The sequence below is a fragment of the Hymenobacter sp. CRA2 genome (genome assembly GCF_002007105.1).
In the GTDB taxonomy this organism is placed as follows: Bacteria; Bacteroidota; Bacteroidia; order Cytophagales; family Hymenobacteraceae; genus Solirubrum.
In genome coordinates, this window is the sequence record NZ_MVBC01000002.1 from 515,931 (window position 1) to 573,601 (window position 57,671).

Here is a 57,671-nt window from a genome sequence, read left to right on the forward strand (position 1 = left end):
TACCCTCAGCCCCACCACTTACCTCGACCTGCCTACCCTGGAGCAAGTGCTCCGCCAGCAGCGCCCCCTGGCCCTGAGCGACGAGGCTCGCCAGCGCATCGAGCACTGCCACCGCTACCTGCACGAGCGGCTGGAGCAATCCGACGCGCCGGTGTACGGCATCAACACCGGCTTCGGGGCGCTGTGCAACACCAGCATTTCGCCCGAAGACCGGGGCCAGCTGCAGCGCAACCTGATGATGTCGCACGCCTGCGGCACCGGGGCCGAAGTGCCGGCCGAGCTGGTGCGCCTGATGCTGCTGCTCAAGGCTCAAAGCCTGAGCTACGGCCACAGCGGCGTGCAGCTGGCCACCGTGCAGCGCCTGCTCGACTTCTACAACCGCGGCATTCATCCGGTGGTGTACCAGCAAGGCTCCCTGGGCGCCAGCGGCGACCTGGCCCCGCTGGCTCACCTGTGCCTGCCGCTCATCGGCCTGGGCGAAGTGCACTTCGAAGGCTACCGCCTCGCCGCCGCCGACGCCATGCACCTGTTCAGCTGGCAGCCCATCGAGCTGAAAGCGAAGGAAGGGCTGGCCCTGCTGAACGGCACGCAGTTTATGCTGGCCTACGCCGTGCACACCGCCCTGCGTACCCGCCGCCTGCTGCTGGCCGCCAACGTTATCGGCGCCCTGTCGCTGGAAGCCTTCGACGGCCGCCCCGAGCCCTTCGACGAGCGGCTGCACCGCATCCGGCCGCACGTAGGGCAGCTGGCCGTGGCCCGGCATCTGCGCGAGCTGCTGGAGGGCAGCGAACTGCAGCGCCAAACCAAAACCGCCGTGCAGGACCCCTACTCCTTCCGCTGCATTCCGCAGGTGCACGGCGCCTCCCACGACGCGGTGCAGTACGTGAGCGGCGTGGTGGAAACCGAGTGCAACGCCGTCACCGACAACCCCAACATCTTCCCCGAAAGCGACGCCATCCTGTCGGGCGGCAACTTCCACGGCCAGCCGCTGGCCCTGGCGCTGGATTTTCTGGCTATAGCCGTAGCCGAGCTAGGCTCGATTTCGGAGCGCCGCACCTACCAGCTCATCAGCGGGCAGCGCGGCCTGCCGCCTTTCCTAGTGGCCGAGCCGGGCCTGAACTCCGGCCTGATGATTCCGCAGTACGCGGCGGCCAGCATCGTGAGCCAGAGCAAGCAGCTGTGCACCCCGGCCTCGGTGGACAGCATCGTGAGCAGCAACGGGCAGGAAGACCACGTGAGCATGGGCGCCAACGCGGCTACCAAGGCCCTGCGCGTCATCGAAAACACTGAGCAGGTGCTCGGCATCGAGCTGCTGAACGCGGTGCAGGCCTTGGCCTTCCGCCGCCCGTTGCGTAGCTCGGCCGCACTAGAACGGGTGGTGGAAGCGTTTCAGGCGCAGGCGCCCTTTATTGCCCGCGACCGGGTGCTCTACCCCGATCTGCACGCCGCCGCCCAGTTTGTGCGCACGTTCGAGTGGGCATAACTGCCGCGGATGCGGTGCTCCATGCGTAAGTTGGAATGATGAACGATAAGAACCGGCTGCCCCGCCTGGGCTGGCGCCAGTTGCTGCGGGGTTGGGCAATGTTTCTGGCGTGCTGGCTCGGGGCGCAGGGCCTGGCCGTAGCCCAGCTGTGCCCCAACGACTCGCCCGGGGCCACCTCTTGCTTTCGGGTATACGATGATGCCACGGGCCAGCCGCTGGACATTCCCAACCAGCCCGTCACGGTGCTCTGCGCCAACTCCCGCATCCGCCTGCGCGACTGCAGCGGCGAGAATTTTATCCGCGGCACCATTTTCTACGCCTTGGGCTGCACGCCCGGCGCCGCGCTCAATGCGGACTCTATCCGCACCGTTCCCCCGACGACCGGGCCGCTGATCATTCAGCAGAACACGCCCAATCCGCACCCGGGCCAGCCCGGTTTCCCGGGCGGCGCCGGCATCCTCTTTTCGCGCCGCTTTGAAGTGCGGGAGCGTCCGCAGCCCGACTTTACGGTGGCCTACTGTGGCAGCACCAATGCGCAAATTCAGGTCACGCTGAGCACCATGCAGGCCAACGTGCGCTACGAGGTGCAGGTAGGCACCGGGCCGCGCCAGCCCGTTACGCAGGCCTCGGCCACCTACACCGTGACGCCCGGCGCTACCACTGTCCGGGTGTTTGGCAACTACACCGACGCCCGCATCTGCGAGGGCATGTCGGAAAAGACCTTCGCCCCGCCGCCGGCTCCCCGCGCACCGGTATTGCAGCGCCTGACGGTACAGGCCACTGGTTTGGAGCTGGCGTTTGCGCCCCTGCAAAACGATTACCGCTACGTGCTGGAGCAGGACGGCGGCACCGGTACTTTTACGACGGTGGCCACTATTCCCTCGTCGGCCACTACGTTCACGGTGCCCAACGGCAACCTCAACAGCTGCTACCGCCTGCGCCTGACCGACGCCTGCGGCATTTTGTCGCTGCCCTCGGCCCCGCTCTGCCCCATCGATTTGAGCGTGGCCTCTGCCAACCGGCAAAACCAGCTGAGCTGGGCCCAGACCGCGGGCAGCCCCGTAACGGGCTACGACGTGCGGCGCAATGCGCAGCCCTTGGCCACCGCGCCGGCCAGCGCCCGCACCTACACTGATTCCGACGTGACCTGCGGCGTGACGTATCAGTACCAGGTCGTAGCGCGCACGGCCGCGGGCGTGTCAGAGTCGGCGGTGCGCAGCGTGCAGACCGTAGCCAGCCAGGCCGCCCCTGCACCGCTGCTTACGGCCTCGTTCCGCCCCGATGGCACCGTGGAAATCAACACCCAGACGGCCGTCAGCGACACGGCCAGCCGCCTGCTGGTGCGCCGCACGCTGGGCAGCACCACCGCCGACGTGCCCGTGAGCCGCCAGCGCCCGGTACTGGACCAGCCTGGCCTGGTGACGCCCGAACTGGTGCCTTGCTACACCTCCCGCCTCTCCGACCCCTGCGGCAACGTGTCGACCGAAGGCCCTAGCGCCTGCCCGCCCGTGCTGGCCGCCGAAGCCGCCGACCGCGACGGTAACCAGGTGCAGGTGCGCTGGAGTGCGCCGGCGGGCCAGGGCAGTGGCTGGAGCTACCGCCTGTTGCTGCTCGATGCCGGTGGCCAGGTGCTCAGTACCAGCTCCCTCAACGGTAGCGGCGCCCCCATCCTCGCGCCCGCCCCGCCCAACGACCGGCAGGTACTGCGCTACCGGCTGGAGGCCACGTCCAGCACGGGGCTGGTCGTATATAGCAACGTCGCGCAACTGGTGCGTCAGGTAGTTGTAACCATTCCCAACGCCTTCACCCCGAACGGCGACGGCCTCAACGACGTGCTCGAAATCAAGGGCCGCTTCCTGACCACGTTCACCTTCCGGCTCTTCGACCGCAACGGCCTGGAGGTCTTTCGCGCCACCGACCGCACCCAAACCTGGAACGGCAAGGTGCGCGGCGTGCAGGCGGCGCCGCAGGTGTTCAGCTACCAGTTTACGGCCACCGACGAAGCGGGCCAGCCGGTGGTGCGCCGTGGCACGGTCACGATTTTGCGCTAGGCTCCGCGTAAGATTCCGGCGGTGTACTTTTGCCGTCCCGGCAGCGGCGTCCAGTCGCTGCCGAGGCATTTTCCTTCCATTCTCCCCGCAAAACTCCCCTGCCAGATGTTTGATATGATGGGCATGATGGGTCGCCTGAAAGACCTGCAAGAGAAAGTAAAAGTAGCCCAGGACGAATTGCAGCACATCACCGCCACGGCCGAGGCCGGCGCGGGCATGGTGCGCGCCACCGCCAACGGCAAGCGGCAGCTGCTGAAGCTGGAAATCGACGAGTCTTTGCTCACGCCGCAGGACCGCGATATGCTGGCTGACCTCGTGGTGGCCGCTGTCAACAAAGTAATGGACGAGGCCGGCGACAAGGCCAAGGACCACCTCAAGCAGCGCACCCAGGGCCTGCTGCCCAATATTCCCGGTCTCGACCTGAGCGGTTTTGGCCTCTAATGAGTTAGCCGAGGCTGGCTACGCGGCCGACGTGGCCGTGGTCATCCTCAACTGGAACGGCCGGCGCTGGCTGGAGCAATTTCTCCCGTCGGTGCTGGCCCATTCCGATGGCGCCCGCATCGTGGTGGCCGACAACGCTTCCACCGACGATTCCGTCGCGTGGCTGGCGGCGCATTACCCGCAGGTGCAGGCACTGGTACACGCCGACAACCTTGGCTTCTGCGAAGGCTACAACCACGCCCTCGGTCAGCTGCCCGAGTATCGCTACTACGTACTGCTCAACTCCGATGTGGAAGTAACGCCCGGCTGGCTACGCCCGCAGCGGCAGCTGCTGGAAGAGCGCCCCGCCGTGGCCGCCGTGCAGCCCAAAATCCGCGCCTTCCACGCCAAAGCCGACTTTGAATACGCCGGTGCCGCCGGTGGCTACCTCGACCGCCTGGGTTACCCCTTCTGCCGCGGCCGCCTGTTCGATACCCTGGAAGCCGACCAGGGCCAGTACAACGACCCGCGCCCCGTAGCCTGGGCCACCGGCGCCTGTATGATGGTGCGCGCCGCCGCCTGGCACGCCCTTGGCGGCCTCGAACCGGCTTTCTTCGCCCACATGGAGGAAATCGACCTGTGCTGGCGCTTGTGGAACGCCGGTCACGAGGTATGGTACCACGGCGGCAGCACGGTGTACCACGTGGGCGGCGGCACGCTGCACAAGTCTAACCCGCGCAAGACTTACCTGAACTTCCGCAACGGCTTGGCGCTGCTCTACAAGAACCTGGCGCCCGGCGAGCTGTGGCCCACCTTGCTCAGCCGCGTCTTCCTCGATTGGGTAGCGGCGGCGCAGATGCTGGCCAAAGGCGAAACCGGCGACGCTCGCGCTGTGCTGCGGGCCCACTGGCATTTCTGGCAGAAGCTCGGCTACTGGCGGCAACAGCGGCTGCTGGCCAAGCCACGGCTGCGGGCGGCCGAGCGGCCGGGCACGTACAACGGCAGCCTGGTATGGGCGTATTTCGCGCAAGGCAAGCGCCGCTTCAGCGAGCTGCTTTCCTGACTCGTCCAAAGTCCACATCTGCCGCGTCCGTTTTCAGCCATAAAAAAAGCGGCTCCGGGCGAAAACGCCCGAAGCCGTGTCTTTGAATGCAGGATGACCGCGGGCTACAAGTCCCACACCGTGCTGCGCTGCTGGCGCAGGGCGCGGCGCACGTTTATCCAGAAAGCCAGGGCGAAATACAGCACGATGGGCGAGCCAAACGTGAAGAACGAAGCGTAGATAAAGGACAGGCGCACGCTGCGCGTGGAAAAGCCAATCCGGTTGCCCAGGGCGCTGCACACCCCGAAGCTTTGCTGCTCGATAAAATCCGTGATGCGTTTCATAGCTGGGTGAAGTTCAGGGCAGTTCCGCCGATAAGTTAACTTGCTGGCGGTTCTCAGGCAAGGTCAGCCGCGGGCAAAGTTCGCCGCTGGTGTGTCCAAAGTGCCGCAATTTGCGTTAAGGGAGCTGATTTTGCCGACTGATTTGATTTGCATGAACGTTTCGCGCCACGCGCTAGTACGCCTACTGACCACCGCTTCAGTTGCTTCGCTCCCTGCTTGTACGCTGCCCCGTATGCTGCGGGTTGCGCAGGAAGGGCAGCAAGTACAGGTACGCCCGCCGGTACTCGAGGCCAACGGCGAGCGGGTGCTGGCCGAAGTGGAGGTGCGCGTGCCCGCCGCCCACCTGCATAAAGGCGCCGTGTACGAGCTGCCGCTGCGCTACCGCTACGACAACGGCCTGCGCGAGGACACGGCGGGCACCGTGCGCTTTCTGCTCGGCGACTACCTCTACGACGAGGAGGATAAGAACTTCCTGATTGCCCGCAAGCCCATTCAGTTTCCCTACGAGCCGCGCAAAAATCCCGGCCAGCTGGTAGCCGTGCCCCAGGCCCGCGAGCTGAAACCCGGCGGCAAGGTGCTCAAAGCCGAAAAGGAGCTGGTGCTGGCCCGCGGCGTGGTGCTGCCCAGCCGCCTGGTGGTACGCGAAGTGGAATCCATCACTTACCTGCCCGAAGAAGCCAGCCTGGAAGGCGGCGGCACGCGCGTGCTGCCTTTTTTCTTCGATCAGGGCCAGTACGCCATCCGTAACTACCTCGGCACCAACGTGGCGGCGCTGGAAGAATTCATTGAGGCCAACCAGCACACCCAGAAGGTGATGATTGTGGCCGGCCACTCGCCCGATTCGCTTGACTCGCACGACGCGCGCCTGGCCGATAAGCGTGTGCAGGCCCTGCAGAAGTACTACCAGAAGCGCCTCGACACCGACTCGTACCTGAACTCGCTCAAGTCCGTCAAGTTCGAAACCATTGCCTACCACCGCCGCTGGGATTTGTTTCTGAGCAAGGTGCAGAGCTCGGCCCTGACGCCGGCGCAGCAGGATTCCATCATCGGCATCATCAATGACACGCCGGGCAGCTGGGCGCAGAAGGAAAAAGCCCTGCACCAGCTTTCCTACTTCGATTACCTGGAGCAGTACATCTACCCGGTGATGCGCTTTGGCACCGTGGCCGTGCGCTACACCGCGCCCAAGCGCCTGCAGTCGGAGATTTATGTTCTCTCCAAGAAAATCGTGGAGAGACAGATCGAGGCGGATGCCCTGACGCCGGAGGAGCTGCGCTACTCGGCCACGCTCACGCCGCTGCTGGCCGAAAAGCAGCGCATCTACGAAACCGCCGTGGCTACCTCGGGCCGCTGGGAGGCTTACCACAACCTGGGCGTGGTGCTGCTGGAGCGCGCCGACAAGGAAGTGAGCGACAAAGTGCGCCGGGCCTACCAGCGCCGCGCCGCCACCAACTTCACCCTGGCGGCGCACCGCAACCCCACGGCCGAAATGTTCTACCACGTGGCCACCGCCTGGCACCGCGCCGGCGACCGGCTCGAAGCCCTGCAGAACTACGACTACGCCATCAAGCTCGGCGGCCCCAAGCCCGTTCTCGACAAGGTCTTTGCCGACAAAGCTGCCTTGGAAATCGAAATCGGGCAGGTGGAGGACGCCATACGCAGCATGAGCTTCAGCGCGCCCGGCTACCAGAACACCATGAACCGCGCCCTCATCTACCTGCTGAAGGAAAACTACGACGGCGCCGCCCAGATTTACCAGCAGGCCCTCACCGATAAGCCCAACGACCCGCAGGCCTACTACTGCCTGGCCATCGTGGCCGCCCGCCAGCAGCGCGACGGCGAAGTGGGCCAGTACCTGCGCCGCGCCGTGCAGCTCGACCGCAGCTACGCCCAAAAAGCCGTGGAGGACCTGGAATTCCGCAACTACGCCACAAGCAAGGTATTTACGGAGGCGTTGCGACAGTAAATAGCGCCGGATTGATGGTACTGGGACAAAAGACCGTCATTCCGAGCGCAGCCGAGGAATCTCGCCTGATAGTAGACTTAATCGTTGCACAGAGATTAGTATCGAACATCAGCACGCGAGTTTCCTCGGCTGCGCTCGGAATGACGGCCAAGGGTTATGCTCCAGCAAGGCTGACACTGCCCGCTTAGTCCTTAAAGAACAAACATGGGTTTGCCCACTCCCGCCTAGCATTGTAGCTTTACGGGCCGGTTCCTTGCGGGCCGGCCTGTTTTTCATTGACCCGACTTTTTCTTTCCTGACATCTACATGCGGACGATCCAATTCCGGGAAGCCCTGCGCGAAGCCATGTCCGAGGAAATGCGCCGCGACGCGAGCATTTTCCTGATGGGCGAAGAGGTAGCCGAATACAACGGCGCCTACAAAGTAAGCCAAGGCATGCTCGACGAGTTTGGCCCCGAGCGCATCATCGACACCCCGATTGCCGAGCTGGGCTTTGCCGGCATCGGCGTGGGTGCCTCGATGAACGGCCTGCGCCCCATCATCGAGTTCATGACCTTCAACTTCTCGCTGGTGGCCATCGACCAGGTCATCAACTCCGCGGCGAAGATGATGTCGATGTCGGGCGGGCAGTACACCTGCCCCATCGTGTTCCGCGGCCCGACCGGCAACGCCGGCATGCTCTCCTCGCAGCACTCGCAGAACTTCGAGAACTGGTACGCCAACACCCCCGGCCTGAAAGTGGTGGTTCCCTCGAACCCCTACGACGCCAAGGGCCTGCTGAAAGCCGCCATCCGCGACAACGACCCGGTGATTTTCATGGAGTCGGAGCTGATGTACGGCGACAAGGGCGAGGTGCCGGAAGAGGAGTACATCCTCGAAATCGGCAAAGCCAACATCGTGCGCCAGGGCAAGGACGTGACGCTGGTGTCGTTCGGCAAGATGATGAAGGTGGTGTACGCCGCCGCCGACGAGCTGGCCAAGGAAGGCATCGAAGCCGAAGTAATTGACCTGCGTTCGGTTCGCCCCATCGACTACGCTACCCTGGTGGAATCGGTGAAGAAGACCAACCGCATGGTAGTGGTAGAGGAAGCCTGGCCGCTGGCCTCCATCAGCTCGGAGCTGGCCTACCACGTGCAGCGCTACGCCTTCGACTACCTCGATGCGCCCATCCGCCGCGTGACCTCGGCCGACGTGCCGCTGCCCTACGCCCCCACCCTCATCGAAGCTGCCCTGCCGAACGTGGGCCGCACGGTGAAGGCCGTGAAAGAGGTGCTGTACCGCTAATCCAGCCTTTTCAGCTGCTCGCTGATCTGAAACCGCCCCGTTGGTCGCTGACCAACGGGGCGGTTTCGTGTTTGTGCCCTAATGCTGAGCTACTCTGCAGCGCTCAGGGGCCGCATAGAAGTCGGCGGCAGCTTGCGGCCCAACAAGGTGCGTCCGCCCAACTCCAGATGCGCCTGCGTGTAGCTGGACAAGCTTAGGCATAAGGCCAGAAACAGGACGTAGGCGCCGGTTAGTATCAGCCTCTGCTGCCGCGAGCAGGCCAACCAGCGCCAATGGGCTGGCCAGGCAAAACATAGGGCAGCGTAAAGCAGCAGGTGCAAAGGCAGCAGAAAACGGCACTCCATGCTTACCGGCACCATGAACGCGCACGGCACCAGCAGCACGGCCAGCGTCAGCCACTCGTGCAGTGGCCGGCGGCGCCAGCGCGCCCGCAGCAGCACCAAGCCGGCGGCAAACAGCGCGGTAAAATTCAGCACGACCAGCCCGAGCGTCGGGGTGTACACCTGCGCTACATAGGGCGTGGTGTACTGCACATCGAGGCCGTTGAAGAGGTGCAGCAGGCTTTGGCGGGCCACCAGCGCCGGGTGCCGCCGCGCGAAGCCGAGGAACTCCGGCACCGAGGTGAACCACATCGGCTGCTCGGCCTGCACGAGGCGGCGCCCTTCCTGGTCCACGAAAAACATGACCGGCTCGGGGTAATCGAGGCCGATGTTGGTTTCGTAACGCTGGTGAATGAGGCCAAACCAGAGCTTGGCGGGGTACAGCGTGCCAGGCGGGATGTTCTGGTCCTGCGCCAGCACCAGCGGCGTATCACGCTGGAAATGCCGCTGGTTGATGATAAGCTGCGGGCCGAGCACCAGCGCCGCGCCCACGGCCAAGGCCAGCAACTGAAGCAGCACCGCCCGCCGGCCGGGCAGCGCCGGACGAGTCAGCAGCACGCCGAGCACGAACGGCACCGACGCCAGGTAGATCGGCCGCACATTCGTGGCGGCGGCCACGCACGCGCCGGCCAGCAGCAGCCAGCGCAGCCGCCCGGAGCCGTAGAGCAGCCAGAGGCCGGCCCCGAGCAGCCACAAGGCGGGGAAGTCGCTGAGGGTAAAGTTGAAATGGTCGCGCCAGAAGAGGAAGCCCAGCCCGGCAAACGCCAGCCGGCGCCGCCAGCTAATCGGGCTTGCGTCGCCCCGCACGGCCTGCCACAGGCCTGGCCCAATCAGCCCGAAACCCAGCGCTGCGGATACCGCGCCCTGCAGCCGCCCAAACACGATGGGCGGAATATGGGTGAAGTAGTGCACGGCGTGCAGCGGGTAGAGCAGCAGCGGGTAAAAGTAGCCGCGCATGCTGTTATCGTAGCTGAACAACGAGGTGCTGCCGCCCTTGTGGAAGTAGGCCGCCACGGTCCAGTACTGCTTGGCATCGAAAGCCAGGGCATCGAACCCCGAAAACGGCAGGTAGAGCAGGTAGAGGCCCAGAATCAGCAACGCGCCGGCTCCGTAAGGCCGCCACCACTGCGGCGCCTTGCCCCAGGCAGTCCAGCGGTGAGCTAGCAGACGACGCATAACGGAAATAGTAAGCGGAAAAAGAATGCGCAGCAGCCGAGGCCGCCTAGGGCCAGAGTAGCCGCGGCCCGTTGGTCATGTGCCACAGCGTATTGGCCGAAAGCACCAGGCAGCCGAGCACGAACACGACGTACGCCGCAGCCACCGGCCAGCGCAGAAAAACGGTGCGCCAGTCGCGCGGCCAGAGGAAGCACACCACGGCGTAGAGCAGCAGGAATACGGGAATGAAAAACCGGCATTCTACGGCCGTGGGAATAGACAGCGCGCACGGCCCCACCACTACCAGCAGCGCCAGCCACTGCAACGGCGTGAGGCGGCGGTGCCGGCGGTGGAGCAGCACCAACGCCGCCGCGAAGAGCACCGTGTAGTTCAGCACCGACAGCGGCAAGGTAGAGCCGTGCACCCGCGGCGCGTAGGGCGTGGCGTATTTTAGGTCGAAGCCGTTGAACGTGTGGCGGGCGTACAGGGCCAGCATATCGGCGGGGTAATGGCGCACGGCGGTGAAGTAGTGGCCGAAGTCGCGCAGGCCGTAGACGTACGAAATATGCTCCTGGTCCATGATGCGCTGCCCGATGGGGTCGACGTACATCACGCGCGGATCGGGGTACGCGGGGTCGATGGTGGTTTCATACTTCTGCACGGCCAGGCCCCAGGCCAGCTGCGACAGGTACAGACTCTGGGGCTTGGCGGGGTTTTTCCAGGCCAGCACCAGCGGCGTCCACTGCCCGAAGTGGCGCACATTGATGGCCAGCTGCGGTGCGCCCACCAGGGCCATACCAAGCAGAAAAGCGGCTACCCCGCGCCCAATCAGCGGCCAGGAGTAGCGACGGCGCGCCAGCCAGCTACCCGCTATCAGTAGCAGCCCGGCGCTGCCCACGTACACCGGGCGCATATTCACGGCGGCCATGCACAGCGCCCCCGCCAGCAGCAGCCATCCCGGCCGGGGGCCGCGGCGCAGCACCAGCAGCAGGGCTGCTAGCAGCAAAGTCAGCGACAGAAAATCGGAGAGCGGAAAATTGAAGTAGTCGCGCCAGAACAGAAAGCCTAGCCCGGCAAACGCCAGCCGGCGACGCCAGCTTAGGAGCTGCCCCCCTACCACAGCCTGCCACAGGCTCGGGCCTATCCAGCCAAACAACAAGGCCGCCAGCCCGGCCCCTACCACCCGCGAAAAGGTCAGCGGCTCGATGTGCGACACGTACGACGCCGCGCGCAGGGGAAACAGCAGCAGCGGCAGCAGGTAGCCGCGGATGGAGCTATCGAACGAAAGCAGATTGAAGCGCTTGGTTTCGTAGTAAAAGCGCCCGGTCAGTTCCCAGTAGATATTGGAATCGAAGTAAATGGCCTGATACGCCGTGCTGAACAGGTACAGCAGGTAGCCCAGCAGCAGGACGAGGGCGAGGCGGCGGACAGTGGCGGCGTCGGAAGCGCCGGGTGGGGCAAACAAGGACATTCTACCGCAAAGGTGTACCTTTTGGGCCGAGCTTACCCCAGGCTTCTGCTTTCCCACGCCGCTTTCCATGAATAACCGCCTGCACCTGCGCTTCGAGCAGCTTGAGCGCGCCACCGAACAACTTCTGCAAGACGCCGAGCGCCTCGGCGAGCGGGCTTACACCGCCCCGGCCGCGGGCCAATGGTCGGCGGCGCACGTGGTGCACCACTTGGCGGCGTCGGAAGTGGGCATCGGGCAGTATTTGCAGCACAAGCTGCTGGAGCAGGATCAGCTGCGCAAAGGCAACCTGGGCATGAAGCTGCGCGCGGCCCTGCTGCGGCTGATGCTGCGCCTGCCGGGCCTGAAGTTCAAGGCCCCGTCGCGGGTGGCGGCCCTCACTCCCACCGACACGCAGGAGCTGCCGCCTTTGGCCGACATGCGCCAGCAATGGGGCTCGACGCGGCGCCACCTGGAGCAGCTGCTCAACGAATTTCCCGGCCCGCTGCTGCACCGGGCCATCTTTAAGCACCCGCGCGTGGGCATGCTCACCATCGAACAGACACTGGACTTCATGCTCGACCACGTGCTGCACCACCGCCAGCAGCTAGCCCGCATCAGCAAAGCCCTGAGCCAACCCACACCGGCCGCTAAATAGCTACGCGCCCCAAACGCCCACGGCCCGGCTGAGTACAGTGCTCAGCCGGGCCGTGGGCGTTTGGGGCAGGTCGTTACTCGGCTTTTTTTCGCTCGATATCGGCATAGGTGCTGTGGCGCTCCAGCTTGCTCAACGCTTCGGCCAGCTCGGCGGGTGGCGTGGCCAGCTTGCGCTGGCGCAGGTCCAGCCACGCGCCGTCGACGGTGATGACGGCGGCTTCGCGGCCATCCTGCTTGTACACCGTGTGCACGATGCGCCAGCGGCTGCCGTCGGGGCTCAGGCCGGCCAGCTGGGCCCCTACTTTGATGGTCTCGTTCGGGTTGACTTCCTTCAGAAAGCGCGTGTCCTCGCGGAACAGGATGGGGCCGATGCCGAGCTGGGCAAACTTGGCCAGCGGAAAGCCTTCGTCGGTCAGGAAATCGAGGCGCAGCTGGGCGGCGTAGTCGTTGTAGGCCGAGTGGCGCATGTGGCCGTTGGGGTCGAGGTCGGCCCAACGGATGGGGTACTGCTTGGCGTATTGCATAAGGCGGGGTTGGCGAAGAATAAGCCCGGGCGGGGCCGCAAGGCGTCATAACCGCGGCCCGGGGCCGGATGTTTAGCCGATGCGGGTCAGGCGCACCAGAAACTGCTGCTGGTCGTCCTCGTCCACAAATTCCACTTCGTAGCCGGCCGCTTCGGCGTAATCCTGCACGATGGTGGGGTCGGCGAAAAGCCAGTGGAACATGGGGCCGGTCTGCTCCTGGTAGCTCATCTGGTACTCCACTTCGCCGTAGTACGGCCCGTTCAGATCGAACACCAACGCGCCGTCCTCGTCTTCGTAGAGGTAGCTGATATCGGAGCTGGTAGCCAGAATCTGCCCACCGGGATTGAGCAGGGGGTGCGCCAGCTGCAGGAATTTCTCCAGCCCCTCGAGCGTGCCCGTCAGGCCGAGGCCGTTCATGAGCATCAGAATGGTGTCGTACCGCTCGTCGGTGCTGCGGGTGCTCAGCTCGAAGATGTCGTGGCGGGCTACTTCCTGCACGCCGCGCTGCTGCATCACCTGCACCGCCCCGGCCGATACGTCCACGGCCTTCACGCTGAAGCCGCGGTTTTGCAGCTCCAGGGCGTGCGCGCCGGCGCCGGCCCCGAGGTCGAGCACGCGGCCGCGGCACTCGTCGAGGGCAGCGCGCTCCAGCTCGGGCATTTCCCAGAGCGTGCGGAAAAAGTACTGCGCGGGCAGGGGCTCATCCTCGGCCACGTTGCTGTGCACGGTGATGGTGGCCTTGGCGTGGCCGCCGACGAAGTCGAGCAGCGCGGCGCCGATGGGGTCGAAGGTGTCAGACATGTTGGGTATCAGGAATTGGGGAGGAGGCTACAGGTGAACCCGTTTTAGCCAAGGCCCACGGCCTCCTACCTAGAAGCGGCGAATGAGTACTACGCCGATCAGCAGCAAAAGTACACCGGCTATCCGGCCGGGCGACAGGCGCTGAATGGGCAGGCCAAACAGGCCGAAATGGTCGAAGAGCACCGACAGCAGCAGCTGCCCGGCAATGAGCAGCCCGAAGGTGAGAGCCACGCCCAGCCGCGGCGTGAGCAAAGTGACCGAACCCACGTAGCACGCCCCGATAACGCCGCCCAGCCACACCGAAGGCGGCTGCGTGCGCACGGCTTCGGGGATGCTGCTCAGGCGCATGCCGGCGGCCAGCGCGATGATGAGCAAGGTGAGCGAACCGACGATAAACGACGCAAATGCCGCCACTACGGGGCCGTCGGTGGCGCGGGCCAGGCGGGAGTTCAGCGCGGCCTGCACGGGCAAGAGGGCGCCCATGCTCACGGCGAGCAGCATCAGCAGTAAACGATTCATGCGGAAGGTGGGAAACAGAAAAAACGCGCAAAGGTAGCCACAACTTCCCGCTTGCCCGTTGGGTTAAGCAGTTATTGGCTCAACCCTACTCCGCTGATGGCTTCTTCCGCCTCTGCCCCACGCTACACCAAGGCCACGCTGCCCACCAAAGTCTGCGCCACCTGCGGGCGGCCGTTTGCCTGGCGTAAGAAATGGGCGCGGTGCTGGGACGAGGTAAAGTACTGCGGCGAAAAATGCCAGCGCACTAGACAAAAGCCTATTTCCAGCTAAATTAAGCTGTTTTGCCCCCCTATCAAAGGAGCATGTATCAATTTTGAGCTTGGTTTGCTTCAAACAGGGGTATCAATGTTGCCCAGTGACCTAATTGAAGTCATTGCACTTTACAAGGATTTATATAGGCATTAGCAGAAACGGTAGAACATAAGGGAGTAGTATTGATACTCCTATTATGGTTGGCTTACTTTCAACTCCCTCTTGCCACCTGCCTTTAATCCGCCTCTTATAAGCTCACTGCTTGACTCTGATTCAGAAGGCGAGAAGTTGCAGCCCTCATGAGTTTGCTTTCAACCATGCCTTTTTCTGTGGCATTTGGTAAAGCTTATTCCTCCCAGCTTCTACTCATTCATTCCTGGCCCACAAAGTGCCCCCGGTACTCGACTCTCAAAACGAAGCCGGGGGCCTTTCTGGATGTAAGCTTCAATGCTGGCTCACTCATCATTTATAGCTATATTATTGAGAGAGCCACTAACTCAAAAGTCATGATCATGCTGAAATCATGGCGATGACTATACTCTAGAAGGCTAGTTCATTTGACCCTTTTATTAGACAGTATTGATATGCACAGCAATCCTTTCTGCCTTTAGCTTTGCTAAACCATGATTACGGTGCCATTGTATTTGACGTGTGTGGGACCACATCAATTGAAAACCCTCTTCTTCAAAAATCTGGTATACCTCATCTACAATATTTGATTCAGCCCAAGTCTGAGCTAATGGAGAGCCAATTACAGTAGCAAGGTATCCACCAGGTTTTATAAGCGCTTTACTATTTCTAGCAAAAGCTCTCATATCACGCAAGTAGCTTTGTTTAGCTTTCACAGGATTGTTTCTCCTTCTGCGAGCTCCAATCTCTTCCGCGTGATCATGATCAAAAGCTTCAGGGAATAACCAATAGTAAGGCAAGCGGTTGCCATACGTATAGTCTACCATACACAAGTAAGGTGGTGAAGTAATGATCGCGTCAATTGAATTTGGCAAGATGCCAAGATCTTGCGCAGAAATAGTTTTAGCATCGAGCTGATGGACTTTAATCCTCTCAAATTCCGATTTAATTTCTTTGCCTTGTTGTTCTAATAGAGCATAAGCTCTTTCGGTAATTTGAATGTTCCTATGTATCTTATTCACAAACAAGCTAATTGCATCTACATACTCAGGAGCACTGACTCCTTTTGGAAGAGGTGTATTATCAGCAAAATATGCAAAGTCTCTTCCCCTCCTTTCTGTCGAGGAATTAAGAATATCAGAAAAACATGTAGTCAAGAATAATTTGATATTATCGGACAAAGTAGAATCAATAAAACTTTTGATACGACTAAGTTCTTTTAATGTATCAGGATTATGCCACTTAACAATGTCTGCTCTCTTTGGATACAAAGACTTATCATGTTGTTTCTTTATAATATCCTTCGATATATTCTTTAGATATGCTATTTCTTCTGCGTTTAAATAACTAAACTTCGATTTCATAATCATATGAGACACAGAATTTACATCAGCAATGTGGACTTTACACCCTTGCTTGATGCACTCCATAGCCGTTACACCAGATCCGCCAAAAGGATCTAGTATGGTGTCTCCCTTCAAGCCAAGCGCAGCAATTAAGCTTGCAGGAATAGCATGCACAAAGGTCGCTGGATATGAATGCACCAGTTCATTTTTACTTAACTTAAAATCCCAATTTTGAATACTATTCAGATTAGTTCTAATATCCTCAACTCTTTTAGTTGAAAGCTTATGCCACGGCTTGCTTTTTAACCACTTTTTCAATTCAACATTTACACACTCATTGATCTTCTTTGACAGAAGGTCACCAGAGGTTTCTTTAGGGATTAAAGTTTGCATCCAGTTTGGCAAATGCGAATGCTTTAACGCTGTAGCGCTAACCTTGAAGATCATTAGACATCCCGCAGGAAGAGGCAAAAGTAACGTATCTTCATTATATCTCCTCTTCTTAACAAAAACAAAGGGTTCAAAATGATTGCTTTTTAGATGGTCTTCAAGCCATTCTGAAAAAAGTGGATTATTAATAATTCGCAACTCTGATTCATCCTCAATATTTATCTCTACTATCTTATGCGTATCAGCCAATAATCTATATTGCAAGACAAGGTCTTTAAGACTCGTGCTAAAGTGTTGTCCATTTTTTTGATGAACGGACAGACCATTTTCTATATTCTCCATTAAATTCAAAAGCCCATCATCAGTATTAAAAATCAACGATGTTCTTGAGAGACCATAATGTGTAAGCCTTCTGATTAAATGCTGCAAAAAAGCTTGTCTACCTAGCTCCTCTTCGGTAGAGTTGTAAAAACTTTTATACATGCAATATCTATAATAAAGCCACTCTTGCACACACTTGTTATCCACTTTCTTTATATATGCGGGACTGCTAGTCTGATTAGCGAGCCACTCGACTAGTTTCAAAGGCAAGCTGCGATTTATTTTTATACCCATGTACATTGAAGCCCTTGTAACATTATCAATGTTATCAAGATCTAAAGTACCCTTAATAGCAAAACCCCACTTTCCTTCACCTATTACTAATCTCGCAACTTCTTCAATATTGATAGCAATTCCAAACTGCTTAGAAACAGAAGAAGCTATTTTATTAAACCGTGGGAGCTGTGATGCGAATACAGGGATTGCATGGTTGATATTATCAGACTCTTTGTAACTAAGAATCCTATAAGATTCCAACTCATGGTCAAAGTCATTTAAGACATATTCCATAGTGTGTGCAAAGGGAGGAGTGGCGATATCATGAAACAACGCAGCCAATACCAAATGCACTCTTTCAAATTCATTCAATTTAGCTATATCAGCAAAGTAGTTCGCTAAATAAGCAACACTTATACAATGCTCCCACCTAGTAGGAGTGTTAAAATCCTTAAACTGAAAAGAATCTACATTAGACAAACGAACACCTCTCAATCTCAGAAATTCTGGAGACTTTATAAAAGGGATCAGCCATTCAGGTACACTGATTTGACCGTAAAGAGAGTCCGAGAATGTCATTCCTTTATTGCTTGGAGCGGCCCCAATTTAACAAGAAGAGGCAAACTGTTATAAGTACCTCAGGTCCAAGAGCGCTTAAAAAGCTATGAACCTTATCAGTGAATGTTGCTTTTGGTCCGAGTGCGTCAAGAGTCGTTGTAAGATACGCATATAGGCCATAGCATAGCACAAGCAATACCGTTGCAACAAGTAGACGCTTTATCCACTTATTGGTAAAAAAGCCCTGAACGCTATCTTTAGCTGAGTAAAAGTCATAAACATAGCTTTTACCCAATGAAGAGCTCACATTATTCAAGCACTCATAGACTATTGAACTGGTTCTAGACGAAACATATATACCGGACTGCGGGTACTTAAATCCAATAGTTTGCGATTCAATAATAATTTCACTTAACCGCTTTTGAACAACATTCTTAGAAAAGAACTCGGGATTAAGCTTTGCGGTTAACGCTATCAAATATAACTGCCATGGAATTCTAACATATTCATGCTTGCCAGCAAACCAGTACTCAAGGTTAATTTCTATGTGACTTTCAAAAGTTGCCAATGATGAGCTGAGCAAATCCGACAACAGCTTTTTAACAACCACTTCATGAGTGTTATTATAATCATAAAACGACAAAGTATGCAAACCCAACACCACTATTGAGAATGTGTAGTGATCAACTACGCCTGAACTAACAATTTTCGAACATTCTTTTTGGATAAAATTAATAGCATCTAAATCATACGACTTAATTGACAGCAAACCTTTTACCGCAAAGATTGTAGGAAGCAAGTACGTTGTAGCAGATTGCTGATTAGCCCCATAATAAGAATTGTCAAAGTAATCCCATCCGTTCAAATCGGCCTTAGAAGAAACCAGTTGGGTTAACAACTTTTTCTCAAAAGCCTCTTTTGAAGCTTGCCCCAACTTTACTCTTGATAAAGCAAATAATGTCTCACCTGTTTTTATTGTATTATTGTAATCACGAAGAAGATCATTCTGATTCGATGGACCCTTTTCTATCGAACGCCTTTTGTCTAGATATGATATTAACTTAGGAAGTTCCGCATTATGTGTTGAGTCATTGCTTTGTGCCAACACATATAGCGCTGCTGTTGTACCATGTATACCTCTTTGAGATCTTTCAAACTCTTGTAGGAGCTGGCCACATGCTCTAAGGTCTCTATCTACTGGGGTATTCAGTTCTTTACTCTGCTTCCCATTTTCAACTTGCTGATAAAACAAGTTAGCAATGGCTAGCTGAGATGAAGTTATATCAGATGCCTTGATCATTGAGAGAAACCTTAAGCGTTTTCAGCATCATCTGTACTTCAACAGCGAAGCCTTCGGTATTAAAATCAGTATGTCCAAGCCTTGGCAGAGATGATACATTGTTGTTTGAGCTTATTACTAAATCTTTCGACGTGGTAGTAATGCCAATTTCGTGGAAGCCCAGATGCCCAACTATTTCTCTATCCTCTTCATTAGTAGTCACAATGAATTGAAAATCACCGCCGATACTAAATGCATAGAACCATGGTGGTATATTAAACTGATTAGCTAACTGAACCACATGATCATCAATAGGAATTTTTTCTGCGTAAATAGTCGCTCCTATTGAACTCGTCTCACATAAGTCGTATAAATTTTCACCCAATCCGTCACTAATATCAGTTCCTGCTTTTCCTAATGCCTGCTTGGCAAGCGCGATTGATTTATGAAATGGCAGGCTAGGGATAGTTAAAGTATTCCTAGCCCATTGGTTCCAATTATCATCCATTACTTTTGCAGACAAGCCATGAACCGCTGCTCCAGCATTACCAATTAGTCCAGATACCCATATGATCTGGTCTGGCTTAGCCGCGTTCTTAATGAATAGCTTCCCTCCAAGTTGTTCAATCCCTATAGCAGTTCCACAAAAAGCATTTGATTTACCGAGCTTTGTATCACCACCGATTAAAGGAGTGTTATGATTATTTAACTCATACTTAACACCATCCATTAATGACCTAAAATCTTCATCACTAGAGCTCTTTTCCATCATTATTGAGGCTACAAACCCTACAGGCAGAGCCCCAGACCCAAGCAAGTCAGATATATTCGCTGCAACCAACAGCCTACCCATATCCCAATACGTAGCAAAGCCTAGCTGTTTTGAAATAGGATTAGCGTTCAAATAGTCCGTTGTGATAACAATTTTACTATCACCTATTTGTAGCACAGCGCAATCATCTTCATTTATACCTGCAATTACATTTGAGTTCTTTAACGAACTAAATGAGGATGCAAGCCAATTATGTACTCCGTCTGGGTCTAGATGTGTGCTCATATTCGCTATTGCCAAAACTTCAAGGTATTCTCAATGGAATGCGGCAAAGGGTTTGCCTTCCAGTCCAAATCAGTTATTCCCTTTGAATAACATATAGCCTTCCGCATCATTTGAGAATGAGCATTATAGGCTTCATAAATTCTGGAATTACCATTTTGGATTAAGGTAAAAATATAAGGTACACTTATGCTTCTTATTTGACTCAATGAATATGGCACCACCGGAAGCACATTATCTAGTACATTAAAGTACTGCGCATGGTTTGGAAGAAGGTGAATATGTGTGTGTGTTGTGCAAGACCCTCCTCTTTGATTTTCAAATGAGCCATGTTCAAACACTAACAGGTCTTTGAAGAAAGGATACTTCTGTTTGAATGCATCCAGTATATCAAATAATTCACTTACAGCTTCATGCGGCATTGAGGCTAGACTATCATAATGATTCAAACTAGCTAACATAGCATGTCCATCGACCATTGGCCCTATCGTTGGCAGTAAAGCAAAGTGACCAAATCTCGCAAGTATTGTATTCTCCAATCTCTCGCTAGATGGCAGCTCTAATGCATTGCAAATAGTACAAGTATAATTCATTGATTTTCAGGCTTTTACTTTTAAAGACTCTTGTTACTCTTTACCCTTAGTCCAGCAGCTTCGTTTTAACTTACTAATATAAGCATCAAGCAGGGATGTTGTAGGTCAGCATGTGTCTGCAATGTTAAGTAAAATTGTTTATATTATATTTATTATTAGATATGGCCTAATTTAGTCTAGTGATATCGAGTAAGCCTATGTCCACTCCGTGGTATTTCCATCTGTCTTGGGTTATTATTCATATTTTGCTTTCAAAACTCATTTAACCAACATGGCAGGTAAAACACATTCCGATAAAGAGAAGCAAATTGCGCTTCTAGAACAGCTAAAACAGCACATTGCGAATGAGGACGAACCTAGCATAGATACCAAAGCGGTTGCAAAAGCTTTGCGTAAGTCTAGAGAGTTCCTAGATGAAGCAATCAAGCTTCTAGAAGGCGACGATGGTACATCTGAATCAGTTGGTAAGGATCCGGAAGCTCCCTATGGGAGAAAGAAGGATGGTACGCCTAAGAAACCATCAGGGAGAAGATCCAATAAGCAACAAACCTTAACTGAAGGTTCTGTTACGGAAGAATAACAGAAAAGGCTAGTCATCCAGGCTAGCCTTACTTTTGCGCTTTTCAGTAAAAAATATAACTATACCTATAAATGGCAGAACATAAGGGAGGATGATGGAGCTGGTGGTATGTTGGATGAAATTTCAACTCCATGTCTCCAAAGCTTCTTTTCTCCTTTGCCACTGCCCTTGTTTGCTGCTCTTCTTCACAACTCTATGCTCAGAATACGACGGTAATAGGTAAGGCTAAATCATACCTTGAAGCCTCTTATCTACCGACTACTCCTTACAAGTTTGTGCAGCAAGAACCAAGAGGCGAATTGGACACTTATTGGTACACCAACCCTAATACCACTGGCAAGGATGATTTGCGCAACATGCTTTGCTTGATGTATAAGGATGATATATGTACTACGTCCTTAACTGTTACTGTATACGCGAACTTAAAGCAGGTCCTGGCCTACATGGATGAGCATTACAACCGGAAGGATAAGTATGCGTGGGTGACTGCTGATAACAAGTACCTGATGATGGTCTTCCCTGAGCCTGAGAAGAACTGTGTGAATGTGTACACCCAGTTAAGGCAAACTGAGTAGGCGCTTAAGGCGTCAGATAGCATCAGGATATAACTCCTTTAAGGCAGGCCAGTAAAATATTTCTTGCAGAACATAAGGGAGGATGATGGAGCTGGTGGTATTAAGTCCCTTTTCAGGCTTGTAATAAACCATAACGACTCTATCGCATTAAGCACAACTAGCACTTTGGTATAAACCCTGCTTTGCTGTAGAATATAACTATTTTTAGCAAAACCCTTGCAAATATCGATTCACCATATTACCTTTGTGAACTGCTCGGTGTCTGCTTATGGATGCCAAGTGGCTTTACGATATTATCATACACGAGTAGCAGCGTGGATATAAGATATTAACACAGAGCTTATTACGGCAACCTGTGCTCAGCCCTGGACGTGGTCTGCTACCCACGTCTTAGGGCTTTTTTGTTGCCATATACTAACTACATGAATGACAGCATATTACCAAAGCAGACTACTCACCTATTTGTCCCTAGCTCCATAGATGCCTTAATGATGTTGCCTACCAAAAGGCAGCAAAAGCACGTAGACAAATACCACTACATCCTGCATCTCATATACATTGCCAGGAAGGTAGACAAGCGCAATACTTCAGCCTCCTTCATCAATCTTAATGCTAAGCTATTAGAGGCTGTGCTTCATGCACGAGACTATCTGACATATATAGAATACTGGATTGAGCAAGGGGTTATCGAATGCGACAACCGTTATATACCAGGAGAGAAGAGCAAAGGCTACCGCTTCACCAAAGCTTACCAGGAGGCACGAGTAAAGAGGGTACCCATCAAGGATGCAAAGTTCAGAGCTAAGCTTACTAGCCGTAAGCAACTCTACTTGAACAAAACAGATTGGTCAGATACTACACTTAGCTTTCTACACCATAACCTAAAAGCAATTAGAGTTGATGCTGTAAGAGCATTAAATTTTGCTCACGAGCTTTCAAAGAATGAGGAATGGATGAATGCTAGACGGGAAAGAAGGAAGAAAGGAAGGAAAAGTACCAGTAGCAAAGAAGGAAAAGTTGAAAAACCTAAGTTCAATGACTTCAACATGGCAGTTTATGGACTAGTATCAGAAGACTATTTTTTCACAAGAGACAAGATAGGAAAGCGAGTACACAACAACTTTGTCAACTTCCCTAGTGCGTTAAGAAGCTTCTTATACCTTGATGATGGTGAGCAGCTAGTTAATTTAGATGTTCGCAACTCGCAACCTCTAATGCTCTGTGTTTTATTAAAACAGCATTACGAAGGCCATAAGTTACCTTTAGATGTATACAAGTACATTGACGAGTGTGAAAAAGGAAAATTCTATGAGTGCTTTGCCGATGCTGTAGGAGTTCCAATCAAAAACCGAAAGAAGTTCAAGCAGGCACTTTTTACCAATGTCTTCTTTGGAAAAAACATGAGCTGTGTTAAGTCCAGGGCTTTCAGAGGATTGATTGCTCATTATCCTAATGTTGCATCCTTTATTACTGAATTCAAGAGAAAAGATCACAAAAGCTTAGCCATTGCTCTTCAACGTGTAGAGAGCGAGATAATCATTGATGATGTAATAGATAGCTTGGCTAAAGAATACCATCCTAATGACTTCTTTGCATTAACTATTCATGATTCCATATGTACTACTCTTAGCAATCGTGATGAGGTGATGGGAAGAATGAAACAAGCTTTTGAGCGCAAAGGAATTAGCGTTGATATCAAAACCGAATACTTAGAGCAGCCAGATACTGAACTTCTGCAAGCAGCTTAGCCCTTACCTCATATAAGGAATACTGTTTAAGGTAATAACAATGGAAGAGCACAGAGATAGGACATTCATCCTTTTCTCCGTGCTTTCCTCATTTCATAGGCTAAACGAACACCTTTGCAAGCTCTTCACTCTGGTTTGCTGAAAGGTGTGCATAATGGTCCATAATCATCTTTATGTCTGAATGACCTACCCAACCTTTAATCACTGCTGGGTTCACTCCATTCTGTAAACAGAGGTTTATGAATGTTTTCCTTCCTGCATGAGCACTAATCAGCTCTGCTTTAGGTAGTACCTGTCTATCTCGCTTAGTACCTGTGTAGTGGATAATCTCCTCTGGGGTACGCAAAGCAGGTATCATTGCACAGACCTTCTTTATCTGAGTATTAAACTCGCTGGGAGCAACTCTCTTTAGCTCATAGTTATTTCTTTCTAACACCTCAATAGCTTGAGCCGACAAAGGAACACTCACAGCAGTAGCGGTCTTGTTCGTGGTTACGCTGAGCATATTCCCCTTTACATTGGCTCTTGTAAAGAACACATCAGACCATCTTAAACCAGTTAAACACATTACAGCAAATATGTCTCTCACTCTTTGATACCTGGGATTCTGTAAGTCCAAAGCAAGTAAATCACTTAGTTCCTCCTTCGTTAGATAAATCAGATTCTTGTTTTTAACCTTCTTTACATTAACAAACCTGGAAAGCTCCTTAATATTTAGGCTTAGAGCATCAGCAAAATGATGTATTACAGCCCTAAACTTGATGAATACTGAACGGATGGTAAGGTTCCTTAATCCTCTGCTGATTAGCCAATCCCTAAAGTCATTCATAACTCCTAACGTAACCTCATCAATCCTGAGACTAGGCTTGAACTCATTTACAAGGTTTCTCAGGTTTACATATAGCTTAATCGTTTTGCTATTAACGAGGCTCTTCTTTTCCTCGATATACTTCCTAATGAACGCTGTGAACAGTGCTCCTTCATATATCCCTAGTTGAAGCTCTGCGCTCTGTATTTCCAGCTTCTTATTAGCAACAGCTTTTTCCAATTCCTCCAGTTCTTGGTAAAGCTTACCGACATGAGTAGTTGCCTGAGCTACTTGGATAGGTTGTGGCCCCTCCCCTACCCTTCTCGCTGCAACAATCTCAGCGTACTCCATTGTCATAGATTGAGCATCTGGCTTTCCCCCCTTGCCTAAGATGTTCCTAGCAGCGGTTTCTATGTCAGTGTAGACTTGAGCAATAGCAGCATTCAATTCAGGAGCCATAGGCAGCTTATTGCTAACCTTACCAGTATTCAGATTGAAGTGCTTAGCTGAAACCGCTACTCCTGTAGCCTTGACAAATGGGCTACCATCATGCGTATGTTTTACGCTGATTGGGTGCTCTCCTTTCCTGTTCTCAGGACGCAGGATGAAAGTGATTTTGGACATTTCAAACTTGGCTTTTGGGTTCCTATGCCCTGCTCACTTCTGATTTCATGTATCAGCCAGTGTATCAAAGCATGTGTCAATGGATTTTCAAAAGCTTTGTCTGAGTGCATTAGAAGCGTTTTCTTACCGAGGTAAAGTACTGCGGCGAGAAGTGCCAGCGACAACGGCCAAAGGCTCCCGAGGCGGCGTCCTAACGGCTTCGCTTGACCAGACAGGAGCAGAACAACATGTCCACAGCCTGCCGGCATCTTCCGCTCGGGCTTGTATCCTTCGCCCGGTGGCTTGCGTTGAGGTAGCAAGCTTTTCTCTCGACTATGTCCGTCAACCTCGATTACCTCGACCCCAACCTCGTTCCGCTGGAGGATAAAGTAAAGGCCTACCTGGCCGCGGAAGAAGACCTGCAACAGGCCCTGGTGGAAGCACGCACCCTGCAAGCCACCCACAACCAGACCACAGCGGCCGCTACCGCCGGCAATATCGAGGAACACCCCGCCAGCACTGACCAGCTGCCAGCCGCCCCGCACCAGAAGATTCAGCAGTTGCAAGGCACCATCCAGCAGCTGGGCCAGGAGATTCTGCAGCTACTGCCCGAGCGCGACGCGTGGGTGAAGGTGAACCTGGGCTACGGCCCCAGCCGCGTGGGCGCCTGGCGCGACGAAGAAGCGCCGGAAGGCGAAACGCGCTACCTCATCCGGGTGGTGCAGTAAGCTGCCCGAACCATCAGCAAAAGCGCGGCCGGTGCAAATCAGCCGCGCTTTCGTTTTCTTACCGCTATGAAAGCGTACTTCCAGCAGTTTCAGCAGCTGGCCGAAGCCGGCGCTTACGCCGAGCTAAGCCAGCTGTTCGTGCCCAAGCCGGAGTTTTTCAACTGGACGGCCGACATTTTCGAAGGCCTGCACGTGGCGGCGCACCCGCAGAAAGAGGCGCTGGTGCTGGCCGGCGACGACGGGCAGCCGGAGCACTACAGCTACGGCGAGTTGGCCGCGCAGGGCAACCGCCTGCTCAGCTGCTGGCGGGCGGCCGGCGTGCCGCCGGGCGCGGCCGTGCTGCTGATGGTGCCGGTGGTGGCCGAGCTGTGGTTTACTTACCTAGCGGGCATCAAGGGCGGGCAGGTGCTGGTGCCCACGGCCACCATCATGTCGGTGAAGGACCTGGAGTACCGCTTCGGCCGCCTGCTGCCCGCCGTGGTCATTGCCGACGCCGAAAACGCCGCCAAAATCGACCAGGCCGAGCAGGCGCTGGGGGTCCGCATTCCGCTGAAGATGCTGGTGGGCGGCGGCTCGCGCCCCGGCTGGACCGACTTCAGCGCCCTGGCCGCCCAACCGCCCACGGCCGAGGCCGCCCCTACCCGCGCCGACGACCCGCTGTTTCTGTTCTTCACTTCCGGCACCACCGGCCTGCCGAAGGTGGTCACGCACACGCACTTCTCCTACCCCGTCGGGCACCTGAGCACGGCCGCCTGGATTGGCATCCGGCCCACCGACCGGCACTGCAACATTTCGCAGGCGGGCTGGGCAAAGTTTGCCTGGAGCAGCTTTTTTGCCCCGCTCAACGTGGGCGCCACGCTGTTTGTATACCGCCAAACGGGCAAATTCGCCGCCGCGCCCATGCTGCAGGCATTGCAGCGGCACGGCATCACGACGTTTTGCGCCCCGCCCACGGTGCTGCGGCTGCTCATCCTGGAAGATTTGCGCCAGTACCAGTTCAGCTTCCGCGAGTGCGTCAGCGCCGGCGAGCCGCTGAATCCGGAGGTGATTGAGGCGTGGCAGCAGGGCACCGGCCGCCTCATCCGCGACGGGTACGGCCAAACGGAGAGCACCGCCATGGTGTACAACCTGCCCGGCAACGAGGTGCGTCTGGGCTCCATGGGTAAGCCGTCTTTTCTCTACGACATCGTCATTGCCGACGATGAAGGCCGGGAACTGCCCGCGCTGGAGGAAGGCCACATCGCGGTACGCATGGACACGGGCCGCCCCAACGGCATTTTCAAGGAGTACTTCGGCGAGCCGGAGCGCGCGGCCACCGTCTTCCGCCACGGCCTGTACTACACCGGCGACAAAGCCTACCGCGACGCCGACGGTTACATCTGGTTTGTGGGCCGCGACGACGACGTGATTAAGTCCTCCGACTACCGCGTGGGCCCCTTCGAGGTGGAAAGCGCCCTAATCGACCACCCCTCGGTGGTAGAAGCAGCCGTTATCGGCTCACCCCACCCCATCAAAGGTCACGAAATCAAAGCCTTCGTCATTCTGCACCCGAGGGCTCAGCCTTCCCAAGCCCTGGCGACGGAGCTGTTTGCCTTCAGCCGCGAGCAGCTGGCGCCGTACAAGATGCCGCGCATTCTGGAATTCGTAACGGAGCTGCCTAAGACCATCAGCGGCAAAATTCGCCGGGTGGAGCTGCGGGCGCAGGAGGAACAACACCGGCTGGGGCGCAGCAGCGGGGATAAGGCGGAATACTTCTACGAAGGCGGCCGAAAGTAGCCCGGCCATAGCGGGGCTTTGGCTACGCCTTTTAGTGGTTTACTCCGCGCTCATTCAGACCCTTGGTACGGCACGGCCAATCAGCCGACGGTTATGTGGTCATGCATTATTAAGTGCATGAAAAAGAATGTCATGCCTGATCTGGCATCTGCTTGTCGAAACATCTCTACCGCTTCGTTAGGGCGTCATGCCGAGCGCAGTCGAGGCATCTCGCGTGCGGACGTTGGGGTACTATTCTTCTTGTTGGGGTTACTTCGGCCGTCAGCAGGCGAGGTGTCTCGGCTTCGCTCGACATGACGGTCTGTTGATGCCGGGCAACGAAGCGGTAGCGGTGCTTGGCTTGTGCCTTCCTCCGGTTAGACAAACGGACGCCAGATCCAGCATGATGGCCTGACGAGTTGCCCATTACTGAGTTGCCTAACCCTTACTATCAGGGGTGCAGACCCGGCTGAAACGCATTGCAACTGTCTGCGCCGGTTGCACGACCTTCACGGCGCAGTACTCTCTCAACCACCCGCCCGGTTATGCACCGCTTTTTTTTACCCCTCACCCTAGCGCTTACCACTACCCTGGCCTACGGCCAACAAAACACCAAGCTGGATTCGCTGAACAGCAAAGGCCAGGAGCAATACCGCGCCCAGCAGTACGAGGCGTCGGCGCACACTTACGAGCTGGCGCTGCGGACGCCGGGCCTCACGCCCCGCAAAAAGGCATCTATCTACTACAACCTGGCCTGCGACTACGGCCTGCTCAACAACGCGCCGCTGGCCCTGAAGTACACCCAAAAAGCAGTGGCCGCCGGCTACTCCGACGCGGCTAACCTGGCCAACGACCCGGACCTGAAGGTGCTGCACACCGACAAGCGGTGGCCCAAGCTGGTGGCCGCAGTGCACAAGGCGGAGGAGCAGAAATACGTGCGGCGCGTGCAGGACATCAAGCTGGTCACTACCGACATCGACCGTTTCTGGCAGGCCTACGCCCAGGCCAGGCTCGATACGACCAATGCGGCGGCCATTTTCCAGCGCGAGTACTTCGATAAGGCTTCCATCGGCCTGCAGGATTACTATTCCTACAAGATTCGCAACGCCCAGACCTTTGCCCGGCGCATCATCGCGCGGCCGCAGTATTACGCTTCTATTCAAAGCACGATGCGGTCGATAACCGACCAAAAACCGCAGATGCTGGCGGCTTTTCAGAAGTTTCAGGCCCTGTACCCGCCGGCGCGCTTCCAGCACATTTACTTTGTGGTGGGCGGCTTTTCCTCGGGCGGCACCGTGTCGGATGCGGGGCTGCTTATCGGGGCCGATCAAACGGCCAACGGCCCGGGCGTGAATACCTCCGAGTTGAACCTGCTGCAACGCAACCGCTGCGGCATGATTACCGAAATGCCCTCCTTGCTGGTGCACGAGCTGGTGCACAGCAACCAGGGCCCGCAGGACGGCACCTTGCTGAGCTACACCATCAACGAAGGCATGGCCGATTTCGTGACCGAGCTGGTAACCGGCACGCTCGGCAACAACGCCCGCCTGCACGTGTACGGCAATGCCCACGAGAAAGAGCTTTGGGCGGCATTTAAACAGGAAATGGGGGGCCGCGACGCCAGCAACTGGATTGCCAACGGCCGCCAGGAAACCGCCGAAAAGCCCTGCGACCTGGGCTACTACGTGGGCTACAAAATCTGCCAGGCGTATTACAGCAAAGCCACCGACAAGCAGAAAGCCCTGGCCGACATCCTGAACATCACCGACGCCAAAGCTTTTCTGGCCGCCAGCGGCTACGAGGACGACCTGGCCCGCCGCTAGGTTCTGTAGCTCATCCGACTTGAGTCATACCCTCAGCCACTAAGACCTTTTGACGCTTCTAGGCCGTCATGCTTCGGCAAGCTCAGCATGACGTTCTTTTTTCATTCTAGCCGCACAGCCTTCGTACGGCAGCCAGTCGGGCACCCAATTTTCAGGTCCCAACCAGCTTTCTTTTTTCTCAACTTATTCGGCTGACCAATAGGTAGACGGACTCTAACCGACTATCAAAGCGCCTTGGTGAAGCCGACCTTGATTTTGAGCTGGAAGTCGCTGATAACCTTGAAGATTTCCTTGAGCGTGACCTGCTCTACCTGTGTCAGCGTCTTCGGGTCGAGGTAGTTGGTGGGCGCGGCGCGGTCGTCGATGAGCTGGCGGGCCTGCTTTTTCAGGCGCATGCCCATCAGGTAGTAGTAGGCCTGCAGCAGCTCTTCATACTCCTTTTCCTTGAACACGCCCAGCTCCCGCAGTTGCGCCAGCCGCTCGCCGGTGTTGGTGCCGAAGACGCGGTGGCGCAGGGCGTACACACGCACCAGATCCACGATGGGCGACATGGTTTTCTTCAGGTCGAACACCTGCTGGCCCTCCTGCTCGAAGGTGCGGAAGCCGCGGAAAAACGTCAGCGGCGGCTCGTACTGCAGGGCATTTTTGGCCATGTAGAAGAGGAAGCGGTCCAGCGGCTTGGCCAGCTCCTCGTGCAGAAACGCCCGCAATTCCTGCATCAGCGACTCGTCGCCGTAGAGGTAGCGGCAGTCGAAGAAGGTGGCGAACTGCATCACCGTTTCCGGGTTCGACTCGCGCATCCACTCCTGGTAGTTGCGCTTCCAGTACGAGAGGGAGTGCGTCCACTTCGGGTTTTTGGCCATGAAGCCGCCCGAGCAGTAGTGCAGCCCGATGTGGTTCAACTCGTCGGATACAGCCGTGGCAAAGCGCAGGAAGTAGGCCCGTACCAGTTCGCGCTGCTCGTTGGCCTTGTCCTCGTAGATAATGGCGTTGTCCTGGTCGGTGACGAGGGTTTGCTCCTTGCGCCCCTCGCTGCCGAGCACCATGAACACGAAGCGCGCTGGCGCCGGGCCCAGCGCGGCCAGCACGTTCTCAATCACGCGCAGGGCAATGGCATCGGCCACGGTGGTGATGACTTGGTTGACGATTTCGGGCCGCACGCCGCGCGTGAGCAGCTGGTTCACGATGTCGGGCACCATTTCCCAGCGGCGCTTCAGCTCGGGCGTGCCCTGGGCCAGCTTCACGGCCTGAATGAACATAAACGGCGACTGGGCCAGGTCGCTGAGCAGCTTGTTGCGGCTCAGAAAGCCCACATATTCGCCGGCGCGCTCCACCAGCAGGTAGCGCGTCTTGGTCTGGAACATGCGCAGCACCGCCTCGTACACGTACGCCCCGCTGCTGATGCTCACGATGGGCGTGGCGGCCACCTCCCCCACCGGCCGGGCCGGGTCGAGCCGCCGGGCAATGACGGAGTCGCGCAGGGTGATGTCGGTGCAGTAGCCGATGATGGTGTCGGAGCCCGGCTCGGTGACAAACAGGCAGCTGACCTTGGCCGCGGCCATGCGCCGGGCGGCTTCGTAGATGGGCTGATCGGCGGGACAGCGCACCAGCTCGCGCGCTTCCAGCGTCTCGATGCGGCGCGAAAACAGCTGGTCGGCCACCAGGAAGTTGGCTTCCGGCGCGCTGACGGGCTTCACGAAGTGGGCGTACTCCTCGTTGAGCATCCGCTCGCCGTAGCGGGCGGTGAAGTAGTGGAAAAACGGCTCGTAGGCCAGGCACAAGGCCCGAAACTCGCGCCGCGGCAGCTGCAGCACCCGCGTGCCCCGGTGCACCACCACCGTGCGCAGGGAGCGTTTCTTATTCAGCAAGATGGACATGCCGCCGTAGCAGGTACCGGGGCCGTACAATTCGGGCAGGCGCCGGTGCTGCTGGCTGTCGTAGAAAAACGTCTCATACCCGCCCTCCACAATGATATCGAGGTGGCGCAGCTTGGAGCTGTCCTGCTGGTAAAGCAGGGCTTCGCGGGGGTGCTGCACCTCCTGCAGCAAGGGCACGACGCCTTCCAGCACGTCTTCGGGCAAGAGGTTGAACGGCGCCACGGTGCGCAAAAAAGCCAGGCGGTTATCCATACAAAAGCCAGTAACAAAGTAAAAGCCCCGCCACGGCCAGTGCCAGCCATGCTCCCCACGACCAGGGCCGGGGCGCGGGCAGCTCAGGCGGCCCGAGGCGCGGCTGTCCGTTGAGTACGTTGTCGGGAATGAGGCCGCGGCGGCGCAGCTCAAAATAGCAGCGGGCCGTAGCCGCCGCGTCGATCTGGGCGTCGTGCAGGCAAATCATCGACTCGCCAAACAGCAGCTCGTACAGCTCGTGCAGCAGCAGCTGGCGCGGCTTGGGGTTCAGGCCCAGCCCGGCCGTCAGCTGCATGGTGCAGAACTGCGGCAAGTCGGGCAGCGGGTTGGGCAGCTCGGCCCGCAGCAAAGCGGCTCCGAGCACGTGAAAATCGAGCGGCAGAAAGTGCCCGACGACGCGTGGACGGTAGGTTTGCAGGTCGTCGAGCAGCTGCTGCAGCACTGGCGCGGGCAGCTGGCCGTGTGCGGCCAGAAATTCTGGCGTGAGCCCGTGAATGGCAATGGCCTCGGCAGGCATGCGGCCGGCCGGAATCTGCAGGTAGGCCTGCTCGGCTTTCACCAGCTGCCCCTCGGGGGTGTAGACCTGCCAGGCCAGCTGCGCAATGCTCGGCCACTCCCACTCTTCGCGGTACGGCCGTTGCCAGCGGGCCGGCAAACCCGTGGTTTCGGTATCCACGAAGAGTAAATATTCCTGCGCCACGCGCTTGTGCCGGGGTAAATGAAGGGCTACGGCCAGGGCAATGATAGTGCGTACGGCTGACAATGCGCCAATGCGGCGGGCAACGCGGCTTGGTGGGCGGGCGAAAAAGCCAGGTTTGCGGCGTCCCGGGCGCTAGTCCACGGCGGGCAGCACCAGCACGGGCACCGGACTAGCCAGCAGCACCCGGGCCGTGACGCTGCGGTGAAACAGCTGCCCCCAGAAGCTCCGCGGCCGGGCAATCAGGGCCACGGCGTCGTACGCGCCGGTGTGCAGGGCCGCCAGGATGGCCGCAGCGGGTTCAGGTGCCGTGACGCAGCAGGTGTGCACGGCCGGCAGCTCGATGGTCAGGCCCGTGCGCAGTACCGAGTCGGCCACGGCCGAGGCATCGGCGGCAGCCGATGCGCAGCTGTGCCACAGCGTGAGTTCGGCCTGCAGGGCGCTGAACAGCCGCCGGGCGGTGCCGGCATGCTCACCCAGGGAAAACGGGTTGCCATCGACGGCCAGCAGAATGCGGCGCAGCGCCACCGGCTGCGGCGCGGCAGGCACCAGCAACAGCGGGCACGGTGCCGCCCGCAGCAGCGTCAGGGCAATGCTCGGCAGCTCCTCGGCCAGAGCCGATGCCGTGCGCCCCAGCACCAGCACCGCAGGGTGGTGCCGCCGCACGGCATCGGCCGCCGCCACGGGCAGGGAACCCCGGCCGATTTCCGCTGCGGCGGGCACGGGCAGCTCCTGCGTCAGACAATTGAGGGCCAGCCCTACGGCTTCGGGGCTGAGATTGGTGACGCGCGGGAGCGGCTGGCCCGGTCCCGGCTCGCGCACGTGCAGCAGCACTAGACGTGCCCGCAAGGGCGCGGCCAGACTGGTGGCGTAGTCGAGGGCCCGGTGAGCGGCCTGGAAGAAATCGGTGAGGACAATCAGGGAGAGGGGCATACGGCAACGACTGACGGTAACTGCCGACTAAGTACGGCAGCTCTGCAGCCGCGACACAGTATATATATGAGCCAGGGGCGTGATAATTATCATCTTTTCGGTTCCAGACCGGCGCTATACATTTGGCCGGCTGTCCAGAGCTGTTGCCCGCAGCCGCTACCGTACGTGTGCCTCGCGGCATCTGACCGCGCCCCGGCGGCTCGCCAGCGCCTCACCCGCCCAGCTGCACTTGGAGCTGATGAGGATTACTCCTCTTCCGGCCCGCTTCAGCTTCGCAGCGCGGGTGCTCCTTACCTAGTCTTCACGCCAACCCAGCATGCAGGTTACCGTTTTCAGCGCTCATCCCTTCGAGCAGCCTTTCCTGACCGAGGCAGCAGGCTCGCAGCACCAGTTGCGTTTTGTGGCCGATGCCCTCGGCTCCAACACGGCCGCGCTGGCCCACAGCAGCCAAGCCGTGGCCATATTCACCAGCGACGACGCCTCCGCGCCCGTGCTGGAGCGCCTGGCGGCCCTGGGGGTGCGCTACGTAGCGGTGCGCGCCGCCGGCCACGACCAAGTCGACCTCGGGGCGGCGGCGCGGCTGGGCCTGCGCGTGGCCAACGTGCCCGAGTACTCGCCCTACGCCATTGCTGAACACACCGTCACGCTCATGCTGGCCCTGAACCGGCGCTTACGCCAGGCCGACCAGCAGCTGCGCCAGTACGATTTTCGCCTGGATAACCTCGTTGGCTTCGACCTGCACGGCAAGACGGTGGGCATTATCGGCTGCGGACGCATCGGTGGGGTGCTGGCCCGCATCCTGCACGGCTTCGGCTGCCGCCTGCTAGGCTACGACGTGCGGCCCAATCCGGAGCTAGCCCGGCGCTACGATCTGCAATTTGTGTCGCTCGGCACGCTGTGCGCCCAGGCCGACATCATTTCGGTGCACGCGCCGCTGGTTCCGGCCACCCACCACCTGATCAACGCCGAGCGGCTGGCCCAGATGAAACGCGGCGTGATGCTCATCAACACCGGCCGCGGAGCGGTGCTCGACACCGAAGCTGCCTTGATTGCGCTCCGCTCGGGCCAGCTGGGTTACCTGGGGCTAGATGTGTACGAGCACGAAAAAGGCCTCTTTTTCCAGGACCACTCCCGCGAACCGGGCACCGACGCACTCCTCACCGAGCTGGTGGCCGAGCCCAACGTACTCATCACCGGCCATCAGGCCTTCCTGACGCGGGACGCCCTAATCAATATCGCTACCACCACCGCCAACAGCCTGAACGCCTGGGCATCGCAGCAGCCGGCAGCGCACGAGCTTCAGCTGGCGGCTAGTACTACGCTCCTCCCAGCCTAGGCATCATTCTCTTGTCGCGCATGTTTGGTTTTCGCAGCCCGTCCGCTGCCGTGCTGCCGGCATTGGGCCTGCTGCTGGCCTTGTCGCAGTGTACGGGCGAGCAGTCTTCCTCCGTGCCGGAAAGCAGTCCGTCCCGTGCCACTGCGCAGCCACCTTCGGTCGGCGCTTGCATTCTGGCTCTGCTGGATACCACTGCCGGCGCCCCGTCGGCCAGCCGGCAGCTGCAAAACCGCAGCGCCGTGCGCGCCCTGTACGGAGCGAAGCCTACGCCCTTGTGGTCGGCGGCCGATGCGACGGCGGTGCTGGCCTTACTGGCGCAAGCCCCCGCGTACGGCCTGCGACCCGAGTACTACCATGTGGCAGAGCTGCGGGGCCGGCGCGACTCGCTCCAGCAACGTAGCACTGCCGGGCAAGCGGCGCGGCAGGCCCGGTTCGACCTCGGCCTGAGCGACGCCGTGCTCACGTTCATGCGCGACCTGCACCGGGGCCGCCTGACCTCCTCGGCAGCTCCAGCCGCGCCGGCGCTACCCGCCCCGGCGGATACACTGCGCCGCGGGCTGGCCGCGCACCGGGTTACGGCCGCCGTACTGGCCTGCCAACCCAATCACCGCCCCTACCGGCAGCTGCAGGCGGCGCTGGCCCGGTGGTTGCGCCAGCCGGTTCCGCCCGATTCAGCGGCGGCCTACCAGGCACGCTGGGCGCTGGCGGCGCTGAACCTGGAGCGGTGGCGGCAGGCGCCCATTGCCGATTCGGAGTACATGCTGATCAACCTGCCCGCATTTGAGCTGCAGGTGGTGCGCCACGACAGCGTGCTGCGGCGTCACCGCGTGATTGTCGGCAAGCCCGAAACGCCTTCGCCCACGCTCAGCAGCCGCATCACCCACTTCACGCTTGCCCCCGACTGGCACGTGCCCCACTCCATTGCCACCAGGGAAATCCTGCCTCGCCTGCGCACCAACCCCGGATACCTGGCCCGCAACAACTACGCCCTGTACGACAGCCGCGGGCAGCTGCTCGACCCGGTGCAGATCAACTGGGAGCAGGTTACGCCGGCGCGTTTTGCCTACACCATCCGTCAATCGGCTGGGTGCGACAACGCCCTGGGCAACATCGTTTTTCGCTTCCCCAACCCCTACGCCGTTTACCTGCACGATACGCCGGCGCGGCAGGCGTTTGCTCAACCGCGACGCGCCCTCAGCCACGGCTGCATCCGCCTGCAGCAACCCATGGAGCTGGCCGCCTACCTGCTGCGCCGCGATGGGCAGCAGACTCAGCCTCTGCCGAGCGAGGAAGCCTGCGCCCGCCAGCCTCGCCCCCAAGACGTGCGGCTGCGGCGCCCTATGCCTTTGCACGTGGGCTACTTCACCTGTTCGGCCGAGCAGGGCCAGTTGCGCTTTCACCCGGATATTTACCGCCGCGACGAGCAGCCGCTGCGGCGACTGGCCAGCGCCTCACCGGGCCTGTGACGCGGCCTGTGAACGGGCTCCACAACCATATCAGCAACGCCCGGCCGCATGACATAAGTCATTGGCTGGCGCCGGTTTGCTTTCCACCTTTGCCCCATCACCGGCGGCCACGCACCGCAACCGGGGCTTGCCCCGGGCGGAGTAGGCGGGTGCAGTTCCTCCCTGTTTCACTTAAGCATCGAGTGTCATGACACTGAACCTGGTTCAAAACACGCCATCAGCCGTGCCGGCCACCGAGCCGCCGGTGTTGTCGCTGATTGTGCTGGCCAACTTCTTTCCGGCCGCGCGCCGGGCTATTCGGTACGCGGCGGAGCTTGCCGCGCCGCTCGGGGCCCAGTTGGTGCTGCTGCACGTGCGGGAAGTGACGGTGCTCGACGGCGAGCTATTACCGGCGGGCGAGGAGCGCGACGGGGAGTTGCTGATGGCCGTACAGTCGCTGGCCGATGAAGCATACGTGCCCACCTCTGTGGAGCTGGTGCCTAACTTGCAGCTTAGCACCGCCGCCGAGCTGGCCAAGCGCTACGCCCCGGCCCTGTTTGTGCTGGGCCATGCGGAGGAAGTTAATGAAGAAGGCACCGTCAGCCAAGCCGTGCTGGAGGTGCTGCGTAGCGGGGAGTTTCCGCTGCTGGTGGTGCCCGAAGTGTACAGCGGCCCGGCCGCGCCGAAACAGGTGATGGTAGCGGCCGATGGCGAGCCGTTCACCTTGCACAAACCCGCTGCGGCCCTGCAACTGCTCACGCAGCTAGAGCCCCGCATGACGGTAGTCACGGTATCGGCTGTGCAAGACGACCAAACCTGCGCCATGGCCCTACATCAGGTAAAAGCCAGCGGCCTGTCCGACGCGGCCAGCCACATTTGCCCCGAAGCCATTCGCCACGGTTACCCCGTGCAGGGCCTGCTCAAAGCCGTGCACCAGACCGGGGCAGAACTGGCCGTTCTTATTGCCCGCCGCCATAGTTTCCTCAGCGCCATGTTCCACCGCAGCGTGACCAATCGGCTGCTGAGCACTTGCCCCGTACCCATGTTGCTGCTGCCAGCCACCGACGGCTAGCAACAGCGCACTACTCAACCTTGTTTTCAGCCGCCGTTTCTGAGCCTGCGCCCAGGAACGGCGGCTTCGTTTTGCTGGTAGCCCAGCGGAATTGCCGCAGCCCGCTGTGCAGCATTTCCGAAGCGTAGCAGGCTCAGTCTAGCTGGATAAACCTCAAGCCTGTCGCGCCCAGCTGACGTTTTGGCCGCCGCTATAGGTCCTATCCTTTCGGCTCGCTGCCTACTTTATTGAACTGATCAGCGGTGTTGCGGCACTGTTAAAGGTCGCGAGCCTTGCAGCACCCATTGTTGCAATGGCTAAGTGTTCCACCAGGCAGTTCCTCAGGAGCAAATCTGACAAGAGCTGCTGCAGGTGGCTTAAGGCTGAGAGGTGTTGCCATGAGGGAAGGAAAACACCTTCTGATTTCATCCGGTCTCGCCGGACCACCTCACCCCATAGCGTAGATGGCTCCGGTGGCCTTCCGGCAGGCCAGCGGGGTGATGCCGGTCTGCTTCTTGAAGAAGTTGTTGAAGTACGTGGGGTAGGCAAAGCCCAGGCAAAAGGCAATTTCGGCTACGCTCCAGGTGGTGTGTTGCAGCAGGGCTTTGGCCTCGTCGGTGATGCGGCTGGTGATGTGCGCGCTCGTGGGCTTGCCGGTCACTTCTTTCACGGCCTTGTTCAGGTGGTTCACATGCACCGCGAGCCGGTCGGCAAATTCCTGCGCCGTTTTCAGCGGCAGCGCTTGCTCGGGGCTTTCCACCGGAAACAGCTGCTCCAGCAGCTCTAGAAATTGAGCGGTCAGGCGGGCGGCGGCGTTCTTGTGCTGGGGAAAGCTCTCCACCGGTTGCAGATGAAGCGCCTCGTGCACCGCCAACTGGAGGTAGGTGCGAATCAGTTCGGCCTTGAACGGATACTCGGCCTGTTGCTCGGCCAGCATCTTCTCAAAGATGCCGGTCATAAACGCGGCTTGCGCCTCTGCAAGCCGGAAGAGCGGCGTGCTTCCGAACTTAAACAAGGGCGACTGTTGCAGGCTTTCTGAGCAGTCATGCGCCGTAATGAACGCCTCGGTGAACAGGCTAATGTAGCCGCGGCGGAAGTCCCCGCGCATTTCCATGGCGTAGGGAATGTGCGGGTTGAAGAACAGCAGGTAAGTGCCGTCCAAATCCCAGCTCTGGTGGCCGTAATGCAGCCGGGCCTGGGTCGTGAGCAGGATAACCTTGTAGTAGTCGCGCCGAACGAAACGCGACTTGGTCAGGCACGGCTCATCCACCGCGTACACCTTGAAGCCTTTCAGCTGCGGGTCCTGGTTTGTCAGCGCAGCGGGCACAGAAGCTACAGAACGTACCATGGGGCAAAAGTACGGAAATCAAGCCAGCCGGCCCTACCCCGGATGCTCGCTCAGCCGCCGGGTGTGCCGCACATGCATGGGCACGGCCAGCAGCGGCTGCAACTGTTCGACCACGCGGGACTGCGGGGGCGTTGGGTGGGCGGCCACGGCCTCATCGTGGGCCCAGGCCGCGCTCAGCAGGAAGGTATCCGGCTCTTCGGCTTGCTGGAAAAGATGATAATACAGGCAACCGGGCTCCAGGCGTACCAAGTCCACGAGTTTGAGCAGCAACTGCTGCACGCGCTGGCGGTGCTGCGGCTGGCTCTGGATAGTGACGAGCAGGTGCCGCTCTGCGGCTTTATCGGAATCAGGCATCGGGGTGGGCGTTAGATCAGAAAAAGCGAAGGCCTGCCCCTCGCGCGAGCTGTTGCTCTTCGCGGTGGCAAACCATCGGTTAAGGGCGCGGGCTCAGGCGACCGTCAGCACGATTTTGCCCTGGATATGACCACGGGCGGCGCGGGCGTGGGCCTGGCCCGCCTCGGCCAGCGGAAACGTGCTGTCGATGGCCACGCGCACCGTGCCCACATCGAGCAGGCGCCCCAGCTCGGCCAGCTGCGCCCCGCTCGAGCGCACCTGGGTCATCGAGACGGTGATGCCCCGCTGGGCGGCCTGTTCGGCATCGGAGAAGCCCAGGAACACCGGAAACAGGGCACCGCCGCGCTTGAGTACGCGCAGGAAACGGCCGGTAGTGGGCCCGCCGAGCGTGTCGACGACGAGGTCCACGTCCTGCACAGCATCCTTGGGCGTGGTCCTGGTATAGTCGATGAATTCATCGGCCCCCAACTCGCGCAGGAAGGTTTCGTGCTTGCCCGAGGCGACGGCGATGACGCGCGCCCCCTGCCATTTGGCCAGCTGCACTGCCATGTGCCCTACGCCGCCGGCGGCCCCGTTGACCAGCACGGTCTGCCCCCGCAGCGGCACCGGGCGGTGCGGTTCGGGTTGGAATGGATTTGCGACCTGGTGCCCCAGCTCAATCAGGTACTGCCATGCCGTGAGCCCGGCCATCGGGGCCCCGGCGGCGTGGACGTGGTCGAGCCCGGCCGGCTTGTGGGCCAGGTCGGCCGCAGGGGCCGCCACATACTCGGCGTACGCTCCGCCCCCCACGACGTTGGGAAAACGAACCATGCCGAACACCTCCTCGCCGACGGCAAAGCCCTGTACGTCTGCTGCGACGGCTACCACCACGCCCGAAATATCCGAGCCGGGAATAGTAGGCAAGGGTACCGGCGGCCGCCAGTCGGGTGGCAGCTCGCGGTAGCCGTCGCGCAGATACCAATCAGGCGGATTGAGGCTCACGGCGTGCACGCGCACCAGTACCTCCCCGGGCTGGAGCTCGGGCAGCGGTACGGTATCGTAGTGCAGCACTTCGGGGCCCCCAAACGCGTGCAGGCGAATTGCCTGCATCTGAGCGGCGGGCAGTACCGGGGCCTGCTGGGTAGTCGTGCTGCTTTGTGCTTCTGCCTTGGGGGCTAGTTCGTGGGCCTGTTCGGCAGCCGAATGCCCACTTACGGGCGCTACTGTTGCGGCCATAGGAGTTTCATGTAGTTGAAGGTGTTCGTCGATTTCACCTGCCGCCTGCGGCGCGGCTTATTCGCACCGCAGTAGCTCAGTGAATTCGACTCGACAAAGGTGCTCCCTCGCACCAGGGGTAAAAAACACCATTCAATCCAAAAAGTATGAATATCAATCCAGGACCACCCTGGGCGGATGACTCCTTTCTATGGCCATGAGTAGAACTGAACACCCGGGGAGCTGTTATGACCAGTGGTAACGCCCTGTCACTTGCTCCCTGCGCCTACTGGCCTGCTTGCTTCGTACCTATGCGACCGACTTCCCTAGCCGCCTTTTATGCCGCGTGCGCGCCCACTTCGGAGTCGGGGGCGGGCGTCTTGCCGCCACCCGATATGGCGCACGCCGTGGGGCACTTCAACGTCTTTCCGCTATCGGACCTGCGCGGGTTGCCCCCGATGACGTTTACCCGACGGGCCTACCACAAAATCACACTCTGCCGCGGGCGCAGTCAAGTGGAGTACGCCGACCGAAGCCCGTACCGCGGCCGCAACACCGTCTTTCTGGTCACGCCGCGCGTGCCCTACCGGTGGCTACCGCTCACCGAGGTGCCCGAAGGCTACTGCTGCCTCTTCGACGATGCCTTTCTGCTGCCCGCCCGGACCGGGGCTGTACTGGCCGAGCTGCCGATTTTTCAGCCCGGCGCCTACCCCGTGTGGGAAGTGTCGGCGCGCGACGGCGCGGCGCTCGAAGCGGTATTCCAAAAAATGGCGCACGAACTCACATCCGGGTATTCCTACAAGTATGACCTGTTGCGCACGTACGTGTGGGAGCTCATTCACCTTGTGCAGAAGCTGCAGCCAGCGGCCGCGCCGCTGGCCACGCACAACGCGGCCGAACGGGTAGCTGCGCAGTTCACCGCCTTGCTGGAGCAGCAGTTTCCACGCCACAGCCCGCAGCCGCCACTGCGCCTGCGCACCGCCGTGGACTATGCCAATCAATTGGCCGTGCACGTCAACCACCTCAACCGGGTGCTAAAGGAAACGACGGGCTACACGACTACCACCCTCATCAGTAACCGCTTGTTCCAGGAGGCCAAAATCCTGTTGCAGCACACGACTTGGAGCATTTCGGAAATCGGCGATAGTCTGGACTTTGCCGACGTGGCGCATTTCTGCACGTTTTTCAAGCGCCACGCGGGCCAAACACCCCGTGAATTTCGGAGCCGGGCCATGTTTGAAATCTGAAGCAGATGGGTTGATCGGCGAAGCCACCCTACCACCGGCGTGCATGACCTTTGTGGAGTACACCGCGCCCCGCTCACCGACGGGGACAACCCCTCTCTGCATCATGGAAAACAAGAAAATAGCGCTGGTGACCGGTGGCAACAAAGGCATCGGCCGGGAAATCGTACGCGGGCTGCTACGGGCGGGCTGCCGCGTATACCTCGGGGCCCGCGAGGCGGCCAAGGGGCAGCAAGCCGTAGCTGAATTAGTAGCTGAAGGCGAGGTGGAGTTCCTCGAAGTGGACCTGACCAACCCCGCAACCCTCGACGCGGCCGCCACGCAGCTGCAACGCACGCATGGGTATCTGGATATCCTAGTGAACAACGCCGGCATCAACGTCGCCGGCGACGGTCGGGCGAGCAGCGCTGCCGTACGCAGTGTGGAGCTGGTGCTCCAAACGAATTTTCTGGGCACGCTGGCCGTCACGCAAGCATTTTTGCCGCTGCTCAAGCAAGCCTCGGCGGGGCGCATTGTCAACGTATCCAGTCCGCTGGCCTCGCTCACACTCAGCGGGCTGAATGACTGGGGCCTGTTGGGGTACTCGGCCTCCAAAGCTGCGCTGAACATGCTGACGGTGCAACTGGCCTACGAGTTGCGCGACACGGTCATTAAGGTGAATTCAGCCAACCCCGGCTACACGGCCACTGACCTTAACGGCTTTGCCGGCACCGACACTCCTGCCCAAAGCGCAGCGGAGGCCATCCGGCTGGCCCTGCTGCCGGTGGATGGTCCTACGGGCACGACCTCTTCTGCCAACGGTCCGTTGCCGTGGTGAAGACGCCATTTATAACATAACCATCTAATTATGATTGATTAACCACTAATACAACGCCTTCTGTACAACCCAACCGCTAGCTGACCAGCAGAAACAAACCAGACCCAGTGCGCGGAAACGGTTGATAGAACTTGTGTACCGACAAAACGTCCTCCTGTCGGCACAATGGTATGCCGAAGAGGATAAAGAAATAACGCAAGTATCTGGGTATGAGCAATAAAAAAAGGGCAGGTAACACCCGCCCTCTTTTCCACAACCAAAACACCTAAAAACTATTCTTTCACAAATTTAGTGACAATCTTCGTGCCAGAAACATTTATCGAAATAAAATATATCCCGGCCTTCAGATGGCTAACCTCAAGAGCCGAATTGTTGGCTCCGGGTTGCACGCCCACAGGCTGCGAAAGAACTTGCCGCCCCAACACATCGGTAACTTGAATAGTGCCCGATTCGCGCACCCGGCTTTCGAAAGTTAGCTGCACCTGTTTGGCGGCTGGGTTCGGGTAAGCGCTGAAGGTCTCGGCGACCACGGCGGCGGGCTCGGCGGCCAGCACGCGGCTGAGGTTGCGGGCACCGCGGAACACCTGCCCGCGGATTTCGCCGGCGGGGTTAGCAGCCGTGTGCAGGTTCACGTACATGCTGTCGCGGCGGAACTGCAGGGCGCGGCGCTGGGTAAACGGCTGCGCGGCCGAGCTGGTCCAGAAGCCGTTGGCTTCGTAGGGGTTAGTGGTACTGTTGAAGAACGGCGGCAGGTTGAACGCCACAGGTCCGGCCTGACGAAATAAGCCGGTGTGAAAGTGCCCGGTGGTAGCCGGACCGCTCAGCCCACCCCACACCATAGCAAAGTGCGCGTTGCTCTGGTCGCGGTCGATGGACACGAAGCCGGCACCGTAGCCGTTGGTACTGACGGGGTTGGGCGCTTCCTGCTGGCCGTTCAGCGAGAAGGTGTATCCCTCTCGGGCCAGCCGGTACACCTGCCCACGAATTTCGCCGTTGGGGTTGGCGGCCGTGCTGAACACCAGGTTGGCGCCCCCACTCAAAAACAGGTTGACGGCCACCGTATTCAGGCCCGACAGCGTCAGGCCAAAGGAATTAGGCGTGCCGGCCGGAATGGTCACCGAGGCCAGCAGCCCGGCCGGGGAGTTGACCTGCCCGGCTTCACCAGCGTAAATCTGCAGGGCCGTCGGAGCGCCGCTCAGGCCGGTATGCGCAATACTCATGCGCAGCGTGTCCAGCGTGGTGTTCAGGCGCAACACGGCCACGGCCTGCGCGGTGGTGGTTACGGCCGGCACCATCTGCGCCCCATCGAGGCGGGCATCGTGGGCCAGGGCGCGCAGGGTAGGCAACACCTGTCCGCGAATTTCTCCCCCAGGGTTGTTGGCCGTGTGCACGTTGATGTAGATCTGCCCGGCGGCCAGGGCCGTGAGAAATGCCGCGGTAGGCGTGATTTCGCCTTCGATGACGTTGCCGGTGCGGAAGGTTTCGGTGCCGACAATCACGGGGCCACTGACCCCGACCGCCCCGGTGTGGAAGTGGCTGTTGGTAATGGCGCTGCTCAGCCCCGAAAACACGACTTTGAACCTAAACCTGGTCTGGTCCTGGCTCAGATTGAACGTACCAACGCCCGTGCCGTTGGTTGTCACGGCCGGCACCTCCTGAGCGCCGCTGAGGGCGGCGGCGTACTCTGCGTCCGTTTCTATTTCGATCTGCCCGCGGATTTCGCCGGCGGGGTTAGCAGCCGTGTGCACGTTGATGTAGTACTCCCCACGCAAGTATTTGCTGATCTTGGCGCGGTCGATGTCGGCGCCGGTGAGGAAGCCCTGCATGCGGTTGCCGCTCACAAACGGCAGCAAATTGGTCACCACCGGGCCGGCTACGCCGCGGGCGCCGTCGTGCACGTGGGCCTGGGTAATGGGCCCGCTCAAGCCATTGAAGGCTGCGGTAATAAATAAGGTGTCGCGCGTGGCGTTGAAGGTGAAGCTGGCCACGCCCCGGGCAGCCGTCGTGACGGCGGGCACTTCCTGAGCGCCGGTGAGCTGGGCGCCCAGCAGCAAGTGCGGGCGCAGGTGGTCGGCGCGGGCGGCCAGGCCCAGCAGCAGCAAGGGCAGCCAGCCGACCCGGAGGCACAGCGTACGGAGTAGGTTCATAGTAGCAAGGCGTTTGGAGGTTGGGAATGGAAGAAGGGTTTGGTTGTGAGCCCCGGTGGCCCGGCAGAGCCGGTTTGCGGCCTTTTGAGGCCGGCCACACCGCGGTGCTGAAGCTGAACTCGCAAACAATTGGCTGGCAGTTGCCCGTCGGCGGCGTATTTTTGCGGGTTCACCCCGTATTTTTCCCATGGACTCTCCCAACCCCGACTTCATGCGCGAGGCCATCCGCCTCTCCGTTGAGCAAATGCAGGCCGGCCTCGGCGGCCCCTTCGGCGCGGTGGTAGTTAAGGACGGGCGCATCATTGCGCGCGGCTTCAACCAGGTCACCAGCACCAACGACCCTACCTGCCACGCCGAGGTCGACGCCATCCGCAAGGCCTGCCAGGCCCTGGGTAGCTTCCAGCTCGACGACTGCGACCTGTACACCAGCTGCGAACCGTGCCCGATGTGCCTCGGCGCCATTTACTGGGCCCGCCCACGCCGCGTGTTCTACGGCAACACCAAGCAAGACGCCGCCGCCATCGGTTTCGACGACCAGTTCATCTACGACGAAATCGAGAAGCCCCTCTCCGACCGCGGCATCCCCATGGAGCAGATGCTGCGCGAGGAGGCCCTGGCCGGCTTCCGCGCCTGGGAACAACACGAAGGCAAAACGGAGTACTAGGCCGCGCGGCCTCTTACCGGCCAGTCGTAAAGGGCTGCATTCCACGGTGGTGGAATGCAGCCCTTATTCGTGCAGCTCATTTTGGGAGGCGCTTTATCAAAATAATTCTACTCTCTACCCAGTATCCAACGAACCAATTCCCAGCTCCTCTCCTTTGACAGGCACCTGATTTTCACGCACAGGCGCCTCATGCTGCACTTCTCCCCTGCCAAAGCTTTTTTACAATCCATTCTCATTTTAGCTTTAATCCTATTCCATTTCAACAAGACCGTTGCCCAGAACGGCAGCTGGCACCCTGCTGAAGCCGCAGAAACCTTTCCGCGCACGTTGCTGACTGCGGACGAGCTGCCGGCCGTGCGGGCCGCCGTAACATCGGGAACGAGTTTCGCCCTGTATGCCAGCCTAGTAGCCGACGTAGCAGGTACCCCGCCCGCTGATAATACCTCGTCGGGTGGGCGCCGGGCGCGGGCCACGTTTGCCAAGAATGCCGCCTTCGTGGCGCTGCTAAACCAACAAGCGGGGCGCGGCGCGGCGCAGCTCTTGCCGGCCGCCGACCGTACACGGCTGTTGACCACTGCCCGGGGCCTGCTGGAAACCATGAACCCGGGCGTGGAGCCGTTTGCCAGCTTCAGCGGGACGCAGTACACCGAGTGGCAGTGGCGCTCCAAGGAACTGATCGACTACCTCGTGGCCTACGACTTGCTCCGGGGCGCGGGCGAGCCGGAAGCCAGCCTGGCCCCGGCCAAAGCCCGGCTACAGCTGTTTGCCGGCAACCTCTACCTGCAGTCGACCAAGCCGTTTTTGGGCGTGGCCTTCTACAAGACCATCAAAAACAACCACACGCTGATGACCGCCGCGGCCTTGGGCATGGCCGCCGCAGTGCTCAACGACGCCACCAGCTCCGACCCCAACCAGCAACCCACGAACTGGGCCAACGCGGGGCTGTTCAACCTCGACAACGTGCTCTGGGAAGACGCCCAGCGGCAGTCCGACCCCGCGGCCGTGGCGGGCTACGCCGAAGGGCCTTACTATTTCAAGTATGCTTTTCTGAATTGCCTGCCTCTCATCCGCACCCTGGGCCACTTTCTGCCCGACAAGGCGTTTAGCTACAGCTACGGCGGCGTGACGCGCAGCATCCCCAACCCATACTTCGACCCGCGTTACGACCGGCTCTACCAGTGGATAACGGCCATTCAGATGCCGGATGGCCGCTTTCCGGCCCTGGAGGACTCGTACATCGACATGGGCATGCCCGAGCTGGCCCTGACCGGCAAAGCGCAGTACGCCAACCCGCTGTACCTGAATAAGCTGAACCCGGGGCAGCTCAATACCCTGCTCACCCAGCTGCGCGACGTGACGGTGGACATGCGCGCGGCTTACCTGGCAGCCAATATCACGCCCGCTCCTCCCCAAAACGCCCAGCTTACCTCCCTGCCGCTGAGCGGCAACCTGGTATTTCGCTCCGGCAACGACTCGCTGGCCAGCTACCTGCACGTGTACGGCAAGAACGGCGCGCCGCTTGCCAACTCCGGCGGCCACAACCAGGGCGACGCCGGCTCCTTCATCCTGCACGCCCAAGGCCAGCTGCTGGCCCTGGATCCGGGCTACCTGAGCTACAACCGCCGCGAGGAAATCGGCAATGCCAGCAACCACAACCTGGTACTGGTCGACGGGGCCGGCCCCGTTATCGGCAGCGCGGGCAATGCCAACGACGCGGCGGCTACGGTGCAGAACGCCTTTGAGACGCCGCAGCTGGCCTACGGCGAAGTGGCCACGGCCTACAACGGCGCCCGCCTCACGCGCAAAACGCTGTTTGTGCGCGGCCGCTACTTTCTACTGGCCGATGCCGTGCAGGCCAGCGCCCCGCACGCCTATACCTGGCAGCTGCACGGTTACGGCCTGGCGGGCGGCACGGCTACCACGGGCACTTTCACCGACAGCCTGGCCACGCACACCGGCATCTGGCAGAAAAACGGGGCCAGCCTGCTGGCGCACGTGACGGCCCAGGGCGCGGCGGCCACTTACACCACCGCTACCCGCATCCACGAGCTGACGTACAACACCACCGAAAACCACACGGCGCTGCTGGTGCAGTCGGGCCGGGCCACTCAGACGCAGTTTCTGGCCGCCTTGTACCCGTTTACCACGCACCAGCCGCGCATCGCAAGTGTCAGCACAGCCAGCACGGCGGGCCTGACCACCACTACCGACCGTTTCCGCGACCTGGCGTTTGCCCAGTCCGATACCCTGCTGCGCACGGCCACTAGTCCGCAACTCCGCCAAGCCATCGGCGCCGATGGCCTGCTGAACTTCTACTCGGCCGACAGCGCGGGCCGCTTTGCACAGCTGTTCATCGAACAGGGCACCGTACTGCAGCTCGATACGCTACCGTTGCTGCTGGCTTCGCGGCGGGCCACCATCAGCTGGCAGCAGCTCGACGACCAGCATTTCGCCGGCTACGTGAGCCGGGCCACCACCCTGCGCCTCGCCTTTCCGCAGGCGCCCCCGACCGTGAGCGGCGCCGGCGTCAGCCGCTTCAGCTACGATGCCGACGCGCACCAATTGCGCATTGAGTTCAGCCAGGCCTCGGCCTTTACCGTGGTGTTGCCGGCCGCGGGCAAGGTGCTGCCGGTGGAGCTGATGCGCTTCGGGGCCGAGCGACAACGCGGCGACGTAGCCCTGACGTGGCAGACGGCCACCGAACTGCGCAACGCGGGCTTCACGGTGGAGCGGCGCACCGGGCAGGAAGCCGCTTTTCAGCCTATCGGCTACGTAGCCGGCGCGGGCACTTCCGCCGCCGCCCGCAGTTACCGCCTGCTGGACAACACCGCCCCGAGCAGCCTCACCTACTACCGCCTGCGCCAGGTCGACACTGACGGCACGGTTACCTACTCGCCGGTGGCCGTAGCCCCAGCAGCAGCTCCCGAGCCCGTGCTCATGCTTGCGCCCAACCCAGCCGATGCATACCTCACGGTGCGCCAATTTGGCACCGCCGGTACGCTGCAGCTGCTTGACACCCAGGGCCGCCGCGTGTTACAGCAGAGCTTTCAGCAGGAAGCCCGCCTGGATACCAGCCACCTGCCCGCCGGGCTGTACTACCTGCAGCTGCTACGCCCAAATGCCCGCCCGCAGACCGGCAAAGTGCTGGTAGTGCATTAACTAACCTCTAAACCACCACAAAAAGCCCCGCTACCAAGTAGGTAGCGGGGCTTTTTGTGGTCAGACCAATCGTCCACGTAATCCGTGAAATCCGACAGATCCGTCTAAATCCGTGATTATTTGCGCATGCCCATCATGCGGGCCATCTGAGCCATGCCTCCTTTGGTCTGGCTCATCTTGTTCATGGTGCGCATCATCTTGCGCATCTCGTCAAACTGCTTCATCAGGTTGTTCACCTGCTGAATGCCCTGGCCCGAGCCGGCGGCAATGCGCTTGCGGCGCGAACCGTTGAGCAGGTCGGGGTTCTGGCGCTCCTGCGGGGTCATGCTCTTAATGATGGCCTCAATCGGCTTGAAGGCGTCGTCGTCGATTTCCACGTCCTTCATGGCCTTGCCCATGCCCGGAATCATGCCGACGAGGTCCTTCAGGTTGCCCATCTTCTTGATCTGCTCCAGCTGGGAGAGGAAGTCGTCGAAGTTGAACTGGTTCTTCCGGATTTTGGCGTTGATGCGCTTGGCCTCATCCTCGTCGAACTGCTGCTGCGCACGCTCTACCAGCGAAATTACGTCGCCCATGCCCAGGATGCGCTGGGCCATGCGGTCGGGGTAGAACAGGTCCAGCGCCTCCATCTTCTCACCCGTCGAGATGAACTTGATGGGCTTTTCGACCACGGCCCGGATCGACAGAGCGGCACCGCCGCGGGAGTCGCCGTCGAGTTTGGTGAGCACCACGCCGTCGAAGTTGATGCGCTCATTGAAGGCCTTGGCGGTGTTCACCGCGTCCTGGCCGGTCATGGAGTCCACCACGAACAGGGTTTCCGACGGGTTGATGGCCCGCTTCACCTGCTCGATTTCGGCCATCATCTGCTCGTCCACGGCCAGGCGGCCGGCGGTGTCGATGATGACCACCTTCTTGTTGTTCTGCTTGGCGTGCTGAATGGCGTTCTGCGCAATCTGCACGGGGTTTTTGTTCTCCACTTCGGAGTACACCTCCACGCCGATCTGCTCGCCGAGCACCTTCAGCTGGTCGATAGCGGCCGGGCGGTACACGTCGGCGGCCACCAGCAGCACGGTGCGGTTCTGCTTCTTGATGAAGGAAGCCAGCTTGCCGGCGAAGGTAGTTTTGCCCGAGCCCTGCAGGCCCGAGAGCAGCACCACGGCCGGGTCGCCCTTGATCTGGATGTCCTTTTTCTCGCCGCCCATCAGGTCGGTCAGCTCGTCGTAGACGATTTTGACCATCAGCTGACCCGGCGACACGGCCGTGAGGACTTCGCGGCCCATGGCCTCGTCCTTGATCTTGTCGGTGACTTCCTTGGCCACCTTGTAGTTCACGTCGGCATCCACCAGCGCGCGGCGGATTTCCTTTACCGTGGAGGCGACGTTGATTTCGGTGATGCTGCCCTGGCCTTTGAGGGTCTTAAAGGCGCGGTCGAGCTTGGTAGATAAATTATCAAACATGGGTTGGGCGTAGCAAAAGATGCTTCAGCAAAGGGCCAGGTACCGGCGGATGCGGCCGCGCAGCGTGCGCGGGCCCAGCAGCACCAAGCACAAAAATAGCCACAAAACCATGAATGCCGGTTTCGCGGCTTACTTTCGCCCTTCCGTAACACCAAAAACCGCCTCGTTGTGCCCGCGCCGCTTCGTTTGCTGGTCATCACGTACTACTGGCCCCCCTCGGGCGGAGCCGGCGTGCAGCGCTGCCTGAAGTGGGTGAAGCACCTGCCCGCGCTGGGCGTAGCGCCCACCGTCATTACCGTCGACCCGGCGCAGGCCGCGTACCCGGTGCTGGATTATTCGCTGGAAGCCGACGTGCCGCCCGGCGTGCGGGTGCTGCGCACGGGCACGCTGGAGCCCTTCGGGGCGTACCAGAAGCTCACCAGCCGGCCCATTCCGCACGGCGGCTTTGCCAACGAAGGCCGGCCCTCCATGGCGCAACGGGTGGCGCGCTTCGTGCGCGGCAACGTGTTTTTGCCCGACCCGCGCCGGGGCTGGAACCGCTTCGTGCTCCGGCAGGTAGCCGAGCTGGTGACCCAAGGCGAGCAGTTCGATGCGGTGCTGACCTCCTCGCCGCCCCACTCTACCCAGCTCATCGGCCTGGCGCTGAAACGCCGCTACGGCTGGCGGTGGCTGGCCGACCTGCGCGACCCGTGGACGGACATCTACTACTCGCAGACCTTGATGCGCACGGCCGTAGCCCGCTGGCTCGATCAGCGCTACGAGCGGCAGGTGCTTGAGGCCGCCGATGTGGTCATCACCACCAGCCCCGACACCGGCCGGCTGCTGCTGGGCAAGGCATCGGGCCTGCACTCAGATAAGTTCGTGGTGCTGCCCAACGGCTACGACGAAGCCGATTTTCAGCAGCCTTCTACCCCGCCCATGGACGCGCTGCTGCTGACTTACGTGGGTACCATTACCGGGCAATACCACGTCGGGCCGTTCCTGGAGGAAGTAGCGGCCTGCGCCGCCCGGCACCCCGCGGTACCGCTGCGGCTGCGCTTCGTGGGCCGCGTGGCGAAGGAAGTGGAGCGGCAGCTGGCTGACGCGGGGCTGCTGGAACGCACCGAGCTGCTGGAGTTTGTGCCCCACGACGAGGCCGTGGGCTACATGCTGCGCGCGTCGGTCTTGCTGCTGGCTATTCCCGACGTGGCCCACAACCGCGGAATTTTGCCGGGCAAGGTGTTCGAGTATCTGGCGGCCAACAAGCCGGTCATCTGCATCGGTCCGGCTGGCGCCGACGCGGCCCACATCCTGGAGGAAACCCACGCCGGCGAAAATTTCACCTACGAGGACCGGGAGGCCATGCGCGTTTACCTGGACCAACTAGTGGCCAGCTGGCAGCAGAATCCGAACCTGGATTTGCCCGCCTTTAGCAAGGCCCGCTACTCCCGCCGCGGCCTCACGCAGCGGCTGGTGGAGCTGATCCGGAAGTGATGATGTAGCGCGGACTTTCAGTTCGCGTATCGTTGCTGACGACCGGACAACCATTGTTCAGCGATACGCGAACTAAAAGTTCGCGCTACAATTTCAGCCGGTCCCACACCTTGCGTACCGGCCGGGGCATAGCGTCCAGCAAAGCGGCACGTAGCTGCCCAACGGTGGAGCGGCTGAGCTGCCCGCCCTGCCACTGGGCCAGCTCGGCCGCGAGCTTTTCGGCCAGGGCCTTGTAGAGCGGGCGCTGGTAGTGGCGCAGGTTGTTGGTCACGTCGGCGCGGTGGCGCACGATGTCGCGCACGTCGACCACGAACACGCCCGGCGTGGCGGCGGCAAAGTCCAGCAGGGCGGCGTTCATCTGCCGGTGACGCTCTACGGCGCCTTTTTCGGCCGAGCCGGGCACCTCTACTTCGGCGCCGGTGAGGACAATCAGCGGCACGGCGGCGGGCAGCTGCTCGCGCAGCCAGGTCAGGTTTTGGCGGAACCGCTCGGGCGTAAGCGGTCCGACGTAGGTAAATTCCTGCCGAAAGCGCTGCAGAAATGCTTCGTCCATGCCGCGAAACTTGCGCTGGGCGTAGCGTTGGGCCTGCGCGGCGGGGTCAACTTGCGTGAGGTCCTGGTAGCCGCCGAAGGGAATCAGCACGCCGGTGGCGTTTTCGCGGTACAGGTCCTGCGTATAGTCCATCAGCGGGCTGTAGACTACGGCGTCGAAATCAGCCTGCCAGAGCCGGGGGCGAAAAGCTTCTTCGTCCAGGAAAGGCAGCGCGGCGGCCAGGCGGCGCTGCTCCTGCGGGGGCAGCATGCGGCTTAGGCGCAGCAGCTCGGTGTGCTCGGTGTGGACGGGCACCTGGTTGTCATTGACGTAGTTAAAGTCTTCGACTACCTCCACGGCGTAGGTTTGCAGGTAGGGCGTGAGCTGGCCCAGGTCGCAGCCGCCCTTGAGCAGGATGCGCAGGCGGTTCTTGGGGGCTGATGCAGGTAACGCGGCCGCGCCGGCAGCCTGGGCTTCGGCGGTGGTTTCCAGCGTAATCCAGTCCGGGCGCTCCGTGGAATTGAGCTGGGTAGCGACGTCGCCCTGCACCGCCAGCTGCGGAAAACCGAGGTGGGCGTAGGTCCACTGCTCCACGCCCAGGTGCAGGATGCGGCAGCTGAAGGTGAACTGCTCCAGCTCGTTCGTTTGGGTATTCAGGCAGTACACGCCCACGAGGCCGTAGTCGCCGAACCGGTCGCGTACGCGCACGGTGCCCCAACGCAGATGTGGCTCCGGCAGGCTGGCTTCCAGCGCGGGCACGGCCACCCGTTTCTTGGTGTAGTTGAGCTGATTGGAGCGGTTGATCAGCTCGTCGATGCGCGCCAGGTCGGGGCGCACGGCCTCGGCGCCTTCGCGCAGCTCCACGCGCACCTGGGCGTCGCGCAGGAAAGCGAGGTTGTCGCCCTGATACTCGGCGCGGGCCTGTTGCTGGCGCTCCAGCAGGCGGTACTGCTCCAGACGCGCGTACGAGGGGTCGGGCTTGCCCAATTGCAGCAGCTGCGGCGCGAGGCGGGGCAAATCGGCCGGATCGGCCACCTGCAGCCGGGGGTTGTAGTGCAGCGCCTCGGCCCGGTTCATGGAGTTGTCGTCGAGAAACAGCGCGTTGGGTGCGCGCAGCTGCATGTCGTCGAGCAACTGCTTGATGATGGGACCTTTCGGCTGCCAGCTGACCCGCAAAAACACGAACAGGTCGCGCACGCCCAGCTCGGCCAGCTTGGCCTCGGCCGGCGCCAGGTCGTTTTTGCTGACGACGGTGTGGATGATGCCCCGGGCCGCGGTGGCGCGTACCAGCTCCACGTTCTCAGCAATGGCTTCGATTTCGCCTTCCGAAAGCGTGCCGCGCCAGAAGGTGTCGTCCAGGTCCCAGATGATGAGCTTGACGGGGTTGTCGGTCGACAGTTGAAAATTGCCAGTTGTCAGATCGGGCACCATTGCACGCGTGGAGTTGTCAGTTACTGGTGGGCAGTTGTCGGGAGGCCGTTGCCGGGGCGGCCAGCGGCTTGCCGGCAGCGGCCAGGGCAAGCGCCTCCGACAACTCTCAACCGACAACTACTAACTGTGGTGCAAAGATTGCCTACTTTTGCGCCCTTGCCGCGGCCCAGCCGGGCGGCGGACCTTTTTTCTACGCATGGCCCTCGACCTCAACCATAAATCCATTCTGGTAACCGGCGGTACCGGTTCTTTCGGCAAGCAGTTCGTGCAGACCGTGCTCGACAACTACCCGCAGGTGAAGCGCCTGGTGGTGTTTTCGCGCGACGAGCTGAAGCAGTACGAAATGGCTCAGCACTTCCCTACTTCGAAGTACCCGGCCATGCGCTACTTCATCGGCGACGTGCGCGACGCCGAGCGCATGAAGCGTGCCTGCGAAGGCATCGACGTGATTGTGCACGCCGCGGCCCTCAAGCAGGTGCCCGCCGCCGAGTACAACCCGATGGAGTGCATCAAGACCAACATCTTCGGGGCCGAAAACGTGATTAACGCCGCTTTGGACTGCGGCGTGAAGGACGTGGTGGCCCTGAGCACCGACAAAGCTGCCGCGCCCATCAACCTGTACGGGGCCACCAAGCTGTGCTCCGACAAGCTTTTCGTGGCCGCCAACAACATGAAAGGCAGCCGGGATCTGCGCTTTTCCGTGGTGCGCTACGGCAACGTAATCGGCTCGCGCGGCTCGGTGGTGCCCTTCTTCCTGCAGGAGCGCAACAAAGGCGTGCTGCCCATCACCCACCCCGACATGACGCGCTTCAACATTTCGTTGGAAGAAGGCGTCGATTTGGTGCTCTACGCGCTGGAGCACTCCTGGGGCGGCGAGATTTTCGTGCCGAAGATTCCCTCCTACAAAATCACGGAGCTGGCCACGGCCATCGGGCCGGAGTGCCGGCAGGACGTGGTGGGCATCCGCCCCGGCGAAAAGCTGCACGAGGAGATGATTACCGAAACCGACGCGCTAAGCACCGTGGAGCTGGACCGGTACTACGTCATTCTGCCCTCCACGCCGCCGTGGGACGTAGAGAAGTTCATCGCGACGTTTAACGGCCGCCGCGTGCCGCTGGGCTTCCACTACGATTCGGCCAACAACACGGAGTGGCTGAGCGCGGAGCAGCTGCGCGAGGAAATTCGCTTGCACGTCGACGCGGAGTTTCAGGCGTAGGCATCCTGCTGTTACCCAAAAAGCCCGACCGTTCGCCCCGGCCGGGCTTTTTTATTGCCTTCACCCAAGTTAGCGCATTACTTCTACCGTGCCTTTGATTTGCTGGCCGGTGCTGAGGTTGCGCAACACGTAGTAGTACACGCCGGCGGGCTGCTGCGCCGCGGCCCAATCGTTGGCGTAGCTGTCGGCTTGGTACACGCTACGCCCCCAGCGGTTGAAGATCTGGCAGCACCAATCCGTTGCACGCAGGCCCTTCAGCACGAAAAAGTCGTTTTGCCCGTCCCCGTTGGCGGTAATGATATTGGGAAGGTTCGGGCAGTCGGCTATGCTGACGGCCACTTCATCCGACGTTTCGCAGCCCGTTGGCCCGGTTACGGTGAGCCGGTACATACCCGCTTCCGCCACGGTTAGCTGCGCGCCCGTGCTGCCATTCTGCCACCGGTAGGTGCTGCCGCTGGGCTGGGTTCCCGCTTTGAGCGTCACGGCCTGATCGGCGCACACGTTCAGGTCCGGCCCCAGGTCGACGACCGGCCCAGGGATAATGCGAACCGTTTGGGTAGTGGTGAACTGGCGGCCGTCGACGGCCGTGACGCGCAGCGTGACGGTGTAGACGCCGCCCTGTGCGTAGCGGTGCACGGGCGCCTGCCCGGCCGAGGTATTCAGCGGGCCGGAAGCAGGGTCGCCAAAATCCCAGGCATAGGCGGCGGCCGTCACAAACGGGCTGAGCGAAGAGAGAAAAGCCACCGGCTCGCCGGGGCAGGCCGTGCCCACGCTGATGCTGCCGGCACTGCTCACCACCACCGGCGGCAGGTTCAGGTCGTTGGGCGAGAGCGGCAGCGTGCCGAAGCTGCTCTGGCGGGGCCGCAGGCTAAGCGCGCTGGCCTGGAGTTGGCAAGCGTTGCCGAGCACGTTGGGCGCCGCAATGCAGCTGACTTGCTCATCGCCGTAGACTAAGTAGATCTTGCCATCGGGCCCGAGCTTCATGTCTTGCAATCGTTGGCCCAGGTTGGGGCGCGGGGTCACGTGCCGGATCTGGGTGCGACTCGCATCGATGGCCCCTGGCGAGCCGGCCAGCAAATCGTACTGCAAGGGGTACAAGCCGGCCGAATCGGCGTAGAGGCGGGCTCCGTCGGGCGAGAATTCCAAGCCCTGTAGGTTGGCCAGCACGCCCCCGCCCCCGTTTTGATTGCTGTACCAGCCGTAGCCTTTAAAGCGGGTGGGCAGTTCCTGCACGTTGCGGACCTGCCCGGTGGCCGGATCGAAGGCCGATAGCTCCAACCGGCCGTACGTGCGTCCCCCGTTTTGCTCCCGCGAATTGACCAGGTAGGCCAAGCGACGCCCATCCGGTGACGCTTTCAGAATCCCGTTGGAGCTCAGCCACCGAGGCGCGACACTGACCACCGGCGCCGCCGATAAGCCCGCCGACGAGAGCAGCCAGCTCACGTATTGCCCCTCCGTAGCCACGCCCACCAGCCACAGGTCGCGCCCGTTGGCGTGGCGCACGGCGGCCCAGTTGCCCGTCAGGCCGTAAATGGGGGCCTGAATGTGCAGTACCCAGCCAGGCAGCTGCACACTATCGCGCCGCACAATGCCGCCCAGGCCGTTGCGGGCGTTGGTATCCACCACCACGTACGGCAGGTACAGGCGCGAGGCACCGCCCACGGGATATTCGTTGGTGTAAAACTCGCGCTGGCTCACGAACACGTAGAAGCGCGAGCTGCTGCCCGGCTGCGGCAACACCATGACTTGCCGTCTGTTGGTGCTATAGTTGAGCAGCACCTGCGACACGTTGCGCCCCGGCATCAGGCGCCAGTTTCGGTCCCAGAGCGCGTAGCCATCGGAGGCAAACAGAAAACGGCCGGCGTCGTCGGACAACGATGCGGCCCCCTGTGGGAACTTCACTTTGCCGTTGAGCAAGGCCGAAGGCTGCGGGCTGGGCGCCACGAAAGAAATACCGGCGCTGTCGCCGAAGTACCAGTTGAAATACTCGCGCTGGGCCCGGGCGGGGGCCGACAGCGCCAGGAAGCACAGCAGGGTAATGGCGGCTCGCCAGTGCATCAGTAAAGAATACGTCATAGGCTCGTAGCTATCGAAAGCGCGGCGGCTTTCGATAGCTACGAGCCCGGCCGCCTATCTTTGGGTTGCATGAGCTTCCAACTTACCCGTTCCATTCCCTACGGCCGCCAGCACATCACCGAAGCTGACGTGCAAGCCGTCATCGATACGCTGCACTCCGATTTTCTGACCCAAGGGCCGAAAGTCGCTGAGTTTGAGCAGGCCTTTGCCCGCTACATCGGCGTGGAATATGCCGTGGCGGTGAGCAACGGCACGGCCGCGCTGCACCTGTGCGCGCTGGCACTGGGCGTGCAGCCGGGCCAGCGCGTCATCACCACGCCCATCACCTTTGCGGCCTCAGCCAACTGCGTGCGCTACTGCGGCGGCGAGGTGTACTTCGCCGACATCGACCCCGAAACGGCCCTTATCGACCTGAAAGCCGTGCGCCGCCTGCTGGAGCAGCACCCCAAGGGCTATTTCCACGGCCTGGTGCCGGTGGATTTTGCCGGCCTGCCCGTGGATCTGGAAGAAGCGCGCCGGCTGGCCGACGAGTTTGGACTCTGGATTATCGAGGACGCCTGCCACGCGCCGGGCGGCTTCTTCACCGACAGCCAGGGCCAAGCGCAGCGCTGCGGCAACGGGCAATTGGCCGAGCTGGCCATCTTCTCCTTCCACCCCGTCAAGCACATTGCCACCGGCGAAGGCGGCATGATTACCACCAACCGCCGCGACCTGTACGAGCAGTTGCTACTGCTGCGCACCCACGGCATCACCCGCGACGCGCAGCGCCTCACCCGCCCCGATGAAGGTGGCTGGTACTACGAAATGCAGGAGCTGGGCTACAACTACCGCATGCCCGACATGCTCTGCGCCCTGGGCCTGACGCAGCTACAGCGCGCCGACGAAGGCCTGCAGCGCCGCCGCGAGCTGGCTGCGCAGTACGACGCGGCCTTTGTCCAGGTGCCGGGCGTGACGCCACTGGCCGGCGCCGCGGGCCACGCTTATCACCTCTACGTCATCCAGGTACAGGACCGGCGCGGGCTCTACGACTACTTGCGCAGCAAGCAGATTTACGCCCAGGTGCACTACATCCCGGTGCATACCATGCCCTACTACCAGCAGCTCGGCTGGCAGGCCGGCGACTTTCCGCACGCCGAGGCCTACTACGCCCACTGCCTGAGCCTGCCCATGTTCCCCAGCCTCTCGGACGACGAGCAGCAGTACGTCATCGACTGCGTGCTGGAGTTTGTGCAGGGCTGATTTTTCATTGCTTCTTGACTACTGCCTGATGCGCGTAGGAATTATTTCACAGGTCCGGATGGGCAGCACCCGCCTGCCCGGCAAAGTACTGCTGCCCGCCGCCGGCCGGCCGCTGCTCGATTACCACGTGGTACGCCTGCAGCAAAGCGGCTTTCCCGTCATCCTGGCCACCAGCGTACTGCCCGCCGACGATGCGCTGGCCCAGTACGCCGAGCAGCACCAGCTACCCTACCACCGCGGCAGCGAAACCGACGTGCTGGCGCGCTACTACGAAACGGCCAAGGCCCAGCAGCTCGACGTCATTGCCCGCGTCACCAGCGACTGTCCGCTTATCGACGGGGAGCTGCTCGGGGCCGCTCTGCGCCGCTACGTGGCCGACGCCAGTCCGCAGGTGTTTCGCTCCAACGCCGTGGTGCGCACTTACCCGCGCGGCTTCGACTTCGAAATCTTCTCCTTTGCCCAGCTCGAAGCCGCGCAACAGCAGGCCAATACGGAGTTTGAGCGGGAGCACGTGACGCCCTACCTCAAGACCCGGGCGCCGGGCATAGCATTTCGCGACGAGGTGAACCCGGCGGGCGACTTCAGCCAGCTGCGCCTGACCCTGGACACGCCCGAGGACTACGAGCTGCTGCGCCGGCTCATCGAAGAGCACCACGCCGAGACCTTGCCTGGTCCGGCTATCGTGGAGCTGCTGCTTGCTCACCCCGAGCTGGTAGCCATCAACGCCCACGTCGAGCAAAAAACCACCTGATTCCGCTGCCTCATGGCTGATTCCATCCGGACTTTTTCCAACGCGGCGGCCCCGCAGCAGGACCGCCTGCAGCAGCTCACCGGGCAC

47 protein-coding genes (2 of these 47 cut by a window edge) are annotated in these 57,671 nt (G+C 59.8%); 26 read left to right on the forward strand and 21 right to left on the reverse strand.

Going from position 1 to position 57,671, the window contains the following annotated elements:
• From hutH to B0919_RS05960, 4 genes are all read left to right on the forward strand, one after another.
• Positions 1–1,483, forward strand: partial view of a histidine ammonia-lyase gene (gene hutH / locus B0919_RS05945; protein WP_078011296.1) — the 3' portion only. The gene continues 14 nt to the left of window position 1, outside the view; the window shows 1,483 of its 1,497 coding nt (coding positions 15–1,497); its start codon lies off the left edge, out of view; its stop codon occupies positions 1,481–1,483.
• 35 nt (positions 1,484–1,518) lie between these two features.
• Positions 1,519–3,534 carry a gliding motility-associated C-terminal domain-containing protein gene (locus tag B0919_RS05950; protein WP_078011297.1) on the forward strand — a complete coding sequence of 672 codons (2,016 nt, stop codon included), beginning with the start codon at positions 1,519–1,521 and terminating at the stop codon, positions 3,532–3,534.
• Positions 3,535–3,639: 105 nt separating this feature from the next.
• Positions 3,640–3,975, forward strand: a complete 336-nt coding sequence (locus B0919_RS05955; protein ID WP_078011298.1) for a YbaB/EbfC family nucleoid-associated protein — start codon at positions 3,640–3,642, stop codon at positions 3,973–3,975.
• A complete protein-coding gene (locus B0919_RS05960; protein ID WP_254846489.1) occupies positions 3,965–5,017 on the forward strand; it encodes a glycosyltransferase family 2 protein in 1,053 nt (350 codons plus the stop codon). Before B0919_RS05955 ends, B0919_RS05960 begins: the two co-directional genes overlap by 11 nt.
• Before the next feature lie 104 nt (positions 5,018–5,121).
• On the opposite strand, the gene B0919_RS05965 is transcribed toward B0919_RS05960, so the two are convergent.
• Positions 5,122–5,340 (reverse strand): PspC domain-containing protein, encoded by a 219-nt coding sequence (locus B0919_RS05965; RefSeq protein WP_078011299.1) that lies wholly within the window; start codon positions 5,338–5,340, stop codon positions 5,122–5,124.
• Between the two features lie 232 nt (positions 5,341–5,572).
• Between B0919_RS05965 and B0919_RS05970 the strand changes: the two genes are divergently transcribed.
• Positions 5,573–7,306 (forward strand): tetratricopeptide repeat protein, encoded by a 1,734-nt coding sequence (locus B0919_RS05970; protein WP_078011300.1) that lies wholly within the window; start codon positions 5,573–5,575, stop codon positions 7,304–7,306.
• A 306-nt stretch (positions 7,307–7,612) separates the two neighbouring features.
• Complete coding sequence (locus tag B0919_RS05975) at positions 7,613–8,590, forward strand: pyruvate dehydrogenase complex E1 component subunit beta (protein WP_078011301.1); 978 nt, start codon at positions 7,613–7,615, stop codon at positions 8,588–8,590.
• Positions 8,591–8,679: 89 nt separating this feature from the next.
• On the opposite strand, the gene B0919_RS05980 is transcribed toward B0919_RS05975, so the two are convergent.
• Positions 8,680–10,146, reverse strand: a complete 1,467-nt coding sequence (locus B0919_RS05980; RefSeq protein ID WP_078011302.1) for a hypothetical protein — start codon at positions 10,144–10,146, stop codon at positions 8,680–8,682.
• Positions 10,147–10,192: 46 nt separating this feature from the next.
• Complete coding sequence (locus tag B0919_RS05985; RefSeq protein WP_078011303.1) at positions 10,193–11,596, reverse strand: hypothetical protein; 1,404 nt, start codon at positions 11,594–11,596, stop codon at positions 10,193–10,195.
• Positions 11,597–11,663: 67 nt separating this feature from the next.
• Here B0919_RS05985 and B0919_RS05990 point away from each other — a divergent pair, with 67 nt between their 5' ends.
• On the forward strand, positions 11,664–12,230 hold the full coding sequence (locus B0919_RS05990) for a DinB family protein (RefSeq protein ID WP_078011304.1): 567 nt from the start codon (positions 11,664–11,666) through the stop codon (positions 12,228–12,230).
• 73 nt (positions 12,231–12,303) lie between these two features.
• Here the strand turns inward: B0919_RS05990 and B0919_RS05995 are convergent, their stop codons facing one another.
• The 3 genes from B0919_RS05995 to B0919_RS06005 all read right to left on the reverse strand — a co-directional run bounded on the left by B0919_RS05995 (position 12,304) and on the right by B0919_RS06005 (position 14,073).
• A complete protein-coding gene (locus tag B0919_RS05995) occupies positions 12,304–12,753 on the reverse strand; it encodes an acyl-CoA thioesterase (protein WP_078011305.1) in 450 nt (149 codons plus the stop codon).
• A 72-nt stretch (positions 12,754–12,825) separates the two neighbouring features.
• Entirely contained in the window at positions 12,826–13,554 is a 729-nt protein-coding gene (locus B0919_RS06000) for a class I SAM-dependent methyltransferase (RefSeq protein WP_078011306.1), read from the reverse strand.
• A gap of 69 nt (positions 13,555–13,623) precedes the next feature.
• Positions 13,624–14,073, reverse strand: coding sequence for a DMT family transporter (locus tag B0919_RS06005; protein WP_078011307.1), 450 nt, complete (start codon positions 14,071–14,073; stop codon positions 13,624–13,626).
• Between the two features lie 96 nt (positions 14,074–14,169).
• Here B0919_RS06005 and B0919_RS06010 point away from each other — a divergent pair, with 96 nt between their 5' ends.
• Positions 14,170–14,343, forward strand: a complete 174-nt coding sequence (locus tag B0919_RS06010; protein ID WP_078011308.1) for a DUF2256 domain-containing protein — start codon at positions 14,170–14,172, stop codon at positions 14,341–14,343.
• A 551-nt stretch (positions 14,344–14,894) separates the two neighbouring features.
• Here the strand turns inward: B0919_RS06010 and B0919_RS06015 are convergent.
• Genes B0919_RS06015 through B0919_RS24605 form a run of 4 tightly spaced genes read right to left on the reverse strand, consistent with a single transcriptional unit; the run spans position 14,895 to position 20,271 of the window.
• Positions 14,895–17,366 carry a DNA methyltransferase gene (locus B0919_RS06015; RefSeq protein ID WP_078011309.1) on the reverse strand — a complete coding sequence of 824 codons (2,472 nt, stop codon included), beginning with the start codon at positions 17,364–17,366 and terminating at the stop codon, positions 14,895–14,897.
• Between the two features lie 4 nt (positions 17,367–17,370).
• The gene (locus B0919_RS24600; protein ID WP_139361936.1) at positions 17,371–18,645 is read right to left on the reverse strand and encodes a hypothetical protein; all 1,275 of its coding nucleotides are present in this window, start codon (positions 18,643–18,645) and stop codon (positions 17,371–17,373) included.
• Complete coding sequence (locus tag B0919_RS06020) at positions 18,629–19,681, reverse strand: thiamine-phosphate kinase (protein WP_139361937.1); 1,053 nt, start codon at positions 19,679–19,681, stop codon at positions 18,629–18,631. The genes B0919_RS24600 and B0919_RS06020 overlap by 17 nt, the downstream gene beginning before the upstream one ends.
• Before the next feature lie 5 nt (positions 19,682–19,686).
• Positions 19,687–20,271, reverse strand: a complete 585-nt coding sequence (locus tag B0919_RS24605) for an HIT domain-containing protein (protein WP_139361938.1) — start codon at positions 20,269–20,271, stop codon at positions 19,687–19,689.
• Between the two features lie 208 nt (positions 20,272–20,479).
• Between B0919_RS24605 and B0919_RS24610 the strand changes: the two genes are divergently transcribed.
• The 3 genes from B0919_RS24610 (at position 20,480) to B0919_RS06030 (ending at position 23,174) form a co-directional block, all read left to right on the forward strand.
• Positions 20,480–20,851: a hypothetical protein gene (locus B0919_RS24610; RefSeq protein ID WP_139361939.1), complete on the forward strand. Its 372-nt coding sequence runs from the start codon at positions 20,480–20,482 to the stop codon at positions 20,849–20,851.
• A 131-nt stretch (positions 20,852–20,982) separates the two neighbouring features.
• Positions 20,983–21,426 carry a hypothetical protein gene (locus B0919_RS24615; protein ID WP_139361940.1) on the forward strand — a complete coding sequence of 148 codons (444 nt, stop codon included), beginning with the start codon at positions 20,983–20,985 and terminating at the stop codon, positions 21,424–21,426.
• A 422-nt stretch (positions 21,427–21,848) separates the two neighbouring features.
• Positions 21,849–23,174 carry a hypothetical protein gene (locus B0919_RS06030; protein ID WP_078011312.1) on the forward strand — a complete coding sequence of 442 codons (1,326 nt, stop codon included), beginning with the start codon at positions 21,849–21,851 and terminating at the stop codon, positions 23,172–23,174.
• Positions 23,175–23,274: 100 nt separating this feature from the next.
• Here the strand turns inward: B0919_RS06030 and B0919_RS06035 are convergent, their stop codons facing one another.
• Entirely contained in the window at positions 23,275–24,606 is a 1,332-nt protein-coding gene (locus tag B0919_RS06035; protein ID WP_078011313.1) for a site-specific integrase, read from the reverse strand.
• A 314-nt stretch (positions 24,607–24,920) separates the two neighbouring features.
• On the opposite strand from B0919_RS06035, the gene B0919_RS06040 reads away from it, so the two are divergent.
• The 3 genes from B0919_RS06040 (at position 24,921) to B0919_RS06050 (ending at position 28,891) form a co-directional block, all read left to right on the forward strand.
• Complete coding sequence (locus B0919_RS06040; RefSeq protein WP_078011314.1) at positions 24,921–25,313, forward strand: hypothetical protein; 393 nt, start codon at positions 24,921–24,923, stop codon at positions 25,311–25,313.
• Between the two features lie 66 nt (positions 25,314–25,379).
• Positions 25,380–27,089, forward strand: coding sequence for an acyl-CoA synthetase (locus B0919_RS06045; RefSeq protein ID WP_078011315.1), 1,710 nt, complete (start codon positions 25,380–25,382; stop codon positions 27,087–27,089).
• Between the two features lie 524 nt (positions 27,090–27,613).
• Entirely contained in the window at positions 27,614–28,891 is a 1,278-nt protein-coding gene (locus B0919_RS06050; protein WP_078011316.1) for a TPR end-of-group domain-containing protein, read from the forward strand.
• 224 nt (positions 28,892–29,115) lie between these two features.
• Here the strand turns inward: B0919_RS06050 and B0919_RS06055 are convergent, their stop codons facing one another.
• From B0919_RS06055 to B0919_RS06065, 3 genes are all read right to left on the reverse strand, one after another.
• A complete protein-coding gene (locus tag B0919_RS06055) occupies positions 29,116–31,020 on the reverse strand; it encodes a DUF294 nucleotidyltransferase-like domain-containing protein (RefSeq protein ID WP_078011317.1) in 1,905 nt (634 codons plus the stop codon).
• The gene (locus B0919_RS06060; RefSeq protein ID WP_078011318.1) at positions 31,013–31,783 is read right to left on the reverse strand and encodes a 3'-5' exonuclease; all 771 of its coding nucleotides are present in this window, start codon (positions 31,781–31,783) and stop codon (positions 31,013–31,015) included. The genes B0919_RS06055 and B0919_RS06060 overlap by 8 nt, the downstream gene beginning before the upstream one ends.
• Positions 31,784–31,852: 69 nt before the next feature.
• Positions 31,853–32,650, reverse strand: a complete 798-nt coding sequence (locus B0919_RS06065) for a universal stress protein (RefSeq protein ID WP_078011319.1) — start codon at positions 32,648–32,650, stop codon at positions 31,853–31,855.
• A 316-nt stretch (positions 32,651–32,966) separates the two neighbouring features.
• Between B0919_RS06065 and B0919_RS06070 the strand changes: the two genes are divergently transcribed.
• The 3 genes from B0919_RS06070 to B0919_RS06080 all read left to right on the forward strand — a co-directional run bounded on the left by B0919_RS06070 (position 32,967) and on the right by B0919_RS06080 (position 36,503).
• Positions 32,967–33,986 (forward strand): 2-hydroxyacid dehydrogenase, encoded by a 1,020-nt coding sequence (locus B0919_RS06070; RefSeq protein WP_078011320.1) that lies wholly within the window; start codon positions 32,967–32,969, stop codon positions 33,984–33,986.
• Positions 33,987–34,006: 20 nt separating this feature from the next.
• On the forward strand, positions 34,007–35,452 hold the full coding sequence (locus B0919_RS06075; protein WP_078011321.1) for a L,D-transpeptidase family protein: 1,446 nt from the start codon (positions 34,007–34,009) through the stop codon (positions 35,450–35,452).
• Between the two features lie 187 nt (positions 35,453–35,639).
• Positions 35,640–36,503: a universal stress protein gene (locus B0919_RS06080; RefSeq protein WP_078011322.1), complete on the forward strand. Its 864-nt coding sequence runs from the start codon at positions 35,640–35,642 to the stop codon at positions 36,501–36,503.
• Positions 36,504–36,930: 427 nt separating this feature from the next.
• Here B0919_RS06080 and B0919_RS06085 read toward each other — a convergent pair whose 3' ends face one another.
• From B0919_RS06085 to B0919_RS06095, 3 genes are all read right to left on the reverse strand, one after another.
• Positions 36,931–37,830, reverse strand: a complete 900-nt coding sequence (locus B0919_RS06085; protein ID WP_078011323.1) for a helix-turn-helix domain-containing protein — start codon at positions 37,828–37,830, stop codon at positions 36,931–36,933.
• A gap of 33 nt (positions 37,831–37,863) precedes the next feature.
• On the reverse strand, positions 37,864–38,184 hold the full coding sequence (locus B0919_RS06090; protein WP_078011324.1) for a putative quinol monooxygenase: 321 nt from the start codon (positions 38,182–38,184) through the stop codon (positions 37,864–37,866).
• A gap of 93 nt (positions 38,185–38,277) precedes the next feature.
• Entirely contained in the window at positions 38,278–39,399 is a 1,122-nt protein-coding gene (locus B0919_RS06095; RefSeq protein WP_217700997.1) for an NADP-dependent oxidoreductase, read from the reverse strand.
• 290 nt (positions 39,400–39,689) lie between these two features.
• On the opposite strand from B0919_RS06095, the gene B0919_RS06100 reads away from it, so the two are divergent.
• Positions 39,690–40,625, forward strand: coding sequence for a helix-turn-helix domain-containing protein (locus B0919_RS06100; RefSeq protein WP_078011326.1), 936 nt, complete (start codon positions 39,690–39,692; stop codon positions 40,623–40,625).
• Between the two features lie 103 nt (positions 40,626–40,728).
• Positions 40,729–41,439 (forward strand): SDR family oxidoreductase, encoded by a 711-nt coding sequence (locus B0919_RS06105; protein WP_078011327.1) that lies wholly within the window; start codon positions 40,729–40,731, stop codon positions 41,437–41,439.
• A gap of 272 nt (positions 41,440–41,711) precedes the next feature.
• On the opposite strand, the gene B0919_RS06110 is transcribed toward B0919_RS06105, so the two are convergent.
• Positions 41,712–43,586: a CHRD domain-containing protein gene (locus B0919_RS06110; RefSeq protein ID WP_176132874.1), complete on the reverse strand. Its 1,875-nt coding sequence runs from the start codon at positions 43,584–43,586 to the stop codon at positions 41,712–41,714.
• Between the two features lie 187 nt (positions 43,587–43,773).
• On the opposite strand from B0919_RS06110, the gene B0919_RS06115 reads away from it, so the two are divergent.
• Together B0919_RS06115 and B0919_RS06120 are read left to right on the forward strand one after the other, a co-directional pair.
• Entirely contained in the window at positions 43,774–44,250 is a 477-nt protein-coding gene (locus B0919_RS06115) for a nucleoside deaminase (protein ID WP_078011406.1), read from the forward strand.
• Positions 44,251–44,577: 327 nt separating this feature from the next.
• Positions 44,578–47,409 carry a heparinase II/III family protein gene (locus tag B0919_RS06120; protein WP_176132875.1) on the forward strand — a complete coding sequence of 944 codons (2,832 nt, stop codon included), beginning with the start codon at positions 44,578–44,580 and terminating at the stop codon, positions 47,407–47,409.
• Positions 47,410–47,525: 116 nt separating this feature from the next.
• Here B0919_RS06120 and ffh read toward each other — a convergent pair whose 3' ends face one another.
• Complete coding sequence (gene ffh / locus B0919_RS06125; RefSeq protein ID WP_078011330.1) at positions 47,526–48,866, reverse strand: signal recognition particle protein; 1,341 nt, start codon at positions 48,864–48,866, stop codon at positions 47,526–47,528.
• 168 nt (positions 48,867–49,034) lie between these two features.
• Between ffh and B0919_RS06130 the strand changes: the two genes are divergently transcribed.
• Positions 49,035–50,339, forward strand: coding sequence for a glycosyltransferase family 4 protein (locus tag B0919_RS06130; RefSeq protein WP_254846490.1), 1,305 nt, complete (start codon positions 49,035–49,037; stop codon positions 50,337–50,339).
• An 85-nt stretch (positions 50,340–50,424) separates the two neighbouring features.
• Here the strand turns inward: B0919_RS06130 and B0919_RS06135 are convergent, their stop codons facing one another.
• Positions 50,425–52,302: a hypothetical protein gene (locus tag B0919_RS06135; protein ID WP_078011331.1), complete on the reverse strand. Its 1,878-nt coding sequence runs from the start codon at positions 52,300–52,302 to the stop codon at positions 50,425–50,427.
• Between the two features lie 196 nt (positions 52,303–52,498).
• Between B0919_RS06135 and pseB the strand changes: the two genes are divergently transcribed.
• Positions 52,499–53,518, forward strand: coding sequence for a UDP-N-acetylglucosamine 4,6-dehydratase (inverting) (gene pseB, locus B0919_RS06140; protein WP_078011332.1), 1,020 nt, complete (start codon positions 52,499–52,501; stop codon positions 53,516–53,518).
• A 69-nt stretch (positions 53,519–53,587) separates the two neighbouring features.
• On the opposite strand, the gene B0919_RS06145 is transcribed toward pseB, so the two are convergent.
• Entirely contained in the window at positions 53,588–55,594 is a 2,007-nt protein-coding gene (locus tag B0919_RS06145; RefSeq protein WP_078011333.1) for a gliding motility-associated C-terminal domain-containing protein, read from the reverse strand.
• Positions 55,595–55,663: 69 nt separating this feature from the next.
• Between B0919_RS06145 and pseC the strand changes: the two genes are divergently transcribed.
• The 3 genes in view from pseC to B0919_RS06160 are tightly spaced (at most 28 nt apart) and all read left to right on the forward strand, a layout consistent with a single transcriptional unit that may run on beyond the window.
• On the forward strand, positions 55,664–56,833 hold the full coding sequence (gene pseC / locus B0919_RS06150) for a UDP-4-amino-4,6-dideoxy-N-acetyl-beta-L-altrosamine transaminase (RefSeq protein WP_078011334.1): 1,170 nt from the start codon (positions 55,664–55,666) through the stop codon (positions 56,831–56,833).
• A gap of 28 nt (positions 56,834–56,861) precedes the next feature.
• Positions 56,862–57,584, forward strand: a complete 723-nt coding sequence (locus B0919_RS06155) for a cytidylyltransferase domain-containing protein (RefSeq protein WP_176132876.1) — start codon at positions 56,862–56,864, stop codon at positions 57,582–57,584.
• A 12-nt stretch (positions 57,585–57,596) separates the two neighbouring features.
• On the forward strand, positions 57,597–57,671 hold the beginning of the coding sequence (locus B0919_RS06160) for a TylF/MycF/NovP-related O-methyltransferase (RefSeq protein WP_078011335.1). It continues 672 nt past the right edge of the window; 75 of the gene's 747 nt are visible here — the first part of the coding sequence; the start codon lies at positions 57,597–57,599; its stop codon lies off the right edge, out of view.

Bases quoted from the DNA above. Each gene is read 5' to 3' on its own strand.
- B0919_RS06005 (WP_078011307.1), bottom strand. From the start codon at position 14,073: ATGAATCGTTTACTGCTGATGCTGCTCGCCGTGAGCATGGGCGCCCTC.
- B0919_RS06050 (WP_078011316.1), top strand. From the start codon at position 27,614: ATGCACCGCTTTTTTTTACCCCTCACCCTAGCGCTTACCACTACCCTG.
- B0919_RS06055 (WP_078011317.1), bottom strand. From the start codon at position 31,020: ATGGATAACCGCCTGGCTTTTTTGCGCACCGTGGCGCCGTTCAACCTC.
- B0919_RS06020 (WP_139361937.1), bottom strand. From the start codon at position 19,681: ATGAGCACACATCTAGACCCAGACGGAGTACATAATTGGCTTGCATCC.
- B0919_RS06095 (WP_217700997.1), bottom strand. From the start codon at position 39,399: ATGGCCGCAACAGTAGCGCCCGTAAGTGGGCATTCGGCTGCCGAACAG.
- B0919_RS06090 (WP_078011324.1), bottom strand. From the start codon at position 38,184: ATGCCTGATTCCGATAAAGCCGCAGAGCGGCACCTGCTCGTCACTATC.
- ffh (WP_078011330.1), bottom strand. From the start codon at position 48,866: ATGTTTGATAATTTATCTACCAAGCTCGACCGCGCCTTTAAGACCCTC.
- B0919_RS05965 (WP_078011299.1), bottom strand. From the start codon at position 5,340: ATGAAACGCATCACGGATTTTATCGAGCAGCAAAGCTTCGGGGTGTGC.
- B0919_RS05980 (WP_078011302.1), bottom strand. From the start codon at position 10,146: ATGCGTCGTCTGCTAGCTCACCGCTGGACTGCCTGGGGCAAGGCGCCG.
- B0919_RS06155 (WP_176132876.1), top strand. From the start codon at position 56,862: ATGCGCGTAGGAATTATTTCACAGGTCCGGATGGGCAGCACCCGCCTG.
- B0919_RS06085 (WP_078011323.1), bottom strand. From the start codon at position 37,830: ATGGTACGTTCTGTAGCTTCTGTGCCCGCTGCGCTGACAAACCAGGAC.
- B0919_RS24605 (WP_139361938.1), bottom strand. From the start codon at position 20,271: ATGAATTATACTTGTACTATTTGCAATGCATTAGAGCTGCCATCTAGC.
- B0919_RS05990 (WP_078011304.1), top strand. From the start codon at position 11,664: ATGAATAACCGCCTGCACCTGCGCTTCGAGCAGCTTGAGCGCGCCACC.
- B0919_RS06030 (WP_078011312.1), top strand. From the start codon at position 21,849: ATGAATGACAGCATATTACCAAAGCAGACTACTCACCTATTTGTCCCT.
- B0919_RS06065 (WP_078011319.1), bottom strand. From the start codon at position 32,650: ATGCCCCTCTCCCTGATTGTCCTCACCGATTTCTTCCAGGCCGCTCAC.
- B0919_RS06000 (WP_078011306.1), bottom strand. From the start codon at position 13,554: ATGTCTGACACCTTCGACCCCATCGGCGCCGCGCTGCTCGACTTCGTC.
- B0919_RS06080 (WP_078011322.1), top strand. From the start codon at position 35,640: ATGACACTGAACCTGGTTCAAAACACGCCATCAGCCGTGCCGGCCACC.
- B0919_RS06100 (WP_078011326.1), top strand. From the start codon at position 39,690: ATGCGACCGACTTCCCTAGCCGCCTTTTATGCCGCGTGCGCGCCCACT.
- B0919_RS05950 (WP_078011297.1), top strand. From the start codon at position 1,519: ATGATGAACGATAAGAACCGGCTGCCCCGCCTGGGCTGGCGCCAGTTG.
- B0919_RS24615 (WP_139361940.1), top strand. From the start codon at position 20,983: ATGTCTCCAAAGCTTCTTTTCTCCTTTGCCACTGCCCTTGTTTGCTGC.
- pseC (WP_078011334.1), top strand. From the start codon at position 55,664: ATGAGCTTCCAACTTACCCGTTCCATTCCCTACGGCCGCCAGCACATC.
- B0919_RS05985 (WP_078011303.1), bottom strand. From the start codon at position 11,596: ATGTCCTTGTTTGCCCCACCCGGCGCTTCCGACGCCGCCACTGTCCGC.
- B0919_RS06070 (WP_078011320.1), top strand. From the start codon at position 32,967: ATGCAGGTTACCGTTTTCAGCGCTCATCCCTTCGAGCAGCCTTTCCTG.
- B0919_RS06045 (WP_078011315.1), top strand. From the start codon at position 25,380: ATGAAAGCGTACTTCCAGCAGTTTCAGCAGCTGGCCGAAGCCGGCGCT.
- B0919_RS06035 (WP_078011313.1), bottom strand. From the start codon at position 24,606: ATGTCCAAAATCACTTTCATCCTGCGTCCTGAGAACAGGAAAGGAGAG.
- B0919_RS06135 (WP_078011331.1), bottom strand. From the start codon at position 52,302: ATGGTGCCCGATCTGACAACTGGCAATTTTCAACTGTCGACCGACAAC.
- B0919_RS06015 (WP_078011309.1), bottom strand. From the start codon at position 17,366: ATGACATTCTCGGACTCTCTTTACGGTCAAATCAGTGTACCTGAATGG.
- B0919_RS24600 (WP_139361936.1), bottom strand. From the start codon at position 18,645: ATGATCAAGGCATCTGATATAACTTCATCTCAGCTAGCCATTGCTAAC.
- B0919_RS06075 (WP_078011321.1), top strand. From the start codon at position 34,007: ATGTTTGGTTTTCGCAGCCCGTCCGCTGCCGTGCTGCCGGCATTGGGC.
- pseB (WP_078011332.1), top strand. From the start codon at position 52,499: ATGGCCCTCGACCTCAACCATAAATCCATTCTGGTAACCGGCGGTACC.
- B0919_RS06105 (WP_078011327.1), top strand. From the start codon at position 40,729: ATGGAAAACAAGAAAATAGCGCTGGTGACCGGTGGCAACAAAGGCATC.
- B0919_RS06145 (WP_078011333.1), bottom strand. From the start codon at position 55,594: ATGACGTATTCTTTACTGATGCACTGGCGAGCCGCCATTACCCTGCTG.
- B0919_RS05955 (WP_078011298.1), top strand. From the start codon at position 3,640: ATGTTTGATATGATGGGCATGATGGGTCGCCTGAAAGACCTGCAAGAG.
- B0919_RS06040 (WP_078011314.1), top strand. From the start codon at position 24,921: ATGTCCGTCAACCTCGATTACCTCGACCCCAACCTCGTTCCGCTGGAG.
- B0919_RS06115 (WP_078011406.1), top strand. From the start codon at position 43,774: ATGGACTCTCCCAACCCCGACTTCATGCGCGAGGCCATCCGCCTCTCC.
- B0919_RS06010 (WP_078011308.1), top strand. From the start codon at position 14,170: ATGGCTTCTTCCGCCTCTGCCCCACGCTACACCAAGGCCACGCTGCCC.
- B0919_RS05995 (WP_078011305.1), bottom strand. From the start codon at position 12,753: ATGCAATACGCCAAGCAGTACCCCATCCGTTGGGCCGACCTCGACCCC.
- B0919_RS05975 (WP_078011301.1), top strand. From the start codon at position 7,613: ATGCGGACGATCCAATTCCGGGAAGCCCTGCGCGAAGCCATGTCCGAG.
- B0919_RS06110 (WP_176132874.1), bottom strand. From the start codon at position 43,586: ATGAACCTACTCCGTACGCTGTGCCTCCGGGTCGGCTGGCTGCCCTTG.
- B0919_RS05970 (WP_078011300.1), top strand. From the start codon at position 5,573: ATGCTGCGGGTTGCGCAGGAAGGGCAGCAAGTACAGGTACGCCCGCCG.